Annotated in this window: 54 protein-coding genes (2 of these 54 running past the window's edge); 37 read left to right on the top strand and 17 right to left on the bottom strand. The window is 71.9% G+C overall.

Annotation, left to right across the window (positions count from 1 at the left end):
* Window positions 1–497, bottom strand: partial view of a four-carbon acid sugar kinase family protein gene (locus ASF49_RS04420; protein ID WP_056468382.1) — the 5' portion only. 784 nt of this gene lie to the left of the window's left edge; the window shows 497 of its 1,281 coding nt (coding positions 1–497); it begins with the start codon at window positions 495–497; its stop codon lies beyond the left edge, outside the window.
* Between the two features lies 1 nt (window position 498).
* Window positions 499–1,509, bottom strand: coding sequence for a 2-keto-3-deoxygluconate permease (locus ASF49_RS04415; protein WP_056468380.1), 1,011 nt, complete (start codon window positions 1,507–1,509; stop codon window positions 499–501).
* A 477-nt stretch (window positions 1,510–1,986) separates the two neighbouring features.
* Here ASF49_RS04415 and ASF49_RS04410 point away from each other — a divergent pair, with 477 nt between their 5' ends.
* Window positions 1,987–2,781, top strand: a complete 795-nt coding sequence (locus ASF49_RS04410) for an ABC transporter ATP-binding protein (protein ID WP_056468376.1) — start codon at window positions 1,987–1,989, stop codon at window positions 2,779–2,781.
* 28 nt (window positions 2,782–2,809) lie between these two features.
* Window positions 2,810–3,673, top strand: a complete 864-nt coding sequence (locus tag ASF49_RS04405; RefSeq protein WP_056468658.1) for an ABC transporter permease — start codon at window positions 2,810–2,812, stop codon at window positions 3,671–3,673.
* Between the two features lie 26 nt (window positions 3,674–3,699).
* On the opposite strand, the gene ASF49_RS04400 is transcribed toward ASF49_RS04405, so the two are convergent.
* The gene (locus ASF49_RS04400) at window positions 3,700–4,488 is read right to left on the bottom strand and encodes a GntR family transcriptional regulator (RefSeq protein WP_056468373.1); all 789 of its coding nucleotides are present in this window, start codon (window positions 4,486–4,488) and stop codon (window positions 3,700–3,702) included.
* A 106-nt stretch (window positions 4,489–4,594) separates the two neighbouring features.
* On the opposite strand from ASF49_RS04400, the gene ASF49_RS04395 reads away from it, so the two are divergent.
* Genes ASF49_RS04395 through ASF49_RS04355 form a run of 9 tightly spaced genes read left to right on the top strand, consistent with a single transcriptional unit; the run spans window position 4,595 to window position 13,118 of the window.
* On the top strand, window positions 4,595–5,626 hold the full coding sequence (locus ASF49_RS04395) for an ABC transporter substrate-binding protein (RefSeq protein WP_056468370.1): 1,032 nt from the start codon (window positions 4,595–4,597) through the stop codon (window positions 5,624–5,626).
* Window positions 5,627–5,629: 3 nt separating this feature from the next.
* Entirely contained in the window at window positions 5,630–6,415 is a 786-nt protein-coding gene (locus ASF49_RS04390) for a succinate dehydrogenase/fumarate reductase iron-sulfur subunit (protein ID WP_056468367.1), read from the top strand.
* A complete protein-coding gene (locus ASF49_RS04385) occupies window positions 6,412–6,741 on the top strand; it encodes a succinate dehydrogenase (RefSeq protein WP_056468364.1) in 330 nt (109 codons plus the stop codon). The genes ASF49_RS04390 and ASF49_RS04385 overlap by 4 nt, the downstream gene beginning before the upstream one ends.
* Entirely contained in the window at window positions 6,738–7,118 is a 381-nt protein-coding gene (locus ASF49_RS04380; protein ID WP_056468361.1) for a succinate dehydrogenase, cytochrome b556 subunit, read from the top strand. Before ASF49_RS04385 ends, ASF49_RS04380 begins: the two co-directional genes overlap by 4 nt.
* 26 nt (window positions 7,119–7,144) lie before the next feature.
* The gene (locus ASF49_RS04375) at window positions 7,145–8,017 is read left to right on the top strand and encodes a fumarate hydratase (protein WP_056468358.1); all 873 of its coding nucleotides are present in this window, start codon (window positions 7,145–7,147) and stop codon (window positions 8,015–8,017) included.
* Between the two features lie 27 nt (window positions 8,018–8,044).
* Window positions 8,045–8,650 (top strand): fumarate hydratase C-terminal domain-containing protein, encoded by a 606-nt coding sequence (locus ASF49_RS04370; RefSeq protein ID WP_056468355.1) that lies wholly within the window; start codon window positions 8,045–8,047, stop codon window positions 8,648–8,650.
* Complete coding sequence (locus tag ASF49_RS04365) at window positions 8,650–10,380, top strand: L-aspartate oxidase (RefSeq protein WP_056468352.1); 1,731 nt, start codon at window positions 8,650–8,652, stop codon at window positions 10,378–10,380. Before ASF49_RS04370 ends, ASF49_RS04365 begins: the two co-directional genes overlap by 1 nt.
* 39 nt (window positions 10,381–10,419) lie before the next feature.
* A complete protein-coding gene (locus ASF49_RS04360; RefSeq protein ID WP_056468349.1) occupies window positions 10,420–12,060 on the top strand; it encodes a thiamine pyrophosphate-binding protein in 1,641 nt (546 codons plus the stop codon).
* 41 nt (window positions 12,061–12,101) lie between these two features.
* A complete protein-coding gene (locus ASF49_RS04355; RefSeq protein WP_056468345.1) occupies window positions 12,102–13,118 on the top strand; it encodes an ABC transporter substrate-binding protein in 1,017 nt (338 codons plus the stop codon).
* A gap of 17 nt (window positions 13,119–13,135) precedes the next feature.
* Here ASF49_RS04355 and ASF49_RS04350 read toward each other — a convergent pair whose 3' ends face one another.
* A complete protein-coding gene (locus ASF49_RS04350; protein ID WP_056468342.1) occupies window positions 13,136–13,879 on the bottom strand; it encodes a sulfite exporter TauE/SafE family protein in 744 nt (247 codons plus the stop codon).
* A 292-nt stretch (window positions 13,880–14,171) separates the two neighbouring features.
* Between ASF49_RS04350 and ASF49_RS04345 the strand changes: the two genes are divergently transcribed.
* The 8 genes from ASF49_RS04345 to sorB all read left to right on the top strand — a co-directional run bounded on the left by ASF49_RS04345 (window position 14,172) and on the right by sorB (window position 21,837).
* Window positions 14,172–14,489 (top strand): UxaA family hydrolase, encoded by a 318-nt coding sequence (locus tag ASF49_RS04345; RefSeq protein ID WP_056468338.1) that lies wholly within the window; start codon window positions 14,172–14,174, stop codon window positions 14,487–14,489.
* A 25-nt stretch (window positions 14,490–14,514) separates the two neighbouring features.
* Window positions 14,515–15,777 (top strand): UxaA family hydrolase, encoded by a 1,263-nt coding sequence (locus ASF49_RS04340; protein ID WP_156652845.1) that lies wholly within the window; start codon window positions 14,515–14,517, stop codon window positions 15,775–15,777.
* 149 nt (window positions 15,778–15,926) lie between these two features.
* A complete protein-coding gene (locus ASF49_RS04335; RefSeq protein ID WP_056468331.1) occupies window positions 15,927–17,297 on the top strand; it encodes a cation:dicarboxylate symporter family transporter in 1,371 nt (456 codons plus the stop codon).
* A 122-nt stretch (window positions 17,298–17,419) separates the two neighbouring features.
* A complete protein-coding gene (locus ASF49_RS04330) occupies window positions 17,420–18,334 on the top strand; it encodes an NAD(P)-dependent oxidoreductase (protein WP_056468655.1) in 915 nt (304 codons plus the stop codon).
* A gap of 2 nt (window positions 18,335–18,336) precedes the next feature.
* Window positions 18,337–19,332: an Ldh family oxidoreductase gene (locus ASF49_RS04325; protein WP_056468328.1), complete on the top strand. Its 996-nt coding sequence runs from the start codon at window positions 18,337–18,339 to the stop codon at window positions 19,330–19,332.
* A gap of 155 nt (window positions 19,333–19,487) precedes the next feature.
* Window positions 19,488–20,216, top strand: a complete 729-nt coding sequence (locus tag ASF49_RS04320) for a GntR family transcriptional regulator (RefSeq protein WP_056468653.1) — start codon at window positions 19,488–19,490, stop codon at window positions 20,214–20,216.
* 38 nt (window positions 20,217–20,254) lie between these two features.
* Window positions 20,255–21,469, top strand: a complete 1,215-nt coding sequence (gene sorA, locus ASF49_RS04315) for a SorA family sulfite dehydrogenase catalytic subunit (RefSeq protein WP_056468325.1) — start codon at window positions 20,255–20,257, stop codon at window positions 21,467–21,469.
* A 23-nt stretch (window positions 21,470–21,492) separates the two neighbouring features.
* Complete coding sequence (sorB, locus tag ASF49_RS04310) at window positions 21,493–21,837, top strand: SorB family sulfite dehydrogenase c-type cytochrome subunit (protein WP_056468323.1); 345 nt, start codon at window positions 21,493–21,495, stop codon at window positions 21,835–21,837.
* 30 nt (window positions 21,838–21,867) lie between these two features.
* Here sorB and ASF49_RS04305 read toward each other — a convergent pair whose 3' ends face one another.
* Complete coding sequence (locus tag ASF49_RS04305; protein ID WP_056468320.1) at window positions 21,868–22,110, bottom strand: hypothetical protein; 243 nt, start codon at window positions 22,108–22,110, stop codon at window positions 21,868–21,870.
* Window positions 22,111–22,244: 134 nt separating this feature from the next.
* Here ASF49_RS04305 and ASF49_RS04300 point away from each other — a divergent pair, with 134 nt between their 5' ends.
* Window positions 22,245–23,330 carry a YeiH family protein gene (locus tag ASF49_RS04300; protein WP_056468316.1) on the top strand — a complete coding sequence of 362 codons (1,086 nt, stop codon included), beginning with the start codon at window positions 22,245–22,247 and terminating at the stop codon, window positions 23,328–23,330.
* A gap of 55 nt (window positions 23,331–23,385) precedes the next feature.
* Here the strand turns inward: ASF49_RS04300 and ASF49_RS04295 are convergent, their stop codons facing one another.
* Complete coding sequence (locus tag ASF49_RS04295) at window positions 23,386–24,480, bottom strand: 2'-deoxycytidine 5'-triphosphate deaminase (RefSeq protein ID WP_056468650.1); 1,095 nt, start codon at window positions 24,478–24,480, stop codon at window positions 23,386–23,388.
* 113 nt (window positions 24,481–24,593) lie between these two features.
* Complete coding sequence (locus ASF49_RS04290) at window positions 24,594–25,013, bottom strand: hypothetical protein (protein ID WP_056468313.1); 420 nt, start codon at window positions 25,011–25,013, stop codon at window positions 24,594–24,596.
* Between the two features lie 156 nt (window positions 25,014–25,169).
* On the opposite strand from ASF49_RS04290, the gene apaG reads away from it, so the two are divergent.
* Genes apaG through speG form a run of 3 tightly spaced genes read left to right on the top strand, consistent with a single transcriptional unit; the run spans window position 25,170 to window position 27,334 of the window.
* A complete protein-coding gene (gene apaG / locus ASF49_RS04285; RefSeq protein WP_055950877.1) occupies window positions 25,170–25,562 on the top strand; it encodes a Co2+/Mg2+ efflux protein ApaG in 393 nt (130 codons plus the stop codon).
* Between the two features lie 4 nt (window positions 25,563–25,566).
* Window positions 25,567–26,736 (top strand): acetylornithine deacetylase, encoded by a 1,170-nt coding sequence (gene argE, locus ASF49_RS04280; protein ID WP_056468308.1) that lies wholly within the window; start codon window positions 25,567–25,569, stop codon window positions 26,734–26,736.
* Window positions 26,737–26,749: 13 nt separating this feature from the next.
* The gene (gene speG, locus ASF49_RS04275; RefSeq protein WP_056468305.1) at window positions 26,750–27,334 is read left to right on the top strand and encodes a spermidine N1-acetyltransferase; all 585 of its coding nucleotides are present in this window, start codon (window positions 26,750–26,752) and stop codon (window positions 27,332–27,334) included.
* A gap of 82 nt (window positions 27,335–27,416) precedes the next feature.
* Here speG and ASF49_RS04270 read toward each other — a convergent pair whose 3' ends face one another.
* The 4 genes from ASF49_RS04270 to ASF49_RS04255 all read right to left on the bottom strand — a co-directional run bounded on the left by ASF49_RS04270 (window position 27,417) and on the right by ASF49_RS04255 (window position 32,304).
* Window positions 27,417–28,586, bottom strand: a complete 1,170-nt coding sequence (locus ASF49_RS04270; protein ID WP_056468303.1) for a hypothetical protein — start codon at window positions 28,584–28,586, stop codon at window positions 27,417–27,419.
* A 174-nt stretch (window positions 28,587–28,760) separates the two neighbouring features.
* A complete protein-coding gene (locus tag ASF49_RS04265) occupies window positions 28,761–29,795 on the bottom strand; it encodes an Hsp33 family molecular chaperone (protein WP_156652843.1) in 1,035 nt (344 codons plus the stop codon).
* A gap of 255 nt (window positions 29,796–30,050) precedes the next feature.
* A complete protein-coding gene (argF, locus tag ASF49_RS04260) occupies window positions 30,051–31,004 on the bottom strand; it encodes an ornithine carbamoyltransferase (protein WP_056468296.1) in 954 nt (317 codons plus the stop codon).
* A 106-nt stretch (window positions 31,005–31,110) separates the two neighbouring features.
* Window positions 31,111–32,304, bottom strand: a complete 1,194-nt coding sequence (locus ASF49_RS04255) for an aspartate aminotransferase family protein (RefSeq protein ID WP_056468293.1) — start codon at window positions 32,302–32,304, stop codon at window positions 31,111–31,113.
* Window positions 32,305–32,576: 272 nt separating this feature from the next.
* Here ASF49_RS04255 and ASF49_RS04250 point away from each other — a divergent pair, with 272 nt between their 5' ends.
* From ASF49_RS04250 to ASF49_RS04225, 6 genes are all read left to right on the top strand, one after another.
* Window positions 32,577–33,050: a RidA family protein gene (locus ASF49_RS04250; protein ID WP_056468290.1), complete on the top strand. Its 474-nt coding sequence runs from the start codon at window positions 32,577–32,579 to the stop codon at window positions 33,048–33,050.
* Window positions 33,047–33,799 (top strand): glycerophosphodiester phosphodiesterase family protein, encoded by a 753-nt coding sequence (locus ASF49_RS04245; RefSeq protein ID WP_056468287.1) that lies wholly within the window; start codon window positions 33,047–33,049, stop codon window positions 33,797–33,799. Before ASF49_RS04250 ends, ASF49_RS04245 begins: the two co-directional genes overlap by 4 nt.
* Before the next feature lie 50 nt (window positions 33,800–33,849).
* Window positions 33,850–34,128 carry a hypothetical protein gene (locus tag ASF49_RS04240; RefSeq protein WP_056468285.1) on the top strand — a complete coding sequence of 93 codons (279 nt, stop codon included), beginning with the start codon at window positions 33,850–33,852 and terminating at the stop codon, window positions 34,126–34,128.
* Between the two features lie 86 nt (window positions 34,129–34,214).
* Window positions 34,215–34,631, top strand: coding sequence for a hypothetical protein (locus ASF49_RS04235; protein ID WP_056468282.1), 417 nt, complete (start codon window positions 34,215–34,217; stop codon window positions 34,629–34,631).
* Between the two features lie 69 nt (window positions 34,632–34,700).
* Window positions 34,701–36,020, top strand: a complete 1,320-nt coding sequence (locus ASF49_RS04230; protein ID WP_082510845.1) for a GNAT family N-acetyltransferase — start codon at window positions 34,701–34,703, stop codon at window positions 36,018–36,020.
* A gap of 58 nt (window positions 36,021–36,078) precedes the next feature.
* A complete protein-coding gene (locus ASF49_RS04225; protein ID WP_056468280.1) occupies window positions 36,079–37,239 on the top strand; it encodes a M20 aminoacylase family protein in 1,161 nt (386 codons plus the stop codon).
* A 36-nt stretch (window positions 37,240–37,275) separates the two neighbouring features.
* Here ASF49_RS04225 and ASF49_RS04220 read toward each other — a convergent pair whose 3' ends face one another.
* Both ASF49_RS04220 and ASF49_RS04215 read right to left on the bottom strand, forming a co-directional pair.
* The gene (locus tag ASF49_RS04220) at window positions 37,276–38,622 is read right to left on the bottom strand and encodes a cytochrome P450 (protein WP_056468644.1); all 1,347 of its coding nucleotides are present in this window, start codon (window positions 38,620–38,622) and stop codon (window positions 37,276–37,278) included.
* Between the two features lie 66 nt (window positions 38,623–38,688).
* Window positions 38,689–42,645: a PAS domain S-box protein gene (locus ASF49_RS04215; RefSeq protein ID WP_056468277.1), complete on the bottom strand. Its 3,957-nt coding sequence runs from the start codon at window positions 42,643–42,645 to the stop codon at window positions 38,689–38,691.
* 222 nt (window positions 42,646–42,867) lie between these two features.
* Between ASF49_RS04215 and ASF49_RS04210 the strand changes: the two genes are divergently transcribed.
* The 7 genes from ASF49_RS04210 (at window position 42,868) to ASF49_RS04180 (ending at window position 50,414) form a co-directional block, all read left to right on the top strand.
* A complete protein-coding gene (locus tag ASF49_RS04210; RefSeq protein WP_056468273.1) occupies window positions 42,868–43,368 on the top strand; it encodes a glutathione peroxidase in 501 nt (166 codons plus the stop codon).
* Window positions 43,369–43,713: 345 nt separating this feature from the next.
* A complete protein-coding gene (locus ASF49_RS04205; protein ID WP_082510843.1) occupies window positions 43,714–44,442 on the top strand; it encodes a sigma-70 family RNA polymerase sigma factor in 729 nt (242 codons plus the stop codon).
* Between the two features lie 411 nt (window positions 44,443–44,853).
* Window positions 44,854–45,081: a hypothetical protein gene (locus ASF49_RS04200; RefSeq protein ID WP_056468641.1), complete on the top strand. Its 228-nt coding sequence runs from the start codon at window positions 44,854–44,856 to the stop codon at window positions 45,079–45,081.
* 152 nt (window positions 45,082–45,233) lie between these two features.
* Window positions 45,234–46,280, top strand: coding sequence for a hypothetical protein (locus ASF49_RS04195; RefSeq protein ID WP_056468638.1), 1,047 nt, complete (start codon window positions 45,234–45,236; stop codon window positions 46,278–46,280).
* A 73-nt stretch (window positions 46,281–46,353) separates the two neighbouring features.
* Window positions 46,354–47,508, top strand: a complete 1,155-nt coding sequence (locus tag ASF49_RS04190; protein WP_056468267.1) for a hypothetical protein — start codon at window positions 46,354–46,356, stop codon at window positions 47,506–47,508.
* A 71-nt stretch (window positions 47,509–47,579) separates the two neighbouring features.
* On the top strand, window positions 47,580–48,368 hold the full coding sequence (locus tag ASF49_RS04185) for an alpha/beta fold hydrolase (RefSeq protein WP_056468265.1): 789 nt from the start codon (window positions 47,580–47,582) through the stop codon (window positions 48,366–48,368).
* Between the two features lie 24 nt (window positions 48,369–48,392).
* Entirely contained in the window at window positions 48,393–50,414 is a 2,022-nt protein-coding gene (locus tag ASF49_RS04180) for a PAS domain S-box protein (protein ID WP_243214714.1), read from the top strand.
* Between the two features lie 8 nt (window positions 50,415–50,422).
* On the opposite strand, the gene ASF49_RS04175 is transcribed toward ASF49_RS04180, so the two are convergent.
* Window positions 50,423–51,406, bottom strand: coding sequence for a cation diffusion facilitator family transporter (locus ASF49_RS04175; RefSeq protein WP_056468259.1), 984 nt, complete (start codon window positions 51,404–51,406; stop codon window positions 50,423–50,425).
* Window positions 51,407–51,690: 284 nt separating this feature from the next.
* Between ASF49_RS04175 and ASF49_RS04170 the strand changes: the two genes are divergently transcribed.
* Window positions 51,691–52,137, top strand: coding sequence for an HIT domain-containing protein (locus ASF49_RS04170; RefSeq protein WP_056468256.1), 447 nt, complete (start codon window positions 51,691–51,693; stop codon window positions 52,135–52,137).
* Window position 52,138: 1 nt separating this feature from the next.
* Here ASF49_RS04170 and ASF49_RS04165 read toward each other — a convergent pair whose 3' ends face one another.
* From ASF49_RS04165 to ASF49_RS04155, 3 genes are all read right to left on the bottom strand, one after another.
* Window positions 52,139–52,549, bottom strand: coding sequence for a PilZ domain-containing protein (locus ASF49_RS04165; RefSeq protein ID WP_056468635.1), 411 nt, complete (start codon window positions 52,547–52,549; stop codon window positions 52,139–52,141).
* Window positions 52,550–52,797: 248 nt separating this feature from the next.
* On the bottom strand, window positions 52,798–53,025 hold the full coding sequence (locus tag ASF49_RS04160) for a hypothetical protein (protein ID WP_056468253.1): 228 nt from the start codon (window positions 53,023–53,025) through the stop codon (window positions 52,798–52,800).
* A 66-nt stretch (window positions 53,026–53,091) separates the two neighbouring features.
* On the bottom strand, window positions 53,092–54,872 hold the 3' portion of the coding sequence (locus ASF49_RS04155; RefSeq protein WP_056468249.1) for an NAD(+) synthase. 298 nt of this gene lie beyond the right edge of the window; only the last 1,781 of its 2,079 coding nucleotides appear in the window; its start codon lies beyond the right edge, outside the window; it ends in the stop codon at window positions 53,092–53,094.

The raw sequence follows: 54,872 nt of genomic DNA, 5'->3' as shown, positions 1-54,872 counted from the left end.
CCCGCATCGGCGAGGACGGCCCCGAGGTCGGCGCTCGCGTAGGTGTGGTCGCGCCGCCAGACCTCCGCCTCCTCGAGGGGACGGCCGTCGACCCGGACCCGGCCCCCCGCCGTGGTCCGGCCGGTGGCCGGGAAGGCCGGGGCGCAGATGCCGAAGGCCGAGCCGGTCCGGGCCGCCAGGACCGCCATCGTGGCGGCGGTCTCGGCGGCGGGCTGGCCCCGGAGCGTCGAATCGATCTTCTTGAACAGGAGCCTGTCCGGTTCGAGCCAGCGTCCCAGCAGGTCGGCGTGCCGCTGCGCCGCCGCCGCCGCGGACAGGCCGCGGCTGTCGGCGTCGTAGGCCAGGACCGCGAGGTCCCGGGCGTCGAGGCCCGCGGCGGCGCCCCAGGTCACCGCCGCGCCGAGGCCGCGCCGCCCGAAGGCGATGGCGCAGTCGGCCGCCCCCGTCAGATCGTCGGCGAGGATCAGCCAGCGGCGGCCCGAATCGGCGCAGGTCATGTCAGCGACCGGCGACGGGCTGCGCGGGCGCGACGGCCTCCGGGGTCTCGGCCTCCGCCGCGCCGCCGCCGAAGCGGCGGGAGGCCCAGGCGGTGGCGATCGGCACGAGGATCGCCGTGACGACGACGCAGGCCGCCACCAGGATCGTGGCCGGCCCGGCGGCCTCGGCATAGGCCGGGTTGGCCGAGGCGACGATCGCCGGCACGGCGGCGGCGTTGCCCGCCGTCGAGGCCGCCGCGACCCCGGCGACGCCGGTGCCGCCCGTGAGCCGGTCGGCGAAGAACAGCGGGATGCCGGTGACGACCACCACGGCGACGCCCATGGCGAGGCCGAGCAGGCCCGCCTGCCAGACCTTCGTGAGGTCGAGGCCGGCTCCGAGGGCGAAGGCGAAGAACGGGATCATCACGGGGATCGCCCGGCCGAGGAAGTCGCGCATCTCCCGATCGAGATTGCCGATGATCATGCCGACGAGGAGCGGCAGGATCGCACCCACGAGGGTCTGCCAGGGAAAGGCCGAGAGCCCGGCGACCCCGAGGGTCACCATGGTGAGGAAGGGGCCGCTCTCCAGGGACATCACGGTGTAGGCCCCGACGTCGCGCGGGCGGCCGTACTGGCCCATCAGCGCCATGTAGAGCCCCCCGTTGGTGTCGTTCATGGAGGCGACGACCGCCAGGGTCGAGAGGCCCGCGAACATCCCGGCCGCGACCGGCGCCTCGCCGAGGACCTGCCCGAAGACCAGCCCGAGCAGGATGGCGATGCCCACCTTCACGATCAGCAGGGTGCCGCCCTTCTTCATGATGTAGGGCGTCGCGCGGAAATCGATGCTGGCGCCCATGCAGACGTAGAAGACCGCCAGGATCGTCAGGGCGCCGGAGAAGAGCGCGCCGGTGAACGACCCGAACAGCTTCGGGGTGCCGGGAAAGAACGTGGCGATCAGGGCGCCGGCCAGGAGCGGCACCACCATCATGCCGCCCGGCACCGCCTCGATGGCCCGCTTGATCGGAATCTGCATGCGCGTTTCCTCCGTGCGCGTTTTGCGCAATTTTTTGACTTTTGAAGATTTCCCGATGCCCGCCGCACGGTCTCGACGGAAGCGATCAGGAACATTCTGATCATAACGCGCATCGCGTCAAGAAATTTGCGTGATGCGCGCAACCTTGAGCGCGCGGCTGTGGCCCCCGTCCCCGCCTGCTCGGCGTTCCGGTGGCCACGAATAGCTTTTTATTCCTGTCTTATAATAGATAGCTATTATATTTACAGGAAGGATCGTGCTTGATATCCAAGGGTGGCGACGAACGATGGGTGGCGACGAACGATTTCGGCCGGCCGCTCGGTGGCGCCAGGGCTCTGGCTGCACCGGGGCGATCGTGCCACTCTGCAGCGACCCAGGTTTCGGGTAGCGACAAAGCAGACGTTTGGATGAAAAGCGGCTCCAGACCGCTCGCGAAAACAGAATCGCCGCCATGCGCGTGGCTTAAGGGAGGATGTTATGAGCTTGGTGACAGGCTTGCCATCGGACTTCACTGAGCCTCTGCTTGAAGTCGATGGCGTCACGCTGCAGTACAAGACCCCTCATCATCTCGTCACGGCGACCTACCGGGTCAGCTTCCAGGTCTTTCCGAGCGACCGGTTCGTCCTGCTCGGGCCGTCGGGATGCGGGAAATCCACCCTGCTGAAGTCTGTCGGCGGCTACATGGCGCCGACGGAGGGGCAGATCCGCCTGAAGCGCCAGGCCGTCACCGAGCCCGGCCCGGACCGGATGATGGTGTTTCAGGAATTCGATCAGCTCCTGCCGTGGAAGACCGTGCGCCAGAACGTGGCCTTCGCCCTCGAGGCCTCGGGGCGCCTGTCGGGCTGGGCCGCCGACGAGCGGGCCATGCATTATATCGACAAAGTCAATCTCTCGGCCTTCGCCGACAGCTATCCGCACATGCTCTCGGGCGGCATGAAGCAGCGGGTGGCCATCGCCCGCGGCATGGCGATGGAGCCCGACATCCTGCTCATGGACGAGCCCTTCGCGGCGCTGGATGCCCTGACGCGGCGCCGGATGCAGGACGAGCTCCTGGCCCTGTGGGAGGAGACCCGCTTCACGGTGCTGTTTGTCACCCACTCGATCCCGGAGGCGATCAAGATCGGCTCGCGCATCCTCCTGCTCTCGCCCCATCCCGGCGAGGTCAAGGCCGAGCTCAACACGGCCGGCTCGCCGGAGGAAACCCTGCTGCTGGAGAAGCGCATCCACCAGATGCTGTTTTCCGAAGAGATCAAGGAGGCGGAGAATGTCTAGGACCGCGAAGGTGCTCGTGTCGCCCGTCATGCTCCGCCCCGCCCGCCCCGAGATCGTCCGCGAGGTCGGCGGCGCCTATGGCGGCGCCATCGTCGAGAAGCCGCTCTCGACCGTGGAGCGCCTCTACAACCACGGCTGGCTGCGCAAGCTCGTGATCCTGGCGGTGCTGGCCCTGATCTGGGAGGCCTACGGGCGCTACCTCGACAACGACCTCCTGTTCCCGACCTTCACCGCCACCGTGACGGCCTTCGCCCGCGGGGTCGCGGACGGCACGCTGGTGCTGCGGGCCTGGGGCTCCATCAAGGTGCTGCTGATCGGCTACGGCCTCGGGATCCTGCTGGCGACCGTGCTGACCGGCATCGCGATCAGCTCGCGCATCGGCACGGACTTCCTCGAGACGATGACCTCGATGTTCAATCCCCTGCCGGCCATCGCGCTGCTGCCGCTGGCCCTGATCTGGTTCGGCCTGGGCAACGGCAGCCTGATCTTCGTGCTGGTCCACTCGGTGACCTGGGCGATTGCGCTGAACACCCATTCGGGCTTCCTCTCGGTCTCCCGCACCCTGAAGATGGTCGGCCGCAACTACGGCCTGCGCGGCAGCCGGCTCATCACCAAGATCCTGATCCCGGCGGCCTTCCCCAGCATCCTGACGGGCCTCAAGGTCGGCTGGGCCTTCGCCTGGCGCACCCTGATCGCGGCGGAACTCGTCTTCGGCGTCAGTTCGGGCTCGGGCGGGCTGGGCTGGTTCATCTTCGAGAACAAGAACATGCTCGACATCCCCAACGTGTTCGCGGGGCTGCTGACGGTGATTCTCATCGGCCTCTGCGTCGAGAACCTGATCTTCCAGACCATCGAGCGCCACACCCTGCAGCGCTGGGGCATGCAGGCTTGAGGCGGGCCGGACGGGCCTGCGGTCCGTCAGTCGAGGTCTGAGCGGTAGTGGAGCGCGGCCGTCCAGCTCTGGCGGTACTCGATCGGGGCGCCGGCGAGGGACACGGCGACCCGGCTCACCAGGAGCAGGGGCGTCCCCGGCGGGCAGCCGAGGGCCTGCGCGATGGCGGGGGCCGCCCGGTCGGTGGCGATCGTGTCCCGCGCCCGCGCCACGGTCTGGCCGCAACGCGCCTGGTAGAGCACGTAGATCTCCTCCAGCATCTCGGCGCCGGGCTCTGCCCGCAATGCGGCGAAGGGTTCGGCCGGCAGCGCGATCCGCTCGTAGATCATCGGCACGCCGTCCTCGCTGCGGGTGCGCAGGAGGACCAGCACCTTCGCGCCCGGCCCGAGCCCGAGGGCGCCCCGGTCCTGCGCGTCGGCCCGTGCGGTCCCGGCCGAGAGGACGTGGGCCACGGGGCGGAACGGCCGGCCGTCGCCGTGGACGAAGCGCAGGAAGCGGAAGCGCGACCGGTCGCTCGAATGGGGCACCACCTGGGTGCCGCGCCCGTGCTGGCGCTCCAGCAGGCCCTGTCCGACGAGGTCCTCCATGGCCTTGCGGATCGTCCCGATGGAGACGCCGAGGTCGAGGGCCAGCTGCGGCTCGCTCGGCAGATAGCCGCCCGGCTTCCAGGTCCCGTCCACGATCCGGCGCAGCAGCAGGTCGCGCGCCTGCAGGTAGAGCGGGCGGCTCGCCAGAGGCGCGGTCGCGGGCGCGGCCGGCGACGGGACCGCGGAGGGATCCCGGGATTCGGCGGCGGCGCGGCTTCGGTTAGACATCGGCAACTCATGTATATGACATATGACCGTTGACAGCGGTCGATGCGAGGCTATCGTGGCCCTCGGCACCGGACCAGAGAATTCGGGCCCAAGGCAGGAGGAACACATGGCGCTCGGCCGTCTCATCCGGCTCTGCGGAGCCGCGGCGCTGGTCTCCGCGACCCTTTCGGCGAGCCTTCTGGCCGGTTCGGGGGCCGCCCGGGCGGAGGCCCCGGTGGTGCGCCTCGCCAAGCAGTTCGGCATCTCCTACCTGCCGCTGACCGTGATGGAGGAGGAGAAGCTTCTCGAGAAGCACGCCCGCCGGCAGGGCCTGGAGCTCAAGACCGAGTGGCTGCGCTTCACCGGAGGCTCCGGCATGAACGAGGCCCTGCTCTCGGGGAACCTCGATCTCGCCGCCGGCGGCGTCGGGCCGATGCTGACGATCTGGGGGCGCACGCGGGGCAACCTGCAGGTCAAGGGCGTCGCCGCCCTGAACGCGATGCCGCTCTGGCTGGTGAGCGTGAACCCGGCGGTCACGTCGATCAAGGACTTCACGGACAAGGACAAGATCGCCCTGCCGACGGTGAAGAGTTCGATCCAGGCGATCACCCTGCAGATGGCCGCCGAGAAGGCCTTCGGGCCCGGCCAGCAGGGCAGGCTCGACCCGCTCACGGTCTCGATGGGCCATCCCGATGCGCAGACGGCGATGCTCGGCGGACGCTCCGAGATCACGGCGCATTTCGGCTCGCCGCCGTTCCAGGAAATGGAGCTGAAGGATCCCCGCGCCCGCAAGGTGCTCGACAGCTACGACGTGCTGGGCGGCCCGCACACCTTCAACCTGGTCTGGGCGAGCAACCGCTTCGTCTCCGCCAACCCGAAGATCGTGGCCGCCTTCCGGGGCGCCCTGGAGGAGAGCCTGGCGCTGATCAAGGCCGAGCCCGCCAAGGTGGCGACCCTGTGGATCAAGGCCGAGAACGCCCGGCTGAGCGAGGCGGAGGCCGTGGAGATCATCCAGGCGCCGCAGACCCAGTGGACCAGCGCGCCCCTGAACATGCTGGCCTATCTCGACTACATGAACCGCGCCGGGCTCGTGTCCGCCAAGGCCGCCGATCAGGGCGAGCTGTTCTTTCCCGGCGCCGCCGCCAAGGCGGAGCGCTGAGCCATGAACGCTCCGGTGTCCACGGCGTCGCCGGCCGATCCCACCGTCGAAGCCGCGCCGGGGGCGCCGCTGACGGTACGCATCCGGCGGGACGGCGGCTTCCAGGCCTTCACCGTGGCGCGGCGCCCGGCCCAGACCATCCTCGACGTGGTCACCGAGATCCAGCGCGCACAGGACCCGACCCTGGCCTACCGCTTCGCCTGCCGGGTCGGCATGTGCGGCTCCTGCGCCATGATGGTGAACGGCCGCCCGCGCTGGACCTGCCGCACCCGGGTCGCGGCGGTGGCGGAGGATGACGGCCTCACCCTCGAGCCCCTGCGCAACCTGCCGGTGGTCAAGGATCTGGCCGTCGACATGGCGCCGTTCTTCGAGAAGTGGACGGCCGCCCACGGCGCCTTCGAGCCGGGCGCCGCGCCGCCCGCGGATTTCGCCGCGGTGGCGCCGGATTCGCCGGAGCGCCGGGCGGTGGACGCCGGCATCGAGTGCATCAATTGCGGAGTCTGCTACGCGGCCTGCGACGTGGTCACGTGGAATCCCGACTATCTCGGCCCGGCCGCCCTCAACCGGGCCTGGACCCTGGTCAACGACGTCCGCGACCGGGGTCAGGAGGGGCGCCTCGCAGCCGTGTCCGGGGATGCGGGCTGCCAGTCCTGTCACACCCACATGAGTTGCACCGAGCATTGCCCGAAGGCCCTGGCGCCGACCTTCGCCATCGCGGGCCTGAAGCGCGCCACCGCCCGGTCCGCCCTGAAGCGGCTCGGCGCCCGGCACTTCCGGAGGCCGGCATGAGCCCCCTCCTCTACGTGGCCCAGCGCGGCACCGCCGTGATCCTGGCGGTGGCGGTGGCGGTCCATCTCGGCACGATCCTGTACGCCGTGCGCGGCGGCCTCACCGCCGGGGAGATCCTCGGCCGCACGCAGGGCAACCGCGCCTTCCTCCTGTTCTACGGCGTCTTCGTCGTGGCGGCGGCGATCCATGCGCCGATCGGCCTGCGCGGCATCCTGCGCGAGTGGACGCGCTGGCGCGGGCGCTCCCTCGACGGGGCGATGCTCGCCGTCTCGGCGCTCCTGCTCGTCCTCGGCCTGCGGGCGGCGCTGGCGGTCTACGTCGCATGAGCGCCGGGACCCAGACCGCCCCGCCCCGACGCGGCGCCCGCGGCGCGGCGCGCCCCCGCGCCGGCTTCGCCGCCGCCCTGCTGCACCGCCTCTCGGGGATCGCCCTGGCCCTGTTCCTGCCGATGCACTTCATCGCCCTGGGGACGGTGCTCCAGGGGGCGGACCGCCTCGAGAGCTTCCTCGGGCTCACCCATAACGGCTTCGTGCGCGTGGCCGAGTGGGGCCTCGTCAGCGCGCTCGCCCTGCACCTGGTCCTGGGCCTGCGCGTGCTCGCCATCGAGTGGTTCGCGCGCCGCGAGCGCACGGCGCTCGTCGTCTCGACCTGCGTGGCGGCGGGTCTCGCGGTCGGGCTCCTGTTCCTGCTCGGCGGCGCCTGAGCCCAACCCTCGATAAGGAGACCGGCATGGACCTCGACCTCACCGAAGTCGAAGCGGTGTGCAAGGACCTCTACGTCCGCGCCCTGAAGCTCCTGCCCCCCGACATCAAGGCGGGCTTCGCGGATCTCGCCCGCGACGAGACCAGCGCCACCGGCCGGGCGATCCTCGGCACCATGGTGGAGAACATCGCGGTGGCCGAGCGCACCAGCAACATCCTGTGCCAGGACACCGGCATCCCGATCTACAACGTGGTGATCGGGCGCGACGTGCGCGTCGAGGGCGTGGACCTCAAGGCCGCCATCCGGCGCGGCTGCGCCCGGGCCACCACCGAGCATTCCCTGCGCTCCTCCGTGGTCCATCCGATCACCCGGGTGAACGAGCAGACCTCCTGCGGCATCCGCGTGCCGATCATCCACGTGGATTTCGACGACCGGGCGGAGACCGTGTCGGTGGAGATGATCCCCAAGGGCTCGGGCTCGGAGAACGGCTCGTTCCTGCAGATGCTGCTGCCCTCGGACGGCATCAACGCGGTCAAGCGCTTCGTCATCGACCGGGTGATCGAGCTCGGGGGCCGCGTCTGCCCGCCGACCATCGTCGGCGTCGGCATCGGCGGCACCTCGGACCTGTGCATGCACCTGGCCAAGGTGGCGGCGACCCGCAAGCTGCGCACCGCCTGTTCCGACCCGGAAGGCGCCCGGATCGAGGCGGAGCTGTCGCGCGCCGTCAACGAGCTCGGCATCGGCCCGCAAGGGCTCGGCGGCCGCTCCACCAGCTTCGCCGTCCATGTGGAGGTCGCCGCGACCCACATCACCCAGAACCCGGTGGCGGTGAACATCCAGTGCCACTCGGCCCGCCGGGCCCGGGCGACCTTCACCCCGGGCGGCATCGCCTTCGACTGAATCGCCGCCTCCGGGAGGGCTCGCGCCATGCACCACATCCTCGACATGCCGATCGCCGAAGCGCAGGCGCGCGCCCTGCGCATCGGCGACACCGTGACCTTGCGCAGGACCCTGTTCGGCATCCGGGACGCGACCCTGATCCACATGTTCGACCGGGAGCGCCGGACGCATCTCGACCTCGCCGGCCACGCGGTGATCCACACCGCGCCCAACGTCCACCGGGTGCCGGTCTCGGCCGAGGCTCCCGTCGGCTACGCGCCGTTCTGCATCGGCACCACCACCTCCATGCGGATGGAGCGCTTCACCGATGCGCTGATGCGGCGCGAGGGCGTCCGCCTCATCGTCGGCAAGGGTGGCATGGGACCAAAGACCCTCGAAGCCTTCGCCGAGCGGGGCGGCGCCTACCTCGCCATCGTGGGCGGTGCGGCCGCCCTGGAGACGACCTGGATCGAGCGGATCGACGACATCGACCTCGACGACCTCCATCCCGAGAGCTTGTGGAAGTTCGCGATCCGCGACTTCGGCCCCCTGCTCGTCGGCATGGATTCCCATGAGGGCTCGCTCTTCGCCGAGGTCCAGCGCGACGTCGCCAGCCGGCGCGACGCCATCATCCAGAGCCTGGGAGCCGCCTGATGCGGACCGACCTCGCAGCGATCGAGACCGACATCCTCATCCTGGGCTCCGGGGGCGCCGGGCTGTTCGCGGCGCTCCACGCCAAGAAGACCGCGCCGGACCTCGACGTCACCGTCGCGGTGAAGGGGCTGCTCGGCAAATGCGGCTGCACCCGCATGGTCCAGGGCGGCTACAACGTCGCCCTCGCCCCGGGCGATTCGGTCGAGCGCCACTTCATGGACACGATCGAGGGCGGCAAGTGGCTCAACGACCAGGAGCTGGCCTGGACCCTGGTCACGGAAGCGCAGGTCCGCATCCGCGAACTCGAGACCGAGCTCGGCTGCTTCTTCGACCGCAACCCCGACGGCAGCGTCCACCAGAAGGCCTTCGCGGGGCAGACCTTCGACCGGACCGTGCACAAGGGCGACCTCACCGGCATCGAGATCATCAATCGCCTCTCCGAGCAGGTCTGGCGCCGGGACGTCCGGCGCCTGGAGGACCACCGCGCCCTCGAGCTGGTCCCGGCCGCCGACGGCTCCGGCCTCGCCGGCGTCCTGATGCTCGACATGCGCACCGGCGTGCCCGTGCTGGTGCGGGCCAAGGCGACGCTGCTCGCCACGGGCGGCGGCCCGACCATGTACAAGTTCCACACGCCGTCCGGCGACAAGACCTGCGACGGCCTCGCCATGGCGCTGCGCGCCGGGCTCCCCTTGCGCGACATGGAGATGGTGCAGTTCCATCCCACCGGGCTGCTGGCGGGCGCCGGCACCCGGATGACCGGAACGGTGCTGGAGGAGGGCCTGCGGGGTGCGGGCGGCTACCTGCTCGATGCCTCGGGCGAGCGCTTCATGCACCATTACGACCCGCGCGCGGAGCGGGCGACCCGCGACGTGGTGAGCCGCTCGATCATGCAGCGCATCCGTGACGGCCAGTCCAGCCCGAACGGCGGCGTCTACATCCAGATGAGCCACCTCGGCCCCGCCGACGTCGCCGCCAAGTTCAAGGGCATGGTCGAGCGCTGCGCCGATTGCGGCTTCGACCTCGCCGGGGGCCTGGTCGAGGTGATCCCCACCGCCCATTACATGATGGGCGGGGTCGCCTTCCGCCCGGGCTGCGGCACCGAGCTTCCGCGCCTCTACGCGGCGGGCGAGGATACCGGCGGGGTGCACGGCGCCAACCGCCTCGGCGGCAACGGCGTCGCCAACTCGACGGTGTTCGGGGGCCTGGCCGGTGCCGCCATGGCCCGCCAGGTCCGGGGCGTGACCCATCGGGCCGAGCCCGATCCCCACGTCGTCGAGGCGGGGCTCGCCCGCGCCTACGGTCCCCTCGGGCGTCGGGCCGGCGACCTGGAGGCCATTCGCGAAGCCCTCTACGCCACCATGTGGGACGATGTCGGCATCCTGCGCGACGCGGCCGGCCTGGCCCGGGCCGGCGACCGCCTCGACGGCCTCGCCGCCGCGGTCGCGGAGGCCGGCATCCCCGACGGCGACCGCCGCTACAACCTGACCTGGATGGACCGGCTCAACCTCGAGAACCTCGTCCTCGTCAGCCAGTCGATCCGCGCCGCCGCCCTGGCCCGTACCGACAGCCGCGGGGCGCATTTCCGGGAGGATTTCCCCGAGGCCTCGGATCTCGCCACCTCGCGCTACACCGTGGTGCGCCAGGGCGGAAACGGGCTCGACGTCACCCTGGAGCCCGTCGCCTTCACCCATGTGCGCCCCGGCGCCTCCCTGCTCGACGCGGCGGCCTGAGGCCGCGCCCCCGCCCGACGGATCGCCGAGAGAGACGCCATGGACCAGTCCCGGGGCCGGCCGCGCGGAGCCGACATCGTCGTCGAGACGCTGGAGCGCCTCGGCGTCACCCGCATCTTCACCCTGTCGGGCAACCACATCATGCCGGTCTTCGACGCCCTCCTGGGCACGGACATCGCGGTGGTGCATGTCCGCCAGGAGGCGGCCTGCGTCCACATGGCCGATGCCTGGGGGCGCCTGACCGGCGAGGTCGGCGTGGCCCTGGTCACCGGCGGCCAGGGGCAGACCAACGGCGCCGCCGCCCTGTTCACGGCGCTCGCGGCCGAAAGCCCCGTCCTCCTCCTCTCGGGCCATGCCGGCCTGTCGGAGCTCGGGCGCGGCGCCTTCCAGGAACTCGCCCAGGCCGACATCGCCCGGCCGATGACCAAGGCCTCCTGGACGGTCGCCTCCGTCGAGACGCTCGCCGACGACATCGCCCGGGCCGTGCGGATCGCCCGCGAGGGCCGGCCCGGCCCCGTCCATCTCAGCCTGCCGGTCGATCTCCTGGAAGCGCCGGCCGCGGCCGCCCCGTCGACCCCTCCCGAGGCCACGATCCGGATCGGCGAGCCCGCGGTCGGTCTCGTCGCGGCGGTGGCGGCCGAACTCGGCCGGGCGCAGCGCCCCCTGATCCTGTGCGGCCCGGCCGCCTGCGGCGCCGAGGGCCGCGCGCGGATGGCCGCGCTGGAGGCGGCCTCCGGCGTCCCGGTCCTCGGCATGGAGAGCCCGCGCGGCCTCAACGATCCGAGCCTGGGCGCCTTCGCCGAGGTGCTGGCGCAGGCCGATTGCCTCGTGCTCGTCGGAAAGCCCCTCGACTTCACCCTGAAGTTCGGCGACGCGCCCGCGGTGGCGCCGGCCTGCCGCTTCGTCGTCGTCGACCCCGACCCGGCGCTCGCCGCGCGGGTCGATCCGGCCCGCCTCGCCGTCTCGGGCACCGCCGACGCGCTGCCCACCCTCGCCGCCCTGGCCCGCCACCCGGGCGCGCGTCGCCCCGTCGGCCGGCCGGACTGGCACGCCGCCGTGCGGGCGGCCGTGGCCTACCGGCCCCCGGACTGGGACGACCGGCGCGGCGCGGAGGGCCGCCTCCACCCGGTGGAGCTGTGCCGCGGCGTCGCCGCCTTCCTCGACCGGCACCCCGGCGGCACGCTGATCTGCGACGGCGGCGAGATCGGGCAATGGCCGCAGGCCCTGGTGCCGGCCTCCCGGCGCCTCATCAACGGGGTCTCGGGCACCATCGGGGCATCCCTGCCCTTCGCCCTGGCGGCCCGGCTCCACGACCCGGCGGGGCCCGTGGTGGCGGTCCTGGGGGACGGCACCTTCGGCTTCCACATGGCCGAGTTCGACACGGCCGTGCGCTACGGCCTGCCCTTCGTCGCGGTGGTGGGCAACGATGCCCGCTGGAACGCCGAGTACCAGATCCAGCTGCGCCAGTACGGCGCGGACCGGGCGCGCCACTGCGACCTCCTGAGCTCGCGCTACGATCGCGTCGCGACGGCGCTCGGCGGCCACGGCGCCCTGGTCACCCGGGCCGAGGACCTGCCCCAGGCCCTGGAGGAGGCCCATGCGAGCGGCCTGCCGGCCTGCCTGAACGTGCTCATCGAGAGCGTGCCCGCCCCCGTGATCCGCCGGCCGAAGGCGGGCTGACCGCGCCACCCCCATCACCGTTCCGACCGAGGGAGGTACACATGCGCCGACGCGAGGTTCTGGCCCGGGGGCTGCTCGGCGCGGGCCTGCCCCTCCTCGCCGGGCTGCGGCCGGCGCGCGCCGAGGTGCAGGAGGTCAGCATCGCCCGCCAGCCGAGCCTGGGGCACCTGCCGCTGATGATCATGGAGGAGCAGGGCCTGCTCCGGAAGCACGCCGCCGCGAAGGGCCTGCCGAACCTCGGCGCCCGCTTCGTCACCCTGGCGGGCGGGGCGGCCATGAACGACGCGCTCCTGTCCGGCTCGGTCCAGTTCGTGGCCGGCGGCGTGCCGCCCCTCGTCCTGCTCTGGTCGAAGACCGACGGGACCGGCATGGCGGTGAAGGGGGTGGCGGCGATGAACGCCATGCCGCTCCTCATGAACACCAACGCGGACCGCATCCGGTCGCTCGGCGACTTCACCGACCGGGACAAGATCGCGCTGCCCGCCGTCAAGGTCTCGGTTCAGGCCATGGTCCTGCAGATGGCGGCCGAGAAGGAGCTCGGGGAAGCCCGTCGCAACGACCTCGACCGCCTGACCGTGACCCTGTCGCACCCGGACGGCATGGCCGCGCTCCTGGCGGGCCAGGAGGTGAGCGCACATTTCACCGCCGCGCCGATCCAGGAACTGGAGCTGCGCAGGCCCGGCATCCGCACGATCCTCAACAGCTTCGACGTGCTCGGCGGGCCCGCGACCTTCAACGTGGTCTGGGCCTCCGCCGCCTTCGTGGAGACCAATCCAGGCGTCCACGCCGCCTTCACGGCGGCCCTGGAGGAGGCCGTGGCCGCCATCGCGGCCGATCCGAAGGCGGCCGCGATGGCCTATGCTCGCCTCGCCCGCGACGGGTCGGATGTGGGCCTGATCGCGTCGATCCTCGCCTCGCCCCAGGTCGCCTTCACGACGACGCCCCAGGCGATCCTGCGCTACGTCGACTTCATGGCGCGCACGAGGGCGATCCGGCGCGGGGCCAGGGACTGGCGGGAGCTGTTCTTCGCCAACGTCCACGCCAAATCCGGCAGCTGATCCCGGGGGCCGGTGCCTCAGTGCAGCAGGCCGGGAAGCGCCAGGGCGGTCGTGGTCAGCCCGATGGCGGCCAGGAGTGCCAGGACGAGGGAGCGGAACCGGCGCTGGTCGATCCTGGCGAAGAGCGACAGCCCGACGAGGACGCTGACCAGCACGATGGGGAGCCCGAGGGCGAGGTCGCCCATCAGCTCGGGCGGGAAGGGATTGAACAGCGCCAGGATCGCCAGGGACCAGACCTGCAGCACCAGGGTGAAGCTCTGGTAGACCGCCCGCTGCATGCGCGGCTCCCAGCCGCGCACCAGGCTCCAGGCGGTGGGAAGCGCGCCCGACAGCCCCGCGATGCCTCCCAGGATGCCCCCGAGGAAACCGACGGCGCCGTCGCTCCAGGCATTGCCGAACGACACCCGGTAGTCGCTGCGCAGCAGCGACACCCCCGCGCTGTAGAGGATCAGGAACAGCCCGATCAGCACCTTCACCAGCTCGGGGTTGAGGTCCTTGAGGAGGTAGATCCCGATCGGCGCGCCGAGCAGGCCCGGGCCGATCATCGCCAGGGCCGTCGCCCGCGGCGGCAGGGTCCGCAGCCGCATCACCGACAGGGCCTGCGAGAGGATGCTGCAGGTGAGAACCAGTGCGGTCGCCTCGATGGGTGCCCGGACCGACAGCAGGGTGCCGGAGGCCACCAGGGCGAAGGCGAAGCCCGTCAGGCCGGAGATGAGGCCCGCGCAGGCGAGGCACAGGACGATCTGGAGGGTCTCGCTCACGTGCGTCTCGGTCTCCGAAGGATCGTCGGGGGCGTCCCCGCGCGGGCGGTTCGCGCCGTGGCCGGGATGCCGTGGATCCTTGTCTTATATAAGATTCATGACCATTCAAGCGAGGGACGCCCCGGGCCAGGAAAACCACGCCGGTCCGCCTTCGAAACTCGGCAAATGAGGCATCGGGGGCGCCACGTCGGCCATCCATCGCGCAATCCTGGTTGACGCCGAAAATTATGCTGTCTTATATAAGACTCAGTCGCCGCAAAGAGCCGACGGCTTCACCAAGGAGGATCCCGGAATGAGCAGCCACGCCGGATCGGGTGAGGGGCGGACGAAGCCGCACCTTCTCGCCCACAGCCCGCTGGACAACGTCGCCGTCGCCGTCATTGAAGGGCTCGGCGCCGACACCGACGCGTTCGGCGTCATCACCGAGAACGATTCGACCTTCGCGGTCCATGTCCGCCACGACATCCCGATCGGCCACAAGGTGGCGCTCGCCGACCTGAAGGCGGGCGATACGGCCATCAAGTACGGCCAGGACATCGGCAAGATCATCAAGGACGTCGCCAAGGGCGAACACGTCCACGTCCAGAACCTCAAGACGAAGCGCTGGTGAGGTCGCGATGCCCGGAGAGTCCATCATGAACGCCCCCGAGACCACCTCCCCCTTCGTCGGCGGAGCCCCCGACCAGTTCGCCTCCCGCGCCCTCGGCTCCGCCCGGCCCTCGGCGGACATCGAGGCCGCCACCTTCATGGGTTGGCGCCGCGAGAACGGCCGCGTCGGCGTGCGCAACCACGTCGTCCTCCTGCCGCTGGACGACCTCTCGAACGCCTCCTGCGAGGCGGTCGCCAACAACGTGAAGGGCACCATGGCCCTGCCCCACGCCTACGGCCGCCTGCAGTTCGGCGAGGATCTCGAGCTCCACTTCCGCACCCTGATCGGCATCGGCTCGAACCCGAACGTCGCCGCCGTGGTGGTCATCGGCATCGAGGACCAGTGGACCAACCGGATCGTCGAGGGCATCGCCAAGACCGGCAAGCCCGTGGTCGGCTTCGGCATCGAGGGACACGGCGACATCGCCACCATCGCCAAGGCGAGCTACCAGGCCAAGCGCTTCGTGCAGTGGGCCACCGAGCTCCCCCGCGAGGAATGCCCGATCTCGGACCTCTGGATCTCGACGAAGTGCGGCGAGTCCGACACCACCACCGGCCTGTCCTCCTGCCCCACCGTGGGCAACCTCTACGACAAGCTGATCCCGCAGGGGATCTACGGCGTGTTCGGCGAGACCTCGGAGATCACCGGCGCCGAGCATCTCTGCCGCGAGCGCGCCGCGACGCCCGAGATCGGCGACAAGTGGTTCGCCATGTGGAAGTCCTACCAGGACGACGTCATCGAGGCCCACAAGACCGACGACCTCTCGGATTCCCAGCCGACCAAGGGCAACATCCTCGGCGGCCTGAGCACCATCGAGGAGAAGGCGCTCGGCAACCTCGAGAAGATCGGTCACGATTGCCGCTACATCGACGCGCTGCAGCCGGCCGAGTCCCCCGCCAAGGGGCCGGGCCTGTACTACATGGACACCTCCTCGGCGGCGGCCGAGTGCGTGACCCTGATGGCGGCGGCGGGCTACGTGGTCCACACCTTCCCCACCGGCCAGGGCAACGTCATCGGCAACCCGATCGTCCCGGTGATCAAGATCACCGGCAACCCGCGCACGGTGCGCACCATGGGCGAGCACATCGACGTCGACGTCTCGGGCGTGCTCACCCGCGAGATGACCATCCCGCAGGCCGGCGACGCCCTGATCGACATGGTGGTGCGGACCGCGAACGGACGGCTCACGGCCGCCGAATCCCTCGGCCACCGCGAGTTCGTGATGACGAAGCTCTACCGGAGCGCCTGAACGGGGCGCAGCCTCTCCCGCCGCGTTCCGGCCCGGAACGCGGCGGCCTGCCCCGACGCCATCGGGGTTTTCGCGAAGGGATGAAGACCGCACAGCGGCACATCCCGTTCGAAGCGCGCGTGGGAGGAACGCCAATGCGACCGGCGCCAATGCGGTTCTTGCGATCGATCTACGGTCAGGTCCTGATCGGCATCGCCCTCGGCATCGTGGTGGGCGTGCTGGCCCCCGGCTTCGCCGTCGGCCTGAAGATCCTCGGCGACATGTTCATCAACCTGATCAAGATGGTCGTCGGACCGGTGATCTTCTGCACCGTGGTGGTCGGCATCGCGCATGTGGGCGACATGAAGAGCGTCGGGCGCATGGGCCTGAAGACCCTCGTGTATTTCGAGGTCTCGACCACCGTGGCGCTCGGCGCCGGCCTCCTCTTCGTCAACCTCCTGCGGCCGGGCGACGGCATCAATGCCACCATCGAGAGCCTGGACGCCAAGAGCGTCGCGGCGATCGCCGGCAAGGCCCATGCCCAGAGCGTGATGGAGATCATCGCCAACATCATCCCGCACAGCGCCGTCGACGCCTTCGCCAAGGGCGACCTCCTGCAGGTGATGTTCTTCTCCGTGCTGGTCGGGATGGGGCTCGCCGCCATGGGGCCGAAGGGGCAGTTTCCCCTCAAGGTCATCCATGCCTTCGGCGAGATCCTGATGAAGGTCGTCGGCATCATCATGCGCTTCGCGCCCATCGGCGCCTTCGGCGCCATGGCCTTCACCATCGGCAAGTTCGGCCTCGGCATCCTGGCCCAGTACGGGCTGCTGATCCTGTCCCTCTACCTGACCTTCTTCGTGTTCATCGTGCTGTTCCTGGGCGGAGTGATGCGGTTCTACGTGGGCTTGAGCCTGTGGAAGCTGTTCCTCTACGTCCGCGAGGAGATGTTCATCCTGCTCGGCACGACCAGCACGGAATCGGTCCTGCCGCGCCTGATGGCCAAGCTCGGCGGCCTCTCCGTCGAGAAGGGCGTCACCGGCCTGGTGATGCCGGCGGGCCTGTCCTTCAACATGGACGGCTCGTGCATCTACCTCACCATGGCGATCGGCTTCATCGCCCAGGCGCTCAACATCCCGCTCACCTGGGAGCAGGAGCTCGGGATCCTCGCCATCGCGCTGGTGACCTCGAAGGGGGTCGCGGGGGTCGCGGGCGCCATCCTGTTCGTCCTCGCCGCCACCCTGCAGGCGTCGCAGCTCCTGCCCGTGGCCGGCATCGCCCTGATCATCGGCGTCGACCGCATCCTCAACGAACTGCGCTGCATCACCAACGCCATCGGCAACATGGTGGCGACCCTGGTGATCGCCCGCTGGGAGGGCAAGATCGACCTCGCCCATGCCCGCGCCGTCCTCGACGGACGGATCCAGCCCGACCTCGACAGCCTCGACGAACCCGACGAGACGTTCGAGGACGCGCCCGCTCCCCCCACCGCCCCGAGCCCGGCCCGCCACCGGGCGATGCCCGCCGTGATCCCCGCCACCTGACGGGCCGCGTGCCTGAGAACCGGAGGCCCAGCCCCGTGACCGCATCAGACAGGACGACATCCCAGGCCCCGGCCTCTCCCGTCCGAACCGGACGTGCGCCGAAGGTCGTGATCGCCGAGTTCATGGACGAGGCCGCCATCGCGGCCGAACTCGGCGGGTTCGCCACGCTCTACGACCCGGCCCTGGTCGACCGGCCGGAGGACCTGCGGGCGGCGCTCGCCGACGCGGACGCCCTCGTGGTCCGCAACCGCACCCAGGTGAACGCGGCGCTCCTGGCCGCCGCCCCCGACCTCAAGGCGGTCGGGCGCCTCGGCGTCGGCCTCGACAACATCGACCTCGCCGCCTGCCGCGCCCGCGGCATCGCCGTCTATCCCGCCACCGGCGCCAACGACGTCGCGGTGGCGGAATACGTGATCGGCACCGCGATGCTGCTCCTGCGCGGCGCCTACGGCGCCACCGCCGCGGTGGCGGCCGGGACCTGGCCGCGCAACGCCCTGATGGGCCGGGAGATCTCGGGCAAGCGCCTCGGCCTCGTCGGCTTCGGCGCCATCGCCCGCGAGACCGCCCGCCGCGCCCTCGCCCTCGGGATGCGGGTCTCGGCCCACGACCCCTTCCTGCCGGCCGACGACCCGGCCTGGCGGCCCGAGGGGGGCACGGTCGCGCGCGCCGATCTCGACGCCCTCGTCGCCGGCAGCGACGTCCTGTCTCTGCACGTGCCGCTGACGCCCGAGACCCGCGGCATGATCGATGCGGGCGCGATCGCCCGGATGCCGGCCGGGGCGGTGCTGATCAACGCCGCGCGGGGCGAGGTGGTCGACGGCGCGGCCGTGGCGGCGGCTCTGCGCGCCGGGCACCTCGGCGGGGCCGCCCTCGACGTCTTCCCGCAGGAACCCCTCGATGCCGGCGCCGGCGCCTCCTTCCGCGACGTGCCCAACCTCATCCTGACGCCGCACATCGCCGGGGTGACCCGGGAATCGAACGTGCGCGTGTCCCGCGTCACGGCGCAGGCCGTGCGTCGCCACCTCTCCGAGGGCTGACCATGACCACCCTGAGCCTCGCCGCCGCCCACGCCCTCGTCACCGACGCCCTGGTCCGCTGCGGAACGCGGGCGCCCGCCGCCCGCAGCGTCGCCCGCGCCCTCGTGGGCGCCGAGGCCGACGGGCTGAAGGGCCACGGGCTCTCGCGGGTGGCCTCCTATGCGGCCCAGGTCCGGGCCGGCAAGGTGGTGGGCGACGCCGTGGTCGCGGTGACGCGGCCCCGGCCCGCCCTCCTCGCCGTCGACGCCGCCCACGGCTTCGCCTACCCGGCCCTCGACGCGGTGCTGGAGCAGCTTCCGGCCCTGGTCCGGGAGCAGGGCGTCGCGGCGGCCGGCATCCGGCGCTCGCACCATTGCGGCGCGGCCGGCCGGCCCGTCGAGGCCCTGGCCGAGGCCGGGCTCGTGGCGATCCTGCTGGCCAACACCCCCGCCGCCATGGCGCCCTGGGGCGGCTCCCGGGCGGTGTTCGGGACGAACCCCCTCGCCTTCGCCTGTCCCCTGCCCGGTCGCGCGCCCATCGTGGTCGACCTGTCCCTCTCAAAGGTGGCGCGCGGCCCGATCATGGCCGCCCGGCAGCGCGGCGAGGCCATCCCCGAGGGCTGGGCCCTCGACGCGGCCGGGCAGCCGACCACCGATCCGGCCGCGGCCCTCAAGGGCACCATGGTGCCGCTCGGCGACGCCAAGGGCACGGCGCTGGCCCTGATGGTGGAACTCCTCGCCGCCGGCCTGACCGGGGGCCGCTTCGCCGGCGAGGCGAGCTCGTTCCTCGACGCCGAGGGCGACCCGCCGGGCACCGGGCAACTCGTCATCGCCCTCGCGGCGGATGCCTTCGGCCCCGGGGCGCTGGCCCGGTTCGCGGAGCTCGCCGGGTCCATCGAGACGCAGGACGGGGCGCGCCTGCCGGGCGCGCGCCGCCTCGCCCTCCGGGCCCGGGCCGAGGCCGAGGGGCTCGGCCTCCCGGACGCCCTCGTGGCCGAGATCGAGGCGCTCGGGCGATGAAGGCCGACCTCCCGGGCGGAACCCGCCCCCGGCCGCCGGCCCTGCGGATCGACCGATTGCCCGGAGCGGGCCTCGGCCTTAACGAAGGACGGGACACCGTGCTGGGAAACCTCTCCTTTCCTCCTCCCACGCCCGGGGAGCAGCGGCGCACCGACATGGAACGCACAGGTGGGAATGCGGTGGGTTTCCGGCCCCTCTATCGGCAGGTCTACGACACGCTCCTGCGCCGCCTCGCCGATGCGGTCTGGCAGCCGGGCCAGATCCTGCCCAGCGAGGGCGTGCTGGCGGCCGAGCTCGGCGTCAGCCAGGGCACGGTCCGCAAGGCCCTCGACGCGCTGACCGCCGACAGCCTGCTGGTGCGCCGCCAGGGGCGCGGCACCTTCGTGGCCGAGCACGACGACAAGCAGAGCGTCTTCCGCTTCTTCAAGCTGCGCCCCGACGGGGCGGTGGCCGGCATCCCGACGAGCCGCGTCGTCTCGATCGCGGAGGCCGCGGCCACCCTCGACGAGCGCGACCGCCTCGCCCTCCTGCGCAATGCCCGGGTGGTGCGCCTGGAGCGGGTGCGCGCCCTCGACGGGCGGGTCTGCCTCGTGGAGACCATCGCCGTGCCGTCGAGCCTGTTCCCCGGCCTGGCGGCGATGGAGCTCCCGAACACGCTCTACAGCCTCTACGCGACCCGGTTCGGCATCACGATCGCCACCGCGCACGAGCGCCTGAAGGCCATCGCGCTCGCCCCCGACCGGGCCTCCCTGCTGGGTGTGCCGGCGGGCATCCCGGTCCTCGAGGTCGACCGCGTCGCCGTCGACCTCGAGGACCGGCCGGTGGAGTGGCGCCTGTCGACCTGCCTCACCGAGGACATCCACTACGCCTCCGTCCTGCGATGACCGCGCGGACGCCTTCAGCCGGACGGGGAGATGCCGGAATGACCGAGACCGATCGCCGAACGCTCCTGGGGCAGGCCGGGGCCGGGCTGCTCGGCGCGGCCCTCGCGCCCTTCGCGGCCTTCGCAGCCCGGGCCGGCGAGGCCGTCACCTTGCCGTTCGGCAACGGCGAGCGCCCCCTCGTGGCCTATCCGGGCAAGCGCCCGCTCCTGCAGATGACGGCGCGGCCGCCGCAGCTGGAGACGCCCTTCGGGGTGTTCGACGAGGCCGTGATCACGCCGAACGACGCCTTCTTCGTCCGCTACCACCTCGCCGACATCCCGACCGCCATCGACCCCGAAAGCTTCCGCCTGACGGTGTCGGGGCATGTCGACGGGCCCGTCGCGCTGTCGCTGGCCGAGCTGAAGGCGATGCCGGGGGCCGAGATCGTCGCGGTCAACCAGTGCTCGGGCAATTCGCGCGGCTTCGTCGCGCCCCGCGTCGCCGGCGGGCAGCTCGCCAACGGCGCCATGGGCAACGCCCGCTGGACCGGGGTGCCCCTGAAGGCCGTGCTCGACCGGGCGGGGGTGAAGGCCGGCGCCGTGCAGGTCGTCTTCGAGGGCCTCGACGGTCCGGTCCTCCCGGAGACCCCGGACTTCGCCAAGGCGCTCGGCATCGACCACGCTCGCGACGGCGAGGTGATGCTGGCCTGGGCCATGAACGGGGAGGACCTGCCCTGGCTCAACGGCTATCCCCTGCGCCTCGTGGTGCCGGGCTTCTACGGCACCTACTGGGTCAAGCACCTCAACGCGATCACGGTGACGGACAAGCCCTATGAGGGCTTCTGGATGGCGTCGGCCTACCGCATTCCCGACAACGCCTGCGCCTGCGTCGAGCCCGGCCAGGCCCCCAAGGCCACCGTGCCGATCAATCGCTTCACCATCCGCTCCTTCGTCACCAACCTCGCCGACGGCGCCGCGATCCCGGCCGGGCGGACGGCCCTGCGCGGCATCGCCTTCGACGGCGGCTCGGGCATTCGCGCGGTGGCGCTCTCCACCGATGACGGGCGGACCTGGACCGAGGCGAGCCTCGGTCCCGATCTCGGGCGCTATTCGTTCCGGCCCTGGACCCTGTCGGTCGACCTCCCCGCCGGTGCGCACGCGCTCCGGGTCCGGGCGACCGGCAACGACGGCGCGACCCAGCCGATGGAGCCGCGCTGGAATCCGCCGGGCTACATGCGCAACGTGGTCGAGACCGTCCGGGTGCAGGCGGCATGAGGATGGGCAAGAGGAGAGACCGGATGACCTTTCGCCCGCTCGCGGCGGCGCTGGCCGCCACCAGCCTCATGGCCGGATCCTTGGCCGGACCCTGGGCCGCCCTTCCCGCCGCCGCCGCGCCCCGGAGCTACGATTTGCCGGAGCCGACCGCGCAGCTGCGCCCGGCCTCCGGCCATGAGGCCGGCCTCGCGGCGGCCGAGGCCAATTGCCGGAGCTGCCACTCGGTCGACTACATTGCGATGCAGCCGCCGGGGAAGGGGGCGGCCTTCTGGACCAGCGAGGTGACGAAGATGCGCAAGGTCTATCACGCGCCGGTCAGCGAGGCCGACGGCAAGGCCATCGCCGAATACCTCGCGGCGGCGTACTAGGCGTCCGAATTGCCCGACGGCGGGGTCGTCCTACAGGATGGCGGTGATGAAGGCGGCAACCTGCGCATGAGCGTTCGCGACCATCTGCGCCACCGGCTCGTCGGCCAAGTAGACGCGGCTCGCCGTCAGGACGGCGGCGACCAGCCAGAAGCCGACCACGGCGACGTTGCGCGCCCGGCGGTCGCCCGCGCTGGCCGTACCCTGGCAGGCGATCTCGACAGGTTCGCCGAAGGGATCGTAGGCCATCGCCGCGTTGTCGGACCGGTTGCTCATGGGGGTGAATGTCGCGCTTCGACCCTGTCCGATCAATGGATGGGTTTTGCGAAGATTTTCACCCGGGGAGAGCATTGTTCTCGCAGCCGAGCCCGGGGCAGAATTTCCTTCCGATTGCCTCGCGGAAAGGCAGCATGAGCACCAAGAGCGTGACGACGGCCCCGACCGGGGCGGGGCGGCCGGGGGCCGCCAGCGGCCGGATCGCCTCGCTCCTGCCCGGCCTCCTCGTCTGCCTCGCCGTCACGGCGGCGGCCCTGGCCGTGCAGGCCCTGGAGGAGCGCGCCACGGGCCATCCCTACGTCGAGGCCCTGGTCATCGCGATCCTGCTGGGGATCGCCCTGCGCACCCTGTGGAGCCCGGGCGAGCGCTACCGGGCCGGGATCGCGTTCTCGGCCAAGCAGGTGCTCGAGCTCGCCGTCACCCTGCTCGGCGCCTCGATCAGCCTCGGGGCCATCGTGGCCTCCGGCACGAGCCTCCTCGTCGGCATCGTCGCCACGGTGGTGCTGGCGATCGTGGCCAGCTACGCCATCTGCCGGGTCCTCGGCCTGCCGCCCCGCATGGCGATCCTGGTGGCCTGCGGCAACGCCATCTGCGGCAACTCCGCCATCGCCGCGGTGGCGCCGGTGATCGGGGCCGACAGCAAGGACGTGGTGGCCGCCATCGCCTTCACGGCAGTGCTCGGCGTGCTGATGGTCTTGGGCCTGCCCCTGTTCATCCCCCTGGTCGGCCTGTCCGAGCACCAGTACGGCACGCTGGCGGGCCTCACCGTCTACGCGGTGCCGCAGGTGCTCGCCGCCACGGTGCCGGTCGGCATCCTGGCGACCCAGGTCGGCACCCTGGTCAAGCTCGTGCGCGTCCTGATGCTCGGGCCCGTGGTGGTGGCCTTCTCGTTCATCGCGCCGCACCTGCCGGCGGAAGGCGCCTCGTCCAAGGGCCGGCCCGGTCGGCTCGGCTTCTTCAAGATCGTACCCTGGTTCATCCTGGGCTTCCTGGCGCTCGCGACCCTGCGCTCGCTCGGGCTCGTCCCGGACGCGGCCTCCCAGCCGGTGACGCGCCTCGCGGGCCTCCTCACCGTGGTGTCGATGGCGGCGCTGGGCCTCGGCGTCGACGTGCGGGTGCTCGCCCGGGTCGGCGGCCGGGTCACCCTGGCGGTGACCGGCTCCCTCGTCGTCCTGCTGGTCGTCAGCCTGTCCCTGATCTGGGTCCTGCGAATCGCCTGAGCGCCCAGCGAGGGCGGACGAGCCCGGCACCCGCCCCGTCGGGCGAAGTGCTATCTCAGGCGAAGTGCTTGGAGAGCTTCAGCCCCTGGGCCTGGTAGTTCGAGCCGGCGCCCGCCCCGTACAGGGTGGCGGGACGCTCGGCCATGCGCTCGTAGACGAGGCGGCCGACGATCTGGCCGTCCTCGAGCAGGAACGGCACGTCGCGCGAGCGCACTTCGAGGACGGCGCGGGCCCCCGCACCTCCGGCGGCGGCGAAGCCGAAGCCCGGATCGAAGAAGCCCGCGTAGTGGACCCGGAACTCGCCCACCAGGGGGTCGAACGGCACCATCTCGGCGGCGAAGTCGGGCGGCACCTGCACCGCCTCCTTCGAGGCCAGGATGTAGAACTGGCCGGGATCGAGGATCAGCGCCCGCGACGGGTCGGCGTGCAGCGGCTCCCAGAAATCCGCCGCCCGGTGGGCGCCGGGCGCGTCGACGTCGACGAGGCCGGTATGGCGCCGGGCGCGGTAGCCGATGAGGCCGGAGAAGCCCGCGAGGTCGATGGAGACTCCGATGCCGCCCTGGAAGGTCGGGTTCGGGGCGTCGACGAGGGGCGAGGCCGCGTGCAGGGCCGCGAGCTCGGTATCGGTGAGGCGGGGCTCGCCGCGCCGGAAGCGGATCTGCGACAGGCGCGAGCCGGTCCGGACCTTCACCGGGAAGGTGCGGGGCGAGATCTCGGCATAGAGCGGCCCGTGATAGCCGGCCTCGACCTGGTCGAAGGCGGCCCCCCGGTCGGTGATGACGCGGGTGAAGACGTCGATGCGCCCGGTCGAGCTCTTCGGGTTGGCGCTGGCGGCGAGGTCGCCCGGTAGGGCGAGGTGCTCCTGCAGCTCGGCGATGTAGACGCAGCCGGTCTCGAGCACGGCCCCGTTCCGCAGGTCCATCTCGTGCAGCGCGAAGGCCTCGATGCAGGCGGAGACCGTGCGGGTGCCGGGCAGGAAGCTGGTGCGCACGCGGAACACCCGGGCGCCGAGGCGCAGGTCGAGGCTCGCGGGCTGGATCTGGTCCGGCGCGTAGGGCGTGTCCGGCCGGATCGCGCCCGCGCGCGTCAGGGCCTCGATCCCGCCCGCGGCCCAAATCCCGTGCCGGCGGCCCGCCGCCTCATCCTGCATCGCGTCCGGCATCCGTTCGCACCACCCGCTCGTCCCTCGGGCACCACCCCGGCACGGCCGGGGCGGGAACGCCGCATTCTGCACGAAATGCGGCCGGATCGCCTAAGGTCCGGTTAAGCCTCCGCGTCCGGGTCGATCCGCAGGACGATCCAGGCCAGGACGAGGCGCGCGATGGCGCCCATGGCGATCAGCCCCGCAAGGGCGCTGGCCAGGATCGGGAAGCCTGCGGGCCAGAGCGCCAGGGCGACCGCGAACAGGGCCGCGCCGAGGCCGGCGGCCGGTCCGAAGGCCAGCACCAGGGAGGGCAGGCCGGCGATCCGGGGCGGGCCTCCCCCGCGCCGGGACAGCCAGGCCCCCGCCGCCTGGGCCAGGCCGTCGAGGACCAGCGCCACGGCGAGCGCCAGGGCGGCCCAGCCGTTGCGCTCGGGCGCCGCCCAGGCGAAGGCGCCGGTCAGCCCCGCGAGGGCGAGGCTGCCGAGGAGCGCCCGGCCGGCCGACGGGACGCGCGGGCGCGAAACGGTCTCCTCGACCACGGGACACGGACCTCGATCTTGCGCGGGATCTTGCGCGGGCGCCCCCGCATTCGCCGCGATTGACGCGGTTTTGCGAGGGCCGTACCACGACGCCCTGTGCTTGTCGCGAACGCAGCGCGCTCGGGGTTCAGGTCCGGCCAGGGAGGCATGACGGGGATGTACAAGGCTCAGACGCGCGGAATCAGCGTGACCGTGATGCCACGCTTCGTCGAGGAAGAATCGTCGCCGGCCGAGAGCCGCTACTTCTTCGCCTACACGGTCGAGATCGTGAACAACGGTCCCGAGCAGGTGCAGCTGCGCTCCCGCCACTGGCGCATCGTCGACGGGCGCGGCGAGACCCAGGAGGTCCGCGGCGCCGGCGTCGTCGGCAAGCAGCCGGTGCTCGAGCCGGGCGAATCGTTCAGCTACACGAGCGGATGCCCCCTCACCACGCCGGATGGCCTGATGGCCGGCAGCTACACCATGGCGACCCATGGCGGCGAGAGCTTCGAGGCGGAGATCCCGGCCTTCTCCCTCGATTCGCCCCACGTCCGCCGCAGCGTGCACTAGGATCATGTCCGAAGGCCCGCGCCCGGAGACCCTCGACTGGCTGGCGCGGCTCGTGGCCTTCGACACCGAGAGCTCGAAATCGAATCTCGCGCTCGTCGACAGCGTGGCGGCCTCCCTCGGCGATCTCGGCGTGCCCTTCGTCCGGGTGCCCAACGCGACCGGCGACAAGGCGGCCCTGTTCGCGACCATCGGGCCGGTGGTCGACGGCGGCATCGTGCTCTCGGGCCATACCGACGTGGTGCCGGTGACGGGCCAGGCCTGGAGCACCGACCCCTTCACCCTGCGGGTGGCGGACGGGCGCGCCTACGGGCGCGGCGCCGTCGACATGAAGGGCTTCTGCGCCCTGGCGCTCGCGGCGATCCCGCGTTTCCGCGCCGCCGACCTCCAGCGCCCGATCCACATCCTCCTGTCCTACGACGAGGAGACCACCTGCCTGGGCGTGACCGACACCATCGCGCGCTTCGGGGCCGACCTGCCGCGCCCGGCCGCGGTGATCGTCGGCGAGCCCACCGACCTGGAGGTGGCGGATGCGCACAAGAGCATCGTCACCTACCTCACCACGGTGCACGGGCACGAGGCGCACTCGGCCAAGCCGATGCTCGGCGCCAACGCCGTGATGGCGGCGGCCGACCTCGTCGCGGAGCTGAACCGGATCGCCGACGCGATGATCGCCCGGGGCGACGCCTCGGGGCGCTTCGACCCGCCCGCCACCACCGTGCATGTCGGCACCATCGCGGGCGGCACGGCCCGCAACATCCTGCCCAAGGTCTGCACCTTCCACTGGGAGTTCCGCGGCCTGCCCGACCTCGACATGGGCGAGATCCCGGCCCTGTTCGAGGCCAAGGTGCGCACCGTGCTGCGCGACCGGCTCAACCGCTACGGCGATTACGGGCGGATCGAGACGCTGGAGGAGGTCTCGGTGCCGGGCCTCGCGCCCGAGCCCGGCTCGGCGGCCGAGCGGCTGGCGCTCCGGGTGGCGGAGCGCAACCACACGATCTCGGTGCCCTACGCCACCGAGGCCGGGCGCTTCCAGGTCGCCGGCATCCCCACCGTGGTCTGCGGCCCCGGCTCCATCGATCAGGCCCACCAGCCGGACGAGTACATCACCCTGGCGGCGCTGCGCGCCGGAGAGGCCTTCATGGACCGGCTCATCGCCGAATGCGTGGCGCCATGAGGGACTTCGGATCATGACGACCTTCACGCCCCGCACCATCGCGGCGGACGGGCCGGTGAAGCTGCGCCCGCTGGAGCGCGAGGACCTGATGTTCGTGCATCAGCTCAACAACAACGACAGCATCATGCGCTACTGGTTCGAGGAGGCCTACGAGTCCTTCGCCGAACTGGCGCAGCTCTACGAGCGCAACATCCACAACCAGACGGAGCGGCGCTTCATCATCGCCAATTCCGAGGGCGCGCCCGCCGGCCTCGTCGAGCTCGTGGAGATCAACCACCTGCACCGGCGCTGCGAATTCCAGATCGCGATCCACCCGGCCTTCCAGGGCCAGGGCTACGCCCCGCGCGCCACGCGCATCGCCATGGACTACGCCTTCAGCGTCCTGAACATCCACAAGCTCTACCTGCATGTCGACAAGGACAATGCCCGCGCGGTGCGGATCTACGAGCGCTGCGGATTCCAGCCCGAGGGCATCCTGAAGGACGAGTTCTTCGTCAACGGCAAGTACCGCGACGCGGTGCGGATGTGCCTGTTCCAGCCGGCCTACCTCGCCCGCCGGGGCGGGGGCGACATCTCCGATCCGGTCCTGAAGGCCTGACCGCCGCACCGGCTGCCCGTCCTGAACCATCGGGGCGCCGGACCTCCGCGAGAAGGCCCGACGCCGTTTTCAGGTCCTGCGATCAGTTGCGGCCCGCGCCGCCCTGCCCGCCGGCTCCGCCGCCGCTCGTGCCGCCGCCATCCATGCCGCCGCCCTTGCCGCCCTGCGCGCCGGCATTCATGCCGCGCTCGGCGCCGCCGGTGCGGCTGCCGGTGTTCATGGTGCCGCGCTCGGCGCTGCCCGAGCGGTCGGCCGCGTTGCGGATGCCCTCACCGCTCCGGTTCCGGTTCATGTCCCGGTCGGCCGAGGCGCGGTTGCGGTCGTTGCCCTGACGCGTGTCGGCGTTGCGGATGCCGTCGCGCGACGTGCTTTCGGTCGAACGGACGTTGCGCGTGTCACGCCGCTCGTCGGTGCGCGACGAGACGGCCTTCCCGCGGAAGCCGCGCTCCTCGAAGCGGGCGCCGACGGTGCCGCCCCGCCGCTCGGTCACCGTCAGGCGGCGGTACTCGGGCGAGCCGTAGACCACGCGCTGGCCGCGCACGACCACGGTGCGGGTGCCGGGGCGGCGGGTGGTCGTCTCCTCGATGCTGACGAGGCGACGATACTGGGGCGAGCCGTAGAGGACGCGCCGACCCCGGATGGTCACGTAGCGCCGACGCGAGCGCTCGACCACGCGGTCGCCGCCGCGGTGCTCGATGGTGACGAGGCGACGGTATTCGGGCGAGCCGTAGACCACGCGCTGCCCGCCGATGAAGACGAAGCGGCCGGAGCGGCGTCCGCCCTCGAACCGCTCTCTGCGGGATTCGCTGCGGGTGTTGACCGAGACGCGGTCGCGCTGTTCGCGGCCGCCCACCCGGTCCTCGCGGGACGAGGTGCGGGTCGTCCGGTCGCCGCGCGCGCCGTCGCGGTCACCCCGGTCGGCGCTGCGGGACTGCGAATCCCGGCTCTGAGCCTCCCGGCCCTGGCTATCCCGGGCCGCCGTGTCGCCGCGGCCGCCGGTCTCCATGCGGCCGCCCTCGCGGCGTCCGCCGGCCTCGGCCCGGCCGCCCATCTCGCCGCGGGCCCCGGCATTGTCCGAGGCACGTCCGCCCGAACTCCCCTCGGTGCCGCCCTGGCTGCGCGCGGCCGAACCGCCGCGGCCCCCGGCCTCGCTGCCGCCGGCCTGACCGGCACCCTGGGCGTAGGCCGAGGTCGTCATCAGCAGTGCAGTCAAGCCAACGACGAGATTCTTGCCAACCACGAATGTCTTCATCGACGTTCCTCCTGAGCTCTTGTCGAGCACTCTTGAGAAACCCCAAACGTCGAGACCTCAGAAACGGTTCAAATACAAACCTCGGCTGCAGGGGCGAGCACTTGCAGCGTCTTGTCCTCTAAAACGGTCGAGCTTGGCGATGCTGCCGCGACACCTGCCACGGCGGCATCGTCATCAGTCGCCCGACTGGGCCGCGACTTCCTGGGCCGCGACTTCGGCTTCCACCGCCGCAGGATCGAGGTCGTAGCGCCGCGAACAGAACTCGCAGGTGATGCCGATGCGACCGTCATCGGCGATCATGTCCCGGCGCTCCTGGGGCGAGAACGAGGTGATCATGCCCATCACGCGCTCGGGCGAGCAGCGGCACTGCTCGCGCACGCCCTGCGCCTCGAACACCCGCACGCCGCGCTCGTGGAACAGGCGGTAGAGCAGGCGCTCGGCCGAGACCTCCGGGTCGACGAGCTCGTGGTCCTCGATGGTGGAGACGAGGCTGCGCGCCTCGACCCAGGCATCGTCCTCGGGCACGCCGTTCGCGTCGAGGTGCACGTGACCCTCGGGGATGTCGCCCGGGGGCAGGTCGGCCAGCCGGGCCCGGTCGATGGATTGCGGCAGGAACTGCACCAGCAGGCCGCCGGCCCGGTAGGTCCGGGCACCGCCGGCATATTGCTCGGCCACCGCGAGGCGGACCTGGGTCGGGATCTGCTCGGACTGGCGGAAATACTGGTGCGCCGCCTCCTCCAGGCTCTGGCCCTCCAGGGCGACGACGCCCTGGTAGCGGCTGCTGGTCGGGCCCTGGTCGATGGTCATGGCCAGGTGGCCCTGCCCGATCAGGTCCTGGTCCTGGAGCGGCCCGGCGCCGAGGGCCTCCACCCGCGCCGTGTCGAAGCGCGCGGTGGCGCGCAGGCGGTCGGGCGCCTCGAAATCGACGACGATCATCTCGACCGGGCCGTCGGTCTTGGTCTGGAGCTGGAAGCGGCCCTCGAACTTCAGGGACGAGCCGAGCAGCACGGTGAGGGCCGCGGCCTCCCCGAGGAGGCGCGCCACCGCGTCGGGATAGCCGTGGCGGCGCAGGATGGTGTCGACGGCGGGGCCGAGGCGGACCACGCGGCCGCGCACGTCGAGGGCCTCGACGGCGAAGGGCAGCACCACGTCGTCGTCGCCCTCGATGAGGAGCGGGGCGAGGTGTCCGGCGGTCGTTCCAGCAGGCATTCCAGAAGTCATGGCGGCTCCGATCGGGCTCGACGAACGCGAGGGCTGGGCCACGGACCGCGCGACCCCTCGGGGGCAGGGTCGTGGTCAGGGTCACGGGATCGCCGAGCGGTGTCGGCGGCGCACCGGTCGGACCGGCCGCGCGACGAGCGCGGCCGTGCCCAATCCTCGGCAAGGGTGGACCCTATATAGGCATCCCGCCGCGGCGGCGCGACGGGGCCGGACCGCGGCGCGTGCGAAGGCCGTCCGCGGCCCTCAGAGCCCGTGGGCGTGCAGGCACCAGGCGAGGATGCCCTTCTGGGCGTGCAGGCGGTTCTCGGCCTCGTCGAAGATCACCGATTGCGGCCCGTCGATCACCTCGGCGGTGACCTCCTCGCCGCGGTGGGCCGGCAGGCAGTGCATGAAGATCGCGTCCTTGGCCGCGGCCGCCATCAGGCGGGCATCGACCCGGTAGGGCACGAGCAGGTTGTGCCGGTGCTGGTCGTCCTCGTCGCCCATGGAGACCCAGCAATCGGTGACCACCGCGTCCGCCCCGTCCACCGCCTCGTAGGCGTCGGTGGTGACGTTGACGGCGGCGCCCTGCGCCTTCGCCCAGTCGAGGAGCGGCTGGGGCGTCGACAATTCCGGCGGGGCCGCGATGTTCAGGGTGAAGTCGAAGCGCGCCGCGGCGTGCACCCAGGAGGCGAGCACGTTGTTGGCGTCCCCCGACCAGGCCACGGTGCGGCCCCGGATCGGCCCGCGATGCTCCTCGAAGGTCAGGAGGTCGGCCATGATCTGGCAGGGATGCGAGACCTTGGTCAGCGCGTTGATCACCGGCACGGTGGCGTACTCCGCCAGTTCCAGCATCAGGCCGTGGTCGAGGATGCGGATCATGATCGCATCGACGTAGCGCGACAGCACCCGGGCGGTGTCGCCCACGGTCTCGCCCCGGCCGAGCTGCATCTCGCTGCCGGTCAGCATCAGGGTCTCGCCGCCGAGCTCGCGCATGCCGACGTCGAAGGACACGCGGGTGCGGGTCGAGGGCCGGTCGAACACCATCGCCAGGGTCTTGCCGATGAGGGGGCGGTCCTCGGCCAGCTCGCCCTTGCGGCGGCGCGCCTTGATGCGGGCGGCGGCGTCCAGCACCGTGCGCAACTGCTCGGCGGAGAAATCCTTGAGGTCGAGGAAGTGGCGGGTTCCGTCGCCGGTCCCGTTCAGTGTCGTGGTCATCGGTCCGTTCTTCGTGTGCGTGGTCCCGGTTCGGGCGGTTCCGGTCGAGGCTGGCCCGGTCCGGGCAGATCCGGCGTCGCGGCCGGGCATGGGGACGGCCGTCCGGCTACTCGGCCGCGCCGCGCAGGCGCGTTCCGAGCCGGCCGGCCGCCGTGTCGAGGCGGGTGACCGCCTCCGCCACGTCGGCCTCCGTGATGATCAGCGGGGGCAGCAGGCGCACCACGTTGTCGCCCGCCGGGATCACCAGCAGGTGGGCATCGCGGGCGGCGGCGGCGAACTCGGTGTTCAGCACGTGGAGCTTGAGGCCGAGCATCAGGCCCTCGCCGCGGATGTCGGCGATGACGCCGGGGTGCCGGTCCTGCAGGGCGGCGAGGCGCTGCTTCAGGATGATGCCCATGCGCTGGACGTGGTCGAGGAAACCCTCGGCCAGCACCACGTCGAGGACGGCGTTGCCCACCGACATGGCCAGCGGGTTGCCGCCGAAGGTGGTGCCGTGGCTGCCCGCGGTCATGCCGCGCGCGGCCTCCGCCGTGGCGAGGCAGACGCCGAGGGGAAAGCCGCCGCCGATGCCCTTGGCCGCGCTCATGATGTCGGGGGCCGCCCCCGCCCACTCGTGCGCGAACAGCTTGCCCGTGCGCCCGACCCCGGTCTGGACCTCGTCCATGATGAGCAGGATGCCGTGCGCGTCGCAGAGTTCGCGCAGGCCGCGCAGGCATTGCGGCGGCACCGGGCGCACGCCGCCCTCCCCCTGGATCGGCTCGACCAGGATCGCGGCCGTCTCCGGGCCGATGGCGGCCCGCAGGGCCTCGTGGTCGCCGAAGGGCACTTGGTCGAACCCGTCCACCTTCGGGCCGAAGCCCTCGATGTACTTCTGCTGGCCGCCGGCCGCGATGGTGGCCAGGGTCCGGCCGTGGAAGGCGCCCTCGATCGTGATGATCCGGAAGCGCTCCGGGTGGCCGTCGGCGGCGTGGTACTTGCGCGCCATCTTGATGGCGGCCTCGTTGGCCTCGGCGCCCGAGTTGGCGAAGAAGGCCACGTCCGCGAAGGTCGCGTCCACGAGGCGCCGGCCCAGCCGCTCGCCCTCCGGGATCTCGAACAGGTTCGAGGTGTGCCAGAGCTTCTGCGCCTGCGCGGTCAGGGCCTGGACGAGGTGCGGGTGGGCGTGGCCCAGCGCGTTCACCGCGATGCCGGCGCCGAAGTCGAGGTATCGCTCGCCGCCGCGCGCCTCGAGCCATGCGCCCTCGCCGCGCTCGAAGGCGATGGGGGCCCGGGCATAGGTCGGCAGAAGGGCGGATGTCACGATCCCGTCTTCCCGTGTCTCTCGCGGGCACGCGAGAGACGCGACCGCACCAAATGAAAGTGCCGCCTCGGACGGGGCGGCACGCGCGCGATTACTAGAGAAATGCCCAATTCTGTCAACGACAGACCGGGTTCACATCCCTGACATGCCTGCCAATTAGGCTGCTGCGGGCGCGATGCGCGGCCCGCCTTGCGCCTTGTTCCCGGAAGTGCTCAGAGCCGCGTCACGCCGGCCGGACGACCCGCGGCCGCCCAGCAGAGGAACGACGCAGCATGAGCACCGTCACGGAACGTCTCGAGGCCCTCGGCCTGACCCTGCCCAAGGCGGCGGCCCCGGTCGCGAACTACGTCCCCTTCGTGCGCAGCGGCAACCTCGTGGTGGTCTCCGGGCAGATCTGCTTCGGCGCCGACGGCCGAATCGCCGCCGCCCACACGGGCAAGCTCGGGGCCGAGGTCTCGGTCGAGGACGGCGTCGCCGCCGCCCGGCTCTGCGCCCTCAACGTGCTGGCCCAGGTGCAGGCGGCGGTGGGCGACCTCGAGCGCGGCGTCGTGCAGTGCATCCGCCTCGGCGGCTTCATCAACGCGGTCCCGACCTTCGCGGGGCTCGCCGGCATCATGAACGGCGCTTCCGACCTGATGGTCGAGGTCCTGGGCGACCGCGGCCGCCACGCCCGCGCCACCGTCGGGGTCGCCGAGCTGCCCCTCGACGCGGCCGTCGAGGTCGAGGCGATGTTCGAGGTCAAATGAGCCCGAACGCCCCCGACTGGCTCACCGCCCGCCCCATCGCCCATCGCGGCCTGCACGACCGGGCGGGCGGCCTGCCCGAGAACACGGCCGCCGCCGCCGAGGCGGCGATCCGGGGCGGCTACGCCATCGAGTGCGACGTGCAGCTCAGCGCCGACGGCGAGGCGATGGTGTTCCACGACGAGACCCTCGGCCGCCTGACCACGGCCGGGGACGCGGTCGGCGCGCATCCGGCCGCCGTTCTCGCCGCCCTGGAGGTGGCGGGCAGCGCCGAGCGCATCCCGACCCTGCCGGATTTCCTGGCCCGGATCGGCGGGCGCACGCCCCTCGTGATCGAGGTGAAGTCGCGCTACACCGGCGACCTGCGGCTCGCCGAGCGCGTCGCCGCCCTCGCGGCCGCCCATGACGGGCCGGTGGCGCTGAAATCCTTCGATCCCCACATCGTCGCGGCGCTGCGGACGCTGGCGCCCGGGCTCCCGCGCGGCATCGTCGCCGAGACGCGCCAGGACGACCCGGTCTACGCGACGCTGCCCCCGAGCCTGCGGCGCGCCCTCCCCGACCTGCTGCACTTCGACGAGACCCGGCCGGACTTCCTGTCCTGGCGGGTGGACGACCTGCCCTGCGCGGCCACTCTCCTGTGCCGGCTCCTCGGGCAACGTCCCGTGATGACCTGGACCGTGCGCAACCCGGACCAGCGCCGCCACGCCGAAGCCCATGCCGACCAGATGGTGTTCGAGGGATTCCGCCCCTGAGGCGCGACCTCCGTTTGACGGGCGCGGCCATCCGAAGGACACTTCCACCCATGGCACAGCTTCCGCTCGACCGCGTCGAACAGATCGGATTGTCGGCGGCGCGATCCGTGGCCGGTCCGCGGGTCCGGGCCATCAAGGTCCGCGTCGCCGTCGATTCGACGGACGAGCCCGCCTACTACCTGTCCTTCCTCTCTGAACCCGGGCAGGCGCAGGAGGCGGAGCTTCTCCTCGACATCGCCCACAAGGTCCGCGACGGGCTCATCGCGAGCGGCGACGAGTCCTACCCCTACATCCGTCTGGTGACGCCGGACGAATGGGGCGGTCCGTAGCGTGCTCGATCCATCCGAGCTTCTCGACGTCGCGCGTGATCTCGCGGGGCCGGCGAGCCCCGGGTCCGGCCCGCCGTCGCAGGTCGGTGTCGACGGCCTATTATGCCCTGTTTCACGCCCTGCTGCGGCGGGCCGCCGACGAGTTCGCCGGTTCTGGTCATCGGGACGCAGCCCATTACGCGCTCCTGTATCGGGCCTTCACCCATGGCCGGATGAAGCAGGTCTGCGAGGAGATCGACAAGCCGAACCTGCGCGCGGGATACCGCGAGAAGCTGCAGCGGACGGCGGTGAGCGTCCCGATCCGCTATCTCGCCACCGCTTTCGTCGAGCTGCAGGAGGCGCGCCATCAGGCCGATTACGATCCCCAGGCGACGATGAGCGACGCGGATGCACAGCGCGCCTGCGGGCTCGCAGCGTTCGGAATGACGATGCTCGCGGGCGCCGACCCGGCCGAATTACGGGACGTCCTGTCCCTGATGATGTTCGACCAGCAGCGCCGCTAGTCCTCTGCGACGGCGCGGGGCCCGCGCCACCCTTGGCCCGCCGGGTCCCGGGGACTAGATTGCCCGGCGATGAACAGTCCCGGCGAAACACCTCTTCCCGGCGCGACTCCCGCCGGCGAAGCACCCGGCGCTCCGGCCGAGTCCGAAACCGTTCTGCAGGTGCGCGCGGTACCGGGTCTGGCCGGGATCCCGGCGGAGCAGTGGGATGCCTGTGCCACCTCGGCCGAGACCCTCGCGGGGGGCGACGAGACCCACAACCCCTTCACCTCGCACGCCTTCCTGTCCGCCCTGGAGGATTCGGGCTGCGTCTCGCGCAAGACCGGCTGGCTGCCCCTGCACGTGGCGGTGGAGCGGGAGGGCCGCCTCGTCGGCGTGGCGCCCTGCTACCTGAAGTCCCACAGCCAGGGTGAGTACGTCTTCGACCATGGCTGGGCCGACGCCTACGAGCGGGCGGGGGGCAGCTACTACCCGAAGCTGCAGGTCAGCGTGCCCTTCACCCCCGTCACCGGCCCGCGCTTCCTGATCGCGCCTGGGCAGGACGTGAACGAGGCGGCCTCCGCGATCGTCGCCGGCCTGCGCGCCCTGCGCGCCGAGACCCAGGCCTCCTCGATCCACGTCACCTTCATGCAGGAACGCGAGTGGGTCCAGGCCGGAGCGCTAGGCTTCCTCCAGCGCGTCGACCAGCAGTTCCACTGGGACAATGCCGACTACGCGACCTTCGAGGATTTCCTCGGGGCGCTGGCCTCCCGCAAGCGCAAGGCGATCCGGCGCGAGCGCCGCGACGCCCTGGCGCCCGGCATCACGGTCGAGCACGTCACCGGCGCCGACCTGACCCCCGCCCACTGGGACGCGTTCTACGAATTCTACGCCGATACCGGCGCGCGCAAGTGGGGCCGGCCCTACCTGAACCGCAGGTTCTTCGGCCTGCTCGGCGAGCGCATGCCCGAGCGGGTGCTGCTGGTGATGGCCCGGCGCGAGGGCCGCTACGTCGCCGGTGCCATCAACCTCATCGGGGACGTGGCCCTCTACGGCCGCAACTGGGGCTGCGTCGAGGACCACCCGTTCCTGCATTTCGAGGTCTGCTATTACCAGGCCGTCGACTTCGCCATCGCCCGCGGGCTGAAGCGGGTCGAGGCGGGCGCGCAGGGCGAGCACAAGCTCGCCCGGGGCTACCGCCCGGTCCTCATGCACTCGGCCCACGACATCGCCGACCCGGCCCTGCGCCGGGCGGTGGCCGATTACCTGGCGCGCGAGCGCGAACACGTGCTGGAGGCCGCCGAAGTCCTCGACACGCTGACGCCGTTCCGGCGGGAATCGCCGTCGGAATCATCCGACGAGCCGGCATCCGACTTGCCTAGGGCCGCACCGGAGGCGAACCCTTCCGGGTGAGGACGACCCTCCGACCCCGCACCGCCCGCCACCGGGCGCGAGAGCCCAAGGACGATCCGTGAGCCCCATCGACCGCATCAAGACCTTCGCCGACGATCTCGTGGCGATCCGCCGCGACTTCCACGCCCATCCCGAGCTCGGCTTCGAGGAGGTCCGCACCTCCGGCATCGTCGCCGCGGAGCTGGCGCGCTACGGCATCGCCGTCCATCGCGGCATCGGCGGCACCGGGGTGGTGGGCGTGCTCGAGGGCCGCACCGGCTCCGGCCGGCGCATCGGCCTGCGCGCCGACATGGACGCCCTCCCGATCGAGGAGGAGACGAACCTGCCCTACCGTTCGACGGTGCCGGGCAAGATGCACGCCTGCGGCCATGACGGCCACACGACGATGCTGCTGGGGGCGGCACGCTACCTCGCCGAGACCCGGGACTTCGACGGCACCGCCCTGTTCGTGTTCCAGCCGGCCGAGGAGGGCCAGGGCGGCGCCCGCGCGATGATCGCCGACGGCCTGTTCGAGAAGTTCCCCTGCGACGAGATCTACGCGATCCACAACCAGCCCAACGGCCCGCACGGCAAGATCAAGCTGCGTCCCGGACCGGCCATGGCGGCGGCGGACTTCTTCGACATCCGCATCACCGGCCGCGGCGCCCACGCGGCCCAGCCGCAGCAGGGCATCGACCCGATCGTGGTGGGCTCCACCCTGGTCCAGGCGCTCCAGTCGATCGTCTCGCGCAACGCCGACCCGCTCAAGAGCGCGGTCCTCTCGGTGACGCAGTTCCACGCGGGCGCCGCCTACAACGTCATCCCGGAAGGCGCCCACATCACCGGCACGGTGCGGACCTTCGACGCGGACCTGCGCACCCTGGTCACCACCCGCATCCGCGAGATCGCCGCGGGCCTCGCGACCGCCTACGGCGCCACCATCGACGTCGGTATCCGCGACGTGTTCTCGGTGCTGATGAACAGTCCGGAGCACGCGGCGGCGGCCGCCGACATCGCCCGCGAGCTGTTCGGCCCCGAGGGCGTCGACGACCAGTCGAAGCCGCGCATGGGCAGCGAGGATTTCGCCGACATGGTCGCGCGGGTGCCCGGCGCCTATGCGTGGATCGGCTCGACGCCCGGCCCCGGCCTGCACAATGCGAGCTTCGACTTCGACGACAGCATCATTCCCCTCGGCTCGGCCTTCCTCGCCCGCCTCGTGGAGCGGCGCACCGCCGCCTGACGCGGAAGGACCCGCCGACGCGAGGGGCCGGCCGCCTCACCCCCGCGGCTGCAGATGGAAGCGCGGGGCGTGGTCGGGCTGGGTCGTGACCACCGCGGAGGGCAGGACCGGGCGGTCCCCGCTCAGGCCGAGACGGAAGCGCCGGACGAGCCGGGACAGGGCCTGCGTCGCCTCCAGGAGGGCGAATTGCGCGCCGATGCAGATCCGCGGGCCGGCGCCGAACGGCAGGTAGGCGAAGCGCGGCACCGGCGCCGCGCCGGGCAGGAACCGGCCCGGGTCGAAGGCGTCCGGATCGCGCCAGAGCCGCCGATGCCGATGGAGCACCCAGGGCGCCACGATGACGAGGTCGCCGGCCGCGACCGCGTGCCCGCCGACCGTGTCCGGACCGCCGGCCCGGCGGGTGATCATGAAGGCGGGCGGGTACAGCCGCAGAACCTCGTCGAGGACGGCCCGCGTCAGGGTCAGGGGGGCCGCCTCCCCGGCGACCCGCGCCTGGAGCCCCGGCGCCAGCATCAGGAGATAGGCGGCCCAGAACAGCGCCACCGCCGTGGTCTCGTGGCCGGCGAGGATCATCGTCGCCACCTGGTCGCGCAGCTCGACCGGGGTCAGGCCCTGCCCCGTCTCCGGGTCGCGCACCGCCATCAGGAGATCCAGGAGATCCCGCGCGGGTCCGTCGTCGCGGGGCTGGGCCGTCCGCGCGGCGATGATCGCGTCGAGCACGGGGAACCAGTGGCGGCGGAAGCGGGCGCGCAGCAGGTCGTGCGGGCTCGGCCAGGGCAGCGGCAGCAGGAAGTCGAGGAGGTACGGCCGGCCGAGCCGCGCGTTGTAGCGGGTCAGGAGGTGGCGCAGGCGCGCCGCGTGCGGACGCAGGTCGACCGAGAACATCGTCCGGCCGGCGATCTCGATGGCGAGGTGCTGCAGGGCCGTGAACAGGTCGACCGGGCCGCGAGCGGCCTGGCCCGCGAGGTCGTCCAGGGCCTCGTCCACGGCGGCGTGGATGTTCGGCAGGAGGGCCTCCACGGCCCGCGGCGTGAAGGCGGGCGCCAGGATCCGACGCTGCCGGCGCCAGGCCGCGCCCTCGCTGAGGAACAGGCCGTCGCCGACGAGGGGACGCAGGATGCGGGTCAGCGTCCGGGTGCGCAGGTAGTTCTCGTGGTTGTCGACGAGCACGTGCCGGATCGCGTCCGGGTCGTTGACCACGAAGCGGGTGCGGCCGAGGAACGGCCGGTGCGAGATCGGCTCGTCATAGGTCCGGCGCGGCCAGATCCCGATCGCGTTGGTGCTGAGCGCCCGGAGCGATGGCAGGAAGCCGAGATCCGTCTCCGGCGGTTCCGGCCTGGCCGGCACCACCCGGTCCGGATTCGAGGCGGCAAGACGGCTCATGGACACCTGCGGATGCAAGGGACGGAGCGCGCGAATACTGAATTCGACACCGATCGAGGGTCGGATTCAAGCGAGATCATAGAGTGACGACATCGCAGGACAAGCCGGATGTTTGGCGTATCTTGGTCGGCCCGCCGAAACGGCCATCCGCCGCCGCGCCCTGCCGGCCGCCCGCCCCGGGCGGCCGGGGCTCAGGAGGCGCAGGACGTCCGGTCGGTCTCCGGCGACGCGCTCCCGTCCGAGGAGCCCTCCGCCCGCGCCCGCAGGGCCAGCGCCGCGTCCCGGGTGCGGCGGCAGAGCGAGCGGGCCTGCTCCAGCGAGGGGCCGGAACACCTCCGGCCCCTCGCTGGCCACGCGCTGCTCGTGGAAGCTCTCCAGGACCCGGCAGGCGTCGGACGGCGCCGAGAAGCCGAGCATGCCGGTGGAGGTCGCGAGGGTATGGGCCTCGAAGCGGATCTGCTCGCGGTCCTCGGCGGGGTCGCCGCCCGCGCGGAAGCTCCCGGCGAGCTCGTCGCCCAGCGCCTCCAGCAGACCGGCCAGGCGCTCGGGGCTGACGAGGGCCGCGGCCTCGTCGTAGGTCCGCTGGTCGAGGAGGCCGGCCTGGATCCCGGTCCAGCGCGCGGCGTCGGTCGCCGCGGACGACGCCGTTCCGGCACCCCGGGCCAGCCACTTGTCGATCAGCCGGTAGAGCCCCGCCCGCTTGAAGGGCTTGCCGATGTGGTCGTCCGTCCCGGCCGCCCGGAAGGTCTGGACCTGGTCCGCCAGCACGTTGGCGGTCATGGCGATGATCGGCATCGTCGAGGCGGTCGTGCCGAGAGCCCGGATGCGGCGCGTGGCGGTCATGCCGTCGATGCCGGCCATCTGCACGTCCATCAGCACGAGGTCGTAGCGGCCCTGCGCCACCGCCCGGATCGCGGCCTCGCCGTCGGCGACCACGTCGACGGTGTGGCCCCCGACCTCGAGGACGGAGCGCGCCATCTCCTGGTTGATCAGGTTGTCCTCGACGAGGAGCAGGTGGCCGGAACGGCGCGCCGCCGGTGCGTCCATGACCAGGGCGATCGTCCGCGCCACCGCGCCACGCGGCAGCCGCACCGAGAACCAGAACGTCGCGCCGATGCCGGTCTCCGAGAGGACGCCGACCTCGCCGCCCATCAGGTCGACGAGCTGCTTGCAGATGGCCAGTCCCAGGCCGGTGCCGCCGAAATCCCGCTCGATCGAGCCGTCCACCTGCGAGAAGCGCTTGAACAGGCGGTCCTGCTTGTCCTTGGCGATGCCGATGCCGGTGTCGGACACGCTGAAGCGTAGGCGCTCGCCGGCCTCGGTGGTGCCGCCGTGCTGGACGCTCAGGGTGACGGAGCCGCGCCGGGTGAACTTGATCGCGTTGTTCAGGAGGTTGAGGAGCACCTGCCGCAGGCGCGCCTCGTCGCCCACCACGCCCTTGGGCAGGGCCGGGTCGATCACCGCCCGGACCTCGAGGCCCTTCTGGTCCGCCGCGCCGCGCACGATCGCGAGGCTGTTGTAGATCAGGGCCCGCGGGTCGAAGGCCTGCCGGTCGAGTTCGATCGCGCCGGCCTCGACCTTGGAGAAGTCGAGGATGTCGTTGACCACCGTGAGCAGGGACGCGCTCGACGTGCGTACCAGCTCGGCCTGGCGCCGCAGGTCGTGGGGCAGGCGGCCGGAGGCGACCATCAGGTCGGTGAATCCGACGATGGCGTTGAGGGGCGTGCGGATCTCATGGCTCATGGAGGCCAGGAACTCCGTCTTGGCCGCGCTGGCGCGCTCCGCGGCGGCCTTGGCGTCGGCCAGGGCCTGCGCCTGCGCCCGGCGCTCCGAGACGTCGCGGAAGGTCGCGACGATGGTCGGCTCGTTCGCCTCGGCGTCCGGGATGCGCCGGAACACGCCCGCGACCCAGATCCAGCCCCGCGCCTTGTGCCGCGCCCGGTATTCGCAGGTCGCCTCCGCCCGGCCTCCGACCAGGGAGCGCGTCGCCGCGTGGAGCCGGCCGAGATCGTCCGGATGGACGTAGTCGCCGAGCCGCATCGCGCCGAGTTCCTCGGGCGTGTAGCCGAGGAGGCGCTCGGAGGCGGGCGAGATGTACGAGCGCCGGCCGTCGTCGTGGCCGAGCATGATCAGCTCGCCGGTGTTCTCGGCCAGCAGGCGGAAGCGGTGCTCGCTCCGGCGGATGCGCTGCTCGGCCTCCACCCGGGGCGTGATGTTCCGGGTCGAGGCGACGCAGCCGACGGTCCGGCCCGCGGCGTCCTGGATGACCCGGTAGCCGACCTCCACCCAGATGTAGGTCCCGTCCTTGCGCCGGTAGCGCTGGCGCTTCAGCGCCTCGGTCCGCCGGCCTTCGGCGAGGTCCGCCAGCAGGGCGGACACCCCGGGCCGATCGTCCGGGTGGACCCCGTCGATGGGCTTCGTCCCGACCAATTCCTCGGGCTCGTAGCCGAGGAGGTCCCGGCAGGCCGGCGAGACGTAGCGGCGGGTGGTGTCGAGGTCGACCTGGACGATCATGTCGCGGGTGTGGTCGGCGAGCAGCCGGTAGCGCGCCTCGCTGTCGATCACCGCCTGTTCGGTCTGGCGCAGGTCGGTGACGTCCATGACGGTGCCGAACACCGCCGTCGTGGCGCCTTCCGCGTCCTGCTCGCACAAGCCCCGGCAGACGACGTCGCGCGGGCATCCGTCGCCGGTGACGATGCGGGCCGAGAACGAGAAGCTCCGGCCGGTCTCGATCGCATCGGCGACGCAGCGCGCGACCCCGTCCCGATCGTCCGGGTGATAGGCCGCGATCGCCGCGTCGAGGGAGGGCGGCCCCTCCCCGGGGGCGCGGCCATGGATCCGGTACACCTCGTCCGACCAGTACAGGCCGTGCCCGGGCAGGCCGATGCGCCAGTGCCCGATATGGGCGATCTGCGCGGCGAGGCTGAGCAGGCGGTTGGCCTCCTGCGCCTGGCCCTCCGCCTGGCGAGCGACGATCTCCTTCTCCGCCAGGGTCTCGTTGGCCCGCGCCAGGGCCGCCCGCTGCCGGCTGCCGCGCTCCAGGCCCCGCAACAGGACGAGGAGCACGCCCAGCAGCAGGACGGTCACGACGCCCCCGGCCACCCGGGCGTGCAGGCGCTCCTCGGCGAGCGGCGCCAGGATCTCGTCGAGGGACTTGCCGACATTGACGAGGAGCGGCAGCGGCCCGACGGAACGGTAGCCGTAGATGCGGGTGACGTGGTCGTAGGGGCTCGTCATCCGGAACGCGCCCGAGGTCCTCTGCCGGAACTGCTGGAAAAGGTCGCCGGGGATGTCGAGGGTGCGGGTATTCAACTCGTACATGCCGACGGTCTGCGGCGAGCGGGCGCGCAGGAACCCGTCCGTGCCGATCAGGGCGATGCTGCCCTTCATCCCGAGATCGAAGGCCTTGAACTGGCTGGCGAGATAATCGGGATCGATCGACGTGACGATCACGCCCGCGAAGCTCCCGTCGGGATGGTTCAGCCGCCGCGCCGTCTGGAGGACGTAGGTGCCGGAAATCCGCCCCTTCAGCGTCCGGTCGATGTAGAGGCCCTGGTCGGGGCTCGTCGCGAGAGCCTTGAAGTACGCCCGGTCGCGGACGTTGATGCGCGGCACGGTGGGAGGCAGCGGCGTGCGCGCGTAGAGGAGGTCCCCCTGCTCGTTGAACAGGGACATCTGGTGAACGACGTTCTCGAGGGAGGTCGCGCGCCGGAGCCAGGCGTGGAAGTCGAAGGTCTCCGGATCGCGGAGGAAATCCTCCGCGATGAAGCGCATGACCTGGTCGACACCGACGACGAGGCGCTCGACATGCTGCTCGACCCCGATCGACAGATTGACGACGTCGCGGGTCGCCTTGTCCTGGACGGAGAGTTCGCGCAGGCGCAGGTGGTAGGACAAGCCGACCCAGACGAGGGCGACCGTGAGCAGGCCGGTCACGAGCACGAGGAGCTGGAGGGCATCGACGGCCGGGCGCAGCCTCGGCAGGGAGGCCCCGGCACGGTCGTGGCGGAGAGAGGTCGACATCCGGCGGTTCGATCCCGAAGGCAGCACCCACCCGCCCCGGTCGGGCCCGATCCTGACGGCCCTGCGATTCGCGTGTTCCTGCGTTAGATCAAGGAATGGTCGGCAAAATCCAATCACTTCTCTCGAACGGGCCGCGGCCGGCCCTCGGCGGCGCAGGCTTGCCGACCGGGGCGGCGCGGCCGTAGGAGAAGGCCCCCCCCGCACGCCGCACGGTCGCATTCCATGGACAGCCTGCACGACCTGATCCCGAGGGCGGCCGATGGGGCGCCCTACCCGCTGGCCCAGCACCGGGGCCAGGTGATCCTGATCGTCAACACCGCCTCGAAATGCGGATTCACGCCGCAATATGCCGGGCTGGAGGCCCTGGCCCGGAAGTACCGGGCGGACGGCCTCGTGGTGCTGGGCTTTCCCTGCAACCAGTTCGGCGCCCAGGAACCGGGGGATGCGGCCGAGATCGCCCGGTTCTGCAGCCTGACCTACGACGTCAGCTTCCCCGTCCTCGCCAAGGTCGCGGTGAACGGCCCGGCGGCCGACCCGGTCTTCGCCCACCTGACCAGGGCGAAGCCCGGCCTCCTCGGCAGCCGCGCCATCAAGTGGAACTTCACCAAATTCCTGGTCGGCCGCGACGGGCGGGTGATCGCCCGCTACGCCCCGTCGACGAAGCCCGAAACCCTGGAGGCCGCCATCGCGGCCGCCCTGGCGGAGCCCGCACCCGCGCCTTAGCGCGGCGGCGCCGGGAGGACGCGGGCCGGGGGCCGGTTGGCGGCCATCCCCAGCCGGCGGACGCGATCGGCGGCCAGGGTTAGGAAAGTGCTGACGCGGTCCGACAGGCCAGGCAACCGCCTGAACCGACAGGCTCGCCACCGGAACCGCGCGCCGGTCCGCGGGATCCCTCCGCCCGGCCGCGGCCCGACCGGCCCGGTGCCCCCGCCCCTGCGGACCCCGTCGCTCGCCGATCCGGTAAAGAATTCGTTAGCCGGCGTTCAGGCTTGGTATGCCAGAAACTCCCGATCGCATTGCCGGATCGTCCCGGTTTGCGGTGCGATCCGCGGGAGGTGGGGAATCGGCATGGCGGCAGGAAACGGGCGACGGGCATCGGCGAACGGGGAGGGCGGCACCGCGCTCGCATCGGGCCGGGCGGAATCCGGCCGGACGATGCCCGAGGCGGTGCGGGCGCATCTCGGGTCGGAGCTCAAGGCCTTCTACGCCGCGATGCTCGCCGAGACGCAGCCGGCGGCCCTGCTCGACCTGATCGCCCGGCTGGAGGCCCCCCCGCCCGCGGCTGCGGATTTCCGCGCCGCGCTGCTCGAGGCGCTGCCGAGCCTGCGCGCCTTCGCGCTGTCCCTCGCCATCGCCCCGACCGCCGCCGACGACCTCGTGCAGGAGACGCTGCTGAAGGCATGGGCGAACCGGCACCGCTTCGAGCCGGGGAGCAACCTGAGGGCCTGGCTCTGCACCATCCTGCGCAACCAGTTCTACACCGAGTGCCGCAAGCGGAAGCGCGAGGTCGAGGACGCGGACGGCGTCCTGGCCGCGAAGGTGGCGGCGCCGGCCGCGCAGGAGGCCAGCAGCGACCTGCGCCGGGTCTGGCAGCATCTCGGCCGGCTGCCGGCCGCCCAGCGCGAGGCCCTGGTCCTCGTGGCGGCACAGGGCATGACCTACGAGGCCGCCGCGGCGCTGATCGGCTGCCAGGTCGGCACCATGAAGAGCCGCGTCAGCCGGGCGCGGGCTTTCCTGATGGGCTCCCTCGGGATGGAGGCGCGCCCGTCGGCGTCCTCCGCATCCTCCTCCACCTGATACGGCCGGCGCACGAGGGCGCCGCCGGGACGTCTCGCCGGCCCGTGCCGGCGGGCACCGCCCGGCAGCCAAGCGACAGGGCCGAAGCGGCGCGAGTCCTGCCCCCGCGGAGCGGGATCGGTCCGGTAGGAGCGTCGTGCCGAGGTCTCGGCGGTGGTTCCGGCGGCACTCCGGCCCGGTGCCCGCCCCGGAAGGCCCGCCGATCCCGTATGCCGGCGGCCTGAGCCCGGTCTTCGCCGTGCCGACATCTTTCGAACTGCCGGCGCCGCGGGCGGTTCGAGCTTTGCATCGCGCGGATCGATCTTTAGCGTGGATCGGTCTGTAGCGTGGATCGGTCTTGCCGTCTGCGCCGTTGCTTCTGCCATGCGCGGTCTCGGCGATGCCGTCGCCACCGTCCGCAGGGACCGATCCATGACGAACGCCCGGACCTACCGCGTGACCCTGGAGACCCGCGACGGGCGCCGCGTCCTGACCGCGGCGGCGGAGCGCGAGGCCGCCCTGATGGCGGAATCGGTCCTGCGCCTCTACGCGGGCCAGACCCTGACGGTGGGCTTCAGCGTCGCCTGCGCCGATCCGGAGGCGCGCCGTCGCATCGCCCACTACCTGACCGACGTCGCCCTCGAACTCGAACTCGCCTGACTGGATCGTCCGGCATATTCACCATCGACGCTGCCTGCCCACACGCATCGGCGCCGAGCGGGGGGCTCGCTTCGGCGAGAATGCGCTATAAGCCGAGCCGACGGATCTCGAGCGCGGCCGCCAGCCGCAAGGCCCACCACCAAGTCGGACGCATGCGGTTCTCGATCAATCACGACACCGGCGACTCGATTCGGGGCTGGATCGCTCCGGACAATCCCCTGGCGATCAGCCGCGTGGTGGTCTCCATCGGAGGTCGGCGCGTCGCCGAGGTGGCCGCCAGCGAGAGCCACGAGGAATTCGTGAAGGCCGGCTGGCACTCGACGGGCCAGTGCATCTTCCAGCTGACGGACGCGGAGGTGCCGGGTCTGGCCATGACCCCCCGCCTGGAACTCTACGATTCCGACACCAACGTGCTGGTCTATCGCCGACTACCCGAGGACAGCGTCCTCCCGCAGCGGGTCATCCTGCTGAACACCAGCGTCCGGCAGGATGTCGGCCTCGAAGCCGCCCTGTTCCCGTTCTTCCGACAATCCTACTTCAACCTGCACAAGCTGCCGGAAGACACCCTGTCCAATATCCTCGGCGACCGGATCCTCACGTCCTGCCTGCTGTCGGGTGGCGTCGGCGTGCCCCGCTACGAGCATTTCTTCGCCGACCGCGGTATCATGACCGCGATGCTCGTCTCGGACCCCTACGTCGAGATGGCCACCCGCCTCCTGTGGCTGCAGAGCCGGTCGGAATCCGCGGCCGACCCGGCGAACCGGTGGCGGTACGGGACCCTGGCCGAGAGCGCGGCCTTCACGGCCGCCTACGATTTCACCGACGCCAAGAGCATCAAGCGCTTCCTGCGGATGCTGCCCGAACCGGCCTATCGGCTGCTCTACAATCCGCTGACGCGCCAGCTCGGGATCCGGATGCCGGACGACAACCTCGGTCCCGGAAACTCGATCGTCGCCATCGAGGTCCTCGCCCGCATCGACGTCATCGGCCACGCGAGCCGCTACGATGCCTTCGTCGCGACCCTGTTCGACCGCATCGGCGTCGAGCCGAAAGTGGTGACCCCGCCGGGGGTCTCGGACCGGACCCTCGCCCTGGCGGATCGCCTGCGCGGCGTCCGGGAAGCGACCGAGATGATCGTCTTCGACAGGGCCATCGCGGAGGCCGTCGAGAACTCGGTCGCGCGGGTGTGGACTGCGTGACGCCGTCTCGTCGGGACCTTTCGTGACCCTTCCGCCGCCACGGGCGGCCGGGACAGATTGGGTGAAGCAAGCCATGTCGGCAGCGCGCAGGGCCACAGATGCCGGAGCCGGTCCGATCCCCGACCTGGTCGAACGGCTGGGCGAGTTCCGCAGTCTCGGGGTGAACTGCGAGTTCGGGTTCGTGCAGCGCTACAGCGGGGCGGAGCCGTCCGGCCTTCTGCGGTTCGCCTACACGCCGATCGAGTCCCTGATCCACGGGCTCCGGACGAACTTCGAGGCCTACGGGTCGCCCGGGGACCTGCATGTCTCCGAAACCCCGGAGGGGCACTACTATTGCGCCAGCCGGCGATACGCGATCTGGAACAACACCGGTTACGCGGTCGGTGCGATCGATCCGGAGATCCTGCTGGAGAAGGAGTACGGGCGCGTCGCCCATCTACGGACCCGGATGCTGTCCGAACTGGCCAGCGGCGCGAAGATCCTCGTGCGGAAGTTCGGCCCCGAGGATTCGGAGGCGACGTTCGCGGAGCTCACGGAGGCCATCTGGGCGCACGGGCCGTCGACCGTCCTGCGCGTCGTGGAGCACGGCCCCGACTGGCAGCCCACGCCCGTGCGACGACTGTCCGAGCAGCTGCTGGAGGGGGCCGTCCGGCGCTTCGCCCCCCGGGAGCGCGCCTATGCGGTCGATCTCGAACCGTGGGTGCGGGTCTGCGACAGCGCCTATGCGGCCCGGCACGGTCTTCGGGAAGCGGACCTCTACGAGGGCCGGGCGACCCCGGTCTCGTTCCCGGACAGGATCCGCCGGCACCAGGGGAAGGATCGCGCACCCCTGCTGACCGCCTTCACGAGGGGCGTCGACCCGGCCGCCTTCGAGGGCACGAAGCTCTACACCTTCGCCGCCTGGGTCTGGATCCCGGACGGCTGCGCGGCCACCCGCATCCTCGCGGCGGCTGGCAACGACATCGCGGGCCACCAAGATGCCGACCTGACGATCCGCAACCGCTGGCAGCGGGTCTGGGCCTCGGGCCGCTTCCGCCCCGCCGCCGAGCGGGCGCCCGTCGGGCTGGGGATGATCGGAACGGACACGGACCGTTTCTACTCCTGGGGTGGCGCGCTGCACGAGGGCCCCGTGCCGCCGCCCGCCGCGCCGCCCGCCTTCCCCGTCAGAGCCTCGCCCTTCTGGCGCGTCCTCGAACGGGCGCGCTCCGTCACGCGCCGGTTCCCCTGAGGTGCGGCACCGGCCGCGCGCATCGTGGCGCGTGGCGTGCTACGGGGTGGGGCGGCGGGAGGAGTCGGGGCTTGTCGATCATCGGGCGGCACAACGTGAAGCAGGCGGGGACCGGCGAGACCGCCATGGTCTTCGCCCACGGCTTCGGGTGCGACCAGAACATGTGGCGCGCCGTGGCGCCCGCCTTCGCGGACCGCTTCCGCACGATCCTGTTCGACCATGTCGGCGCCGGCGGCTCCGACCTCGCGGCCTATGATCCCGACCGGTACGCCAGCCTCGACGGCTACGCCGACGACGTCGTCACCCTGGCCCGGGCGCTCGGCGTCACCGGCGGCGTCTTCGTGGGCCACTCGGTGAGCGCCATGGTGGGCATCCTCGCGGCCAAGCGCGCGCCGGAGCTGTTCGACCGCCTCGTCCTGGTCTGCCCCTCGCCGCGCTACATCGACGAGGGCGACTACGTCGGCGGCTTCAGCCGGGCGCAGGTCGAGGAACTCCTCGACTTCCTCGACAGCAACCACATGGGCTGGTCGCAGGCCATGGCGCCGGTGATCATGGGCAATCCCGATCGCCCGGAGCTCGGTGGCGAACTCGTCAACAGCTTCTGCCGCACCGACCCCGACATCGCCCGCCGCTTCGCCCGGACCACCTTCCTGTCCGACAACCGGGCCGACCTCGCGGACGTGACGGCGCGCTGCCTGGTGATCCAGTGCGCCGAGGACGTGCTCGCGCCCCGGGAGGTCGGCGAATACGTGCACCGGCACCTGCGGGACAGCGCCCTCGTCCTCCTCGACGCCACCGGGCATTGCCCGAACCTGAGCGCCCCCGAGGCGACGGTCGCGGCGATCGAGGCCTTCCTGTGAGCGGAGTATCTGCGTGAGGACGGCGTGGCGGACCCGTTGACCCCCGGCCCCCCGGAAGGGGGCGCACCGGCCGCGGAGGCCGACGACCTCGAGGACCTCTTCGAGAACGCCCCCTGCGGCTACGCCTCCGCCCTGCCGAGCGGGCGCCTGACCCGGGTCAACCGGACCCTCGCGGCCTGGACGGGCCACGCGGCCGGACAGCTCGTCGGGCGCCGGTTCCTCGACCTCCTGAACATCGCCGGCAAGATCTACTACGAGACCCACTTCGCGCCCCTGCTGCGGATGCAGGGCTTCTTCCACGCGGTCACCTTCGACCTCGTGCGCGCCGACGGGACGACGCTGCCGGTCCTCGTCAACGCGGTCGTCCGCCGGGACGAGGCCGGGGCCGTGCGGTTCATCCGCATCACCGTGTTCAACGCGTCCGACCGGCGGCATTACGAGCGGGAGCTCATCGAGGCCCGGCGCGCGGCGGACGCGGCGACGGCGGCGCTCCAGGCACTCAACCTCACCCTGGAGGCGCGGGTGGCCGCGCAGACGGCCGAGCGCGACCGGGCCTGGCGCCTGTCGCAGGAACTGCTCGCCGTCGCCCTGCCGGACGGCATCCTGGAGAGCGTCAACCCGACCCGGACCAAGCTGCTCGGCTGGCGCGCCGACGAACTCCTGGGCACCTCGGTCGTCGACTACACGCATCCGGACGACCTGGAGGCGACCCTGGCCGCCTTCGCCGGGATCCTGAGCGAGCCCCTGACCGCGCCGCACGAATCCCGCTTCCGGCACCGGGACGGCACGTATCGCTGGTTCGCCTGGACGGCCGCCTTCGAGGCGGGCCGGATCTACGCCTCCGGACGCCACACGACCCTCGAGCGCGAGCAGGCCGAGGCCCTGCGCCAGGCGCAGAAGATGGAGGCGGTGGGCCAGCTCACCGGCGGCCTCGCCCACGACTTCAACAACCTCCTCGCGGGCATCGCCGGCTCCCTGGAGATGATGCAGAACCGCATGCGGCAGGGCCGCCTCGGCGACGTCGAGCGCTACATGGCGGCGGCCCAGGGGGCGGCGCGCCGGGCCGCGGCCCTGACCCACCGCCTCCTCGCCTTCTCGCGCCGCCAGACCCTGGATCCCCGGCCCACCGACGTGAACCGCCTGGTGGCGGGGATGCACGAGATGATCCAGCGCGCGGTCGGACCGGGCATCCAAATCGAGGTCGTCGGCGCCGCCGGCCTCTGGACCGCCCTGGTGGACGTCTCCCAGCTGGAGAACGCCCTCCTCAATCTCTGCATCAACGCCCGCGACGCCATGCCGGAAGGCGGACGCATCACGATCGAGACCGCCAATGCGTGGCTCGACGCCCGTGCGGCCCGCGAGCGCGACATGCCGGAGGGGCCGTACCTGTCGCTGTGCGTGACCGACACCGGCACCGGCATGCCGCCGGAGGTGGTCGCGCGGGCGTTCGAGCCCTTCTTCACCACGAAGCCGCTCGGCGAGGGCACGGGCCTCGGCCTGTCGATGATCTACGGCTTCGCCAAGCAGTCGGGCGGGCAGGTCCGCATCCATTCCACGCCGGGCCAGGGCACCGCGGTCTGCCTCTACCTGCCCCGCCACCACGGCGCGGCCGCGGACGAGGAGGCGGCCGCGGACGCCGCGACCCTGACCCGCGCGGCGCAGGGCCGGACGGTTCTGATCGTGGACGACGAGCCCACGGTGCGGATGCTGGTGCACGACATCCTGGGGGACCTCGGCTGCACCGCCATCGAGGCCGGCGACAGCGCGGCCGGCCTCAAGGTGCTGCAGTCGGACGTGCGCATCGACCTCCTCGTGACCGATGTCGGCCTGCCCGGCGGCATGAACGGCCGCCAGATGGCGGATGCCGCCCGCGCGCTGCGCCCGGACCTGAAGGTGCTGTTCATCACCGGATACGCCGAGAACGCCGTCCTCAACCACGGTCTGCTCGGCCCCGGTATGGCGGTGGTGACGAAGCCGTTCCCGATCGAGACCATCGCCGCGCAGATCCGCGCGATGATCGCGGATGCCCGGCCGGGCGGCGGGTAACGAACCCCTCAGGCGTTGGCGGAGGCCGGCGCGGCGCCCAGCGCGTCGGGGGCCGAGGCAGCGCGGGCCTGGACCTCGATGAACACCCGCGTCACGTCGGGGCTGCGGGCCTTCAGCCGGGCCTCGACCCGGGCGACCATGGCCTCGATCTGGCCGGCGCTGAGATCGTCGTCCATGTCGAGGCTGACGTTGACGAGGACGTCGGAGGGGCCGAGGTGCTGGGTCAGCACGGTGTTGACGTGGTGCACCCCCGCCTCGTCGCGCACCACCGCGCGGATCGCCGCGACGAGTTCGGGATCGGCGGCCTCGCCGATGAGCAGGCCATGGGTCTCGACCATCAGGAACGCCGCCATCCCGATCAGGATCAGGCCGATGCCGATGGAGGACCAGCCGTCGAGGGCGGGCATGTCGAGGACCCGGGCCAGGATCACGCCGGCGAGCGCCACCACGAGGCCCATCAGGGCGGCGACGTCCTCGGCCAGCACCGTGAACAGGGACGGGTCCTTGCTGCGCCGGATGGCGGCGAGCGGCGGACGGCTGCCCTTCTCGGCCCAGAACGCCCGCAGGGCCACGAAGCAGGAATAGCCCTCGGCCATCACCGAGAAGCCCAGGATGGCGACGTTCACCCAGAAGCCGGAGACGGGATAGCCCCAGACCACGGCGTCCGCCGAGGGTTCCGGGTGCTGGAGCTTGTGGATGCCCTCGTAGACCGCGAAGGCGCCGCCGCCGAGGAAGATGAACAGCGCGACGATGAAGGCGTAGAAGTAGATCTCGCGGCCGTAGCCGAACGGGTGCGTCGCGGTGGCGGGCCGCTGGGACCGCTTCATGCCGACGAGGAGCAGGATCTGGTTGGTGGTGTCGACCACCGAGTGGACGCCCTCGGCCAGCATCGCCGAACTGCCGGTGAGGAAGGCCCCGACGAACTTGGCCGCCGCGATGGCGAGGTTGGCCCCGGCCGCGGTGTAGATGGCGCTGGTGCTCTCGTGGGCCATGCGGGACGGGTCTCTCGGGCTCTGGGGCGGGTGCGCGGTCCCGGCGGGCGCGCCTCCGGCCGCGCGTCCGGCCAAGCGTCGCGGGTCAAGCGTCGCCATTGGGGGGCAAAGCGCAGGCAACGCGCGGAGGCCCCGGAAGGTTCGCCGCCTCCGGATGATTCCGGCGCCGCGTTCGTGCGGCGCCCGGCACGGGGCCGGATCGACCCCGCCCGAGGTGGACGCGGCGCGTTGCCCTGTGCATCGTGCGCGCCGGAACGCACGCGCCAGAACCGGAGCCGGCTGCCTTGACCGAGACGCGCCCAACGCCCGCCTACGATCCCGACAACATCTTCGCGAAGATCCTGCGCGGGGAGATCCCGGCCGAGCGGGTCTACGAGGATGCCGACACCCTCGCCTTCATGGACGTGATGCCCCAGGGGGACGGCCACACCCTGGTGATCCCCAAGGCCCCGGCGCGGGGCCTCCTCGACGCCGACCCGGACGCCCTCGCGGCGCTGGCGCGGACGGTGCAGCGCGTCGCCCGGGCGGTGAAGGCCGCCTTCGCGGCCGAGGGCCTCACGGTGTTCCAGTACAACGAGCCGGCGGGCGGGCAGACGGTGTTCCATCTCCACGTCCACATCGTGCCTCGCTTCGAGGGCGTGCCGCTTCGGCGCCACACCGGCGGCATGGCGGACCGGGCGGTCCTGGCGGAGCACGCCGCGCGCATCCGGGCGGCCCTCGCGGCCGGCTGAGTCAGGCGGCGCCGCTCACCGGCGGGCTGGCGAGGAGCCGGCGCAAGGCGGCGTTCTCGGCCTCGAGTTCGCCGATCCGGCGCACCAGGGCGAGCATCGCGGCGGCATCGTCGGCCGGGGCCGGCGGAGCCGCCGTGGGCACGGGGACGGGCGCCGGCGCGGCCTCGTCCACGAAGGTGATGCCGATGCCGTCGGCCCGGCGCCAGCACAGGGTGGCCCGGTAGGTCCGGTCCTTCTGCGGGATGTAGAGGTCGAAGCTCTCGGGCAGCGTCGAGGTCTCGCTCAGGGCGAGCCGGGCGCCGGACGGGGACAGGTCCCGCACTAGGCAGTCCATGCTCGAGGCACCCTTGTTGAAGACGATCCGCCCCTTGAGGAAGGTTCTCAGGCGCGATTCCCTGCGATGCTCCGACATGCCGTGATGCTCCACCATGGGTCGGTCTCCGACTCCGCGTCCCACGCGGCGCACCCTGGCACGGCGCCCCTTAAGGAATGTTCGCCGCGATGCGCGAGCGGGCAAGCGCCGCAGGCCCCAAGCCAAGCGCCGCAGGCCTCGATGGCAAGCGCCGCAGGCCCCAAGCCAAGCGCCGCAGGCCTCAATGGCAAGCGCCGCAGGTCTCCAAGCCAAGCGCCGCAGGCCTTCAGTGCGAAGCGCCGCAGCCCTCAGTGAAAGCGGCTGTCCATGGTCTGGAACAGGTAGAATCCGTTGAAGCGCACGGCGGTCTCGGCCGCGCGGTCGTCGAAATCGGCGGGCGCGTCGCCGATCGCCGCGAGCTTGCCGCCGAAGGCCCAGCAGCCGTTCCCGAGAAAGGGCGGCACGGCGCGGCTCTCCGGCACGGCGCAGCACAGGCCCTCGACGCTCCTGAAGCAGAAAACGTTGTAATTCTGCATCGGTCAATCTCCGATTCGCCCACCCAAGCTACGCCCTAAGCAGGCAATCGGACAGCACTGTGTCGATCAGGTCTCCGGAACGTTGCGGGCCAGCTCCGCGAGCCAGGGCGCGGCGCTTCCATCGGAGGGCGCGCGCCAGTCCCCGCGCGGTGACAGGGCGCCGCCCGCCGAGACCTTGGGCCCGTTGGGCAGGGCCGAGCGCTTGAACTGGCTGAAGCCGAAGAAACGCGTCAGGAAGACCGCGAGCCAGCGCCGGATCTCGGGCAGGTCGTAGGCGCCGCGCTCGGATTCGGGGAAGTCCGGCGGCCAGGCTCCGGCCTCCGCGTCGCTCCAGGCGTGGAGCGCCAGGAAGGCGATCTTCGAGGGCGGGAAGCCGTAGCGCAGGGTGTAGAACAGGGTGAAGTCCTGCAGCGCGTAGGGACCGATCACCCCTTGCGTGCTCTGCGGGGCCGCGCCCGCCGCCACGGGCACCAGTTCGGGCGAGATCTCGGTGTCGAGGATCGCCCGCAGGGTGGCGCCGACGTCCGGGGCGAACTGGCCCGAGCCGATGACCCAGCGGATCAGGTGCTGGATCAGGGTCTTGGGCACGCCGGCATTGACGCCGTAATGGCTCATCTGGTCGCCGACGCCGTAGGTGCACCAGCCGAGCGCCAGCTCCGACAGGTCGCCGGTGCCGATGACGATGGCGCCGTTCTGGTTGGCCAGCCGGAACAGGTAGTCGGTGCGCAGGCCGGCCTGCACGTTCTCGAAGGTGACGTCGTAGACCGGCTCGCCGCGCCCGAACGGATGGTCCATGCCCTTGAGCATCACGGTGGCGGCCTCGCGGATGTCGATCTCGCGGGCGGTGGTGCCGAGGGCCGTCATCAGCGCGTGGGCGTTGGCCCTGGTGCCCTCCGAGGTGGCGAAGCCCGGCAGGGTATAGGCCAGGATGTGGTCGCGCGGGAGGCCGAGCCGGTCCATGGCCCTGGCCGCCACGATCAGGGCGTGGGTGGAATCGAGGCCGCCCGAGACGCCGATGACGACCTTCTTCGTTCCCGTCGCCTCCAGGCGCTGGGCGAGGCCCGCCACCTGGATGTTGTAGGCCTCGTAGCAATCCTGGGCGAGCCGGGCCGGATCGGCGGGCACGAAGGGGAAGCGCTCGACGGTCCGCTTCAGCCCGAGGTCGCCGGCCGGCGGATCGAGCCGGAAGGCCACCCGGCGATAGGCGGCCTTGAGCGGCGCGGCCCGGCCCGAATCGTCGAAGCTGCCCATCTGGAGCCGCTCCTGGGCGAGGCGGCCGAGGTCGATATCGGCCAGGGTCATCACGGGCTCGGGCGAGAAGCGCGGCCCCTCGGCGAGGCGCACGCCGTTCTCGTCGATGCTGGTCTGCCCGTCCCAGGACAGGTCGGTGGTGGATTCGCCGGTGCCGGCGGCGGCGTAGACGTAGGCGCAGAGGCCGCGCATCGAGGCGGCCCGCGACAGCATCGCCCGGGATTCCGCCCGGCCCACCGTGATCGGGCTGCCCGACAGGTTGGCGAGCACGGTGGCGCCGGCGAGCGCCGCGTCGGTGCCGGGGGAGGCGGGGACCCAGAGATCCTCGCAGATCTCGATGCCGAGCACGAGGTCGGGCAGGTCCGCGGCGGCGAACAGCAGGTCGGTGCCGAACGGCGCCTCCAGGCCGGCGACCCGGAGGGTCTCGCCCGCGATGCCGGCGCCGGAGGCGAAGTGGCGCTTCTCGTAGAACTCCCGGTAGGTCGGCAGGAAGCTCTTCGGAACCACCCCGAGGATGCGGCCGCGATGGATGGCGAGCGCGCAATTGTAGAGCCGATGGCCCCAGCGCAGGGGCGCGCCCACGACGAGGACGGGCT

Source organism: Methylobacterium sp. Leaf104, assembly GCF_001422885.1.
GTDB lineage: Bacteria > Pseudomonadota > Alphaproteobacteria > Rhizobiales > Beijerinckiaceae > Methylobacterium.
This window is presented reverse-complemented; position numbering and strand designations above follow the sequence as displayed.

Bases quoted from the DNA above. Each gene is read 5' to 3' on its own strand.
- ASF49_RS04415 (WP_056468380.1), bottom strand. From the start codon at position 1,509: ATGCAGATTCCGATCAAGCGGGCCATCGAGGCGGTGCCGGGCGGCATG.
- ASF49_RS04410 (WP_056468376.1), top strand. From the start codon at position 1,987: ATGAGCTTGGTGACAGGCTTGCCATCGGACTTCACTGAGCCTCTGCTT.
- ASF49_RS04405 (WP_056468658.1), top strand. From the start codon at position 2,810: ATGCTCCGCCCCGCCCGCCCCGAGATCGTCCGCGAGGTCGGCGGCGCC.
- ASF49_RS04400 (WP_056468373.1), bottom strand. From the start codon at position 4,488: ATGTCTAACCGAAGCCGCGCCGCCGCCGAATCCCGGGATCCCTCCGCG.
- ASF49_RS04395 (WP_056468370.1), top strand. From the start codon at position 4,595: ATGGCGCTCGGCCGTCTCATCCGGCTCTGCGGAGCCGCGGCGCTGGTC.
- ASF49_RS04390 (WP_056468367.1), top strand. From the start codon at position 5,630: ATGAACGCTCCGGTGTCCACGGCGTCGCCGGCCGATCCCACCGTCGAA.
- ASF49_RS04385 (WP_056468364.1), top strand. From the start codon at position 6,412: ATGAGCCCCCTCCTCTACGTGGCCCAGCGCGGCACCGCCGTGATCCTG.
- ASF49_RS04380 (WP_056468361.1), top strand. From the start codon at position 6,738: ATGAGCGCCGGGACCCAGACCGCCCCGCCCCGACGCGGCGCCCGCGGC.
- ASF49_RS04375 (WP_056468358.1), top strand. From the start codon at position 7,145: ATGGACCTCGACCTCACCGAAGTCGAAGCGGTGTGCAAGGACCTCTAC.
- ASF49_RS04370 (WP_056468355.1), top strand. From the start codon at position 8,045: ATGCACCACATCCTCGACATGCCGATCGCCGAAGCGCAGGCGCGCGCC.
- ASF49_RS04365 (WP_056468352.1), top strand. From the start codon at position 8,650: ATGCGGACCGACCTCGCAGCGATCGAGACCGACATCCTCATCCTGGGC.
- ASF49_RS04360 (WP_056468349.1), top strand. From the start codon at position 10,420: ATGGACCAGTCCCGGGGCCGGCCGCGCGGAGCCGACATCGTCGTCGAG.
- ASF49_RS04355 (WP_056468345.1), top strand. From the start codon at position 12,102: ATGCGCCGACGCGAGGTTCTGGCCCGGGGGCTGCTCGGCGCGGGCCTG.
- ASF49_RS04345 (WP_056468338.1), top strand. From the start codon at position 14,172: ATGAGCAGCCACGCCGGATCGGGTGAGGGGCGGACGAAGCCGCACCTT.
- ASF49_RS04340 (WP_156652845.1), top strand. From the start codon at position 14,515: ATGAACGCCCCCGAGACCACCTCCCCCTTCGTCGGCGGAGCCCCCGAC.
- ASF49_RS04335 (WP_056468331.1), top strand. From the start codon at position 15,927: ATGCGGTTCTTGCGATCGATCTACGGTCAGGTCCTGATCGGCATCGCC.
- ASF49_RS04330 (WP_056468655.1), top strand. From the start codon at position 17,420: ATGGACGAGGCCGCCATCGCGGCCGAACTCGGCGGGTTCGCCACGCTC.
- ASF49_RS04325 (WP_056468328.1), top strand. From the start codon at position 18,337: ATGACCACCCTGAGCCTCGCCGCCGCCCACGCCCTCGTCACCGACGCC.
- ASF49_RS04320 (WP_056468653.1), top strand. From the start codon at position 19,488: ATGGAACGCACAGGTGGGAATGCGGTGGGTTTCCGGCCCCTCTATCGG.
- sorA (WP_056468325.1), top strand. From the start codon at position 20,255: ATGACCGAGACCGATCGCCGAACGCTCCTGGGGCAGGCCGGGGCCGGG.
- sorB (WP_056468323.1), top strand. From the start codon at position 21,493: ATGACCTTTCGCCCGCTCGCGGCGGCGCTGGCCGCCACCAGCCTCATG.
- ASF49_RS04305 (WP_056468320.1), bottom strand. From the start codon at position 22,110: ATGAGCAACCGGTCCGACAACGCGGCGATGGCCTACGATCCCTTCGGC.
- ASF49_RS04300 (WP_056468316.1), top strand. From the start codon at position 22,245: ATGAGCACCAAGAGCGTGACGACGGCCCCGACCGGGGCGGGGCGGCCG.
- ASF49_RS04295 (WP_056468650.1), bottom strand. From the start codon at position 24,480: ATGCAGGATGAGGCGGCGGGCCGCCGGCACGGGATTTGGGCCGCGGGC.
- apaG (WP_055950877.1), top strand. From the start codon at position 25,170: ATGTACAAGGCTCAGACGCGCGGAATCAGCGTGACCGTGATGCCACGC.
- argE (WP_056468308.1), top strand. From the start codon at position 25,567: ATGTCCGAAGGCCCGCGCCCGGAGACCCTCGACTGGCTGGCGCGGCTC.
- speG (WP_056468305.1), top strand. From the start codon at position 26,750: ATGACGACCTTCACGCCCCGCACCATCGCGGCGGACGGGCCGGTGAAG.
- ASF49_RS04270 (WP_056468303.1), bottom strand. From the start codon at position 28,586: ATGAAGACATTCGTGGTTGGCAAGAATCTCGTCGTTGGCTTGACTGCA.
- ASF49_RS04265 (WP_156652843.1), bottom strand. From the start codon at position 29,795: ATGCCTGCTGGAACGACCGCCGGACACCTCGCCCCGCTCCTCATCGAG.
- argF (WP_056468296.1), bottom strand. From the start codon at position 31,004: ATGACCACGACACTGAACGGGACCGGCGACGGAACCCGCCACTTCCTC.
- ASF49_RS04250 (WP_056468290.1), top strand. From the start codon at position 32,577: ATGAGCACCGTCACGGAACGTCTCGAGGCCCTCGGCCTGACCCTGCCC.
- ASF49_RS04245 (WP_056468287.1), top strand. From the start codon at position 33,047: ATGAGCCCGAACGCCCCCGACTGGCTCACCGCCCGCCCCATCGCCCAT.
- ASF49_RS04240 (WP_056468285.1), top strand. From the start codon at position 33,850: ATGGCACAGCTTCCGCTCGACCGCGTCGAACAGATCGGATTGTCGGCG.
- ASF49_RS04230 (WP_082510845.1), top strand. From the start codon at position 34,701: ATGAACAGTCCCGGCGAAACACCTCTTCCCGGCGCGACTCCCGCCGGC.
- ASF49_RS04220 (WP_056468644.1), bottom strand. From the start codon at position 38,622: ATGAGCCGTCTTGCCGCCTCGAATCCGGACCGGGTGGTGCCGGCCAGG.
- ASF49_RS04215 (WP_056468277.1), bottom strand. From the start codon at position 42,645: ATGTCGACCTCTCTCCGCCACGACCGTGCCGGGGCCTCCCTGCCGAGG.
- ASF49_RS04210 (WP_056468273.1), top strand. From the start codon at position 42,868: ATGGACAGCCTGCACGACCTGATCCCGAGGGCGGCCGATGGGGCGCCC.
- ASF49_RS04205 (WP_082510843.1), top strand. From the start codon at position 43,714: ATGGCGGCAGGAAACGGGCGACGGGCATCGGCGAACGGGGAGGGCGGC.
- ASF49_RS04200 (WP_056468641.1), top strand. From the start codon at position 44,854: ATGACGAACGCCCGGACCTACCGCGTGACCCTGGAGACCCGCGACGGG.
- ASF49_RS04195 (WP_056468638.1), top strand. From the start codon at position 45,234: ATGCGGTTCTCGATCAATCACGACACCGGCGACTCGATTCGGGGCTGG.
- ASF49_RS04190 (WP_056468267.1), top strand. From the start codon at position 46,354: ATGTCGGCAGCGCGCAGGGCCACAGATGCCGGAGCCGGTCCGATCCCC.
- ASF49_RS04175 (WP_056468259.1), bottom strand. From the start codon at position 51,406: ATGGCCCACGAGAGCACCAGCGCCATCTACACCGCGGCCGGGGCCAAC.
- ASF49_RS04165 (WP_056468635.1), bottom strand. From the start codon at position 52,549: ATGTCGGAGCATCGCAGGGAATCGCGCCTGAGAACCTTCCTCAAGGGG.
- ASF49_RS04160 (WP_056468253.1), bottom strand. From the start codon at position 53,025: ATGCAGAATTACAACGTTTTCTGCTTCAGGAGCGTCGAGGGCCTGTGC.